37 protein-coding genes and 1 pseudogene are annotated in these 56,214 nt (G+C 73.8%); 16 read left to right on the top strand and 22 right to left on the bottom strand.

All coding sequences use genetic code 11. The features are described 5' to 3' along the window. Window positions 1-1,899 precede the first annotated feature (1,899 nt). The 9 genes from A6A27_RS29685 to A6A27_RS29660 all read right to left on the bottom strand — a co-directional run bounded on the left by A6A27_RS29685 (window position 1,900) and on the right by A6A27_RS29660 (window position 8,190). Window positions 1,900-2,208 (bottom strand): FG-GAP repeat domain-containing protein, encoded by a 309-nt coding sequence (locus tag A6A27_RS29685; RefSeq protein WP_143194242.1) that lies wholly within the window; start codon window positions 2,206-2,208, stop codon window positions 1,900-1,902. Continuing rightward, a complete protein-coding gene (locus A6A27_RS45235; RefSeq protein WP_198940503.1) occupies window positions 2,205-2,375 on the bottom strand; it encodes a hypothetical protein in 171 nt (56 codons plus the stop codon). The genes A6A27_RS29685 and A6A27_RS45235 overlap by 4 nt, the downstream gene beginning before the upstream one ends. 256 nt (window positions 2,376-2,631) lie before the next feature. Next, window positions 2,632-3,384, bottom strand: a complete 753-nt coding sequence (locus A6A27_RS29680; RefSeq protein ID WP_443190015.1) for a class I SAM-dependent methyltransferase — start codon at window positions 3,382-3,384, stop codon at window positions 2,632-2,634. Window positions 3,385-3,482: 98 nt separating this feature from the next. Beyond that, window positions 3,483-3,686 carry a cold-shock protein gene (locus A6A27_RS29675; RefSeq protein ID WP_073837947.1) on the bottom strand — a complete coding sequence of 68 codons (204 nt, stop codon included), beginning with the start codon at window positions 3,684-3,686 and terminating at the stop codon, window positions 3,483-3,485. A 2,228-nt stretch (window positions 3,687-5,914) separates the two neighbouring features. Next, window positions 5,915-6,322: a helix-turn-helix domain-containing protein gene (locus A6A27_RS47750; protein WP_443190016.1), complete on the bottom strand. Its 408-nt coding sequence runs from the start codon at window positions 6,320-6,322 to the stop codon at window positions 5,915-5,917. A gap of 415 nt (window positions 6,323-6,737) precedes the next feature. Next, window positions 6,738-7,073: a hypothetical protein gene (locus A6A27_RS29665; protein WP_073837946.1), complete on the bottom strand. Its 336-nt coding sequence runs from the start codon at window positions 7,071-7,073 to the stop codon at window positions 6,738-6,740. A gap of 265 nt (window positions 7,074-7,338) precedes the next feature. Further along, window positions 7,339-7,629 carry a hypothetical protein gene (locus A6A27_RS46345; RefSeq protein ID WP_241825514.1) on the bottom strand — a complete coding sequence of 97 codons (291 nt, stop codon included), beginning with the start codon at window positions 7,627-7,629 and terminating at the stop codon, window positions 7,339-7,341. Beyond that, window positions 7,596-7,745, bottom strand: a complete 150-nt coding sequence (locus A6A27_RS46935; RefSeq protein WP_274534600.1) for a hypothetical protein — start codon at window positions 7,743-7,745, stop codon at window positions 7,596-7,598. The genes A6A27_RS46345 and A6A27_RS46935 overlap by 34 nt, the downstream gene beginning before the upstream one ends. Further along, window positions 7,711-8,190, bottom strand: coding sequence for a replication-relaxation family protein (locus tag A6A27_RS29660; RefSeq protein WP_274534599.1), 480 nt, complete (start codon window positions 8,188-8,190; stop codon window positions 7,711-7,713). The genes A6A27_RS46935 and A6A27_RS29660 overlap by 35 nt, the downstream gene beginning before the upstream one ends. Before the next feature lie 543 nt (window positions 8,191-8,733). Between A6A27_RS29660 and A6A27_RS47745 the strand changes: the two genes are divergently transcribed. Then, window positions 8,734-9,147, top strand: a complete 414-nt coding sequence (locus tag A6A27_RS47745; RefSeq protein ID WP_241825513.1) for a hypothetical protein — start codon at window positions 8,734-8,736, stop codon at window positions 9,145-9,147. 68 nt (window positions 9,148-9,215) lie between these two features. Here A6A27_RS47745 and A6A27_RS29650 read toward each other — a convergent pair whose 3' ends face one another. The 7 genes from A6A27_RS29650 to A6A27_RS29620 all read right to left on the bottom strand — a co-directional run bounded on the left by A6A27_RS29650 (window position 9,216) and on the right by A6A27_RS29620 (window position 15,295). After that, window positions 9,216-9,707, bottom strand: a complete 492-nt coding sequence (locus tag A6A27_RS29650) for a hypothetical protein (protein WP_073834972.1) — start codon at window positions 9,705-9,707, stop codon at window positions 9,216-9,218. A gap of 24 nt (window positions 9,708-9,731) precedes the next feature. Beyond that, window positions 9,732-10,337 (bottom strand): class I SAM-dependent methyltransferase, encoded by a 606-nt coding sequence (locus A6A27_RS29645; protein ID WP_073837944.1) that lies wholly within the window; start codon window positions 10,335-10,337, stop codon window positions 9,732-9,734. Window positions 10,338-10,474: 137 nt separating this feature from the next. Beyond that, on the bottom strand, window positions 10,475-11,041 hold the full coding sequence (locus A6A27_RS29640; protein WP_073837953.1) for a phosphoesterase PA-phosphatase: 567 nt from the start codon (window positions 11,039-11,041) through the stop codon (window positions 10,475-10,477). A gap of 92 nt (window positions 11,042-11,133) precedes the next feature. Further along, a complete protein-coding gene (locus A6A27_RS29635; protein ID WP_083672965.1) occupies window positions 11,134-11,976 on the bottom strand; it encodes an alpha/beta fold hydrolase in 843 nt (280 codons plus the stop codon). Between the two features lie 108 nt (window positions 11,977-12,084). Next, a complete protein-coding gene (locus A6A27_RS29630) occupies window positions 12,085-12,951 on the bottom strand; it encodes a carbohydrate ABC transporter permease (protein WP_073837943.1) in 867 nt (288 codons plus the stop codon). Then, window positions 12,951-13,907, bottom strand: coding sequence for a carbohydrate ABC transporter permease (locus A6A27_RS29625; RefSeq protein WP_073837942.1), 957 nt, complete (start codon window positions 13,905-13,907; stop codon window positions 12,951-12,953). Before A6A27_RS29625 ends, A6A27_RS29630 begins: the two co-directional genes overlap by 1 nt. Further along, window positions 13,904-15,295: an ABC transporter substrate-binding protein gene (locus A6A27_RS29620; protein WP_073837941.1), complete on the bottom strand. Its 1,392-nt coding sequence runs from the start codon at window positions 15,293-15,295 to the stop codon at window positions 13,904-13,906. Before A6A27_RS29620 ends, A6A27_RS29625 begins: the two co-directional genes overlap by 4 nt. 121 nt (window positions 15,296-15,416) lie before the next feature. On the opposite strand from A6A27_RS29620, the gene A6A27_RS29615 reads away from it, so the two are divergent. The 3 genes from A6A27_RS29615 to A6A27_RS29605 all read left to right on the top strand — a co-directional run bounded on the left by A6A27_RS29615 (window position 15,417) and on the right by A6A27_RS29605 (window position 18,716). Continuing rightward, on the top strand, window positions 15,417-16,454 hold the full coding sequence (locus A6A27_RS29615; protein ID WP_073837940.1) for a zinc-dependent alcohol dehydrogenase: 1,038 nt from the start codon (window positions 15,417-15,419) through the stop codon (window positions 16,452-16,454). Further along, window positions 16,454-17,272, top strand: coding sequence for a sugar phosphate isomerase/epimerase family protein (locus A6A27_RS29610; RefSeq protein WP_073837939.1), 819 nt, complete (start codon window positions 16,454-16,456; stop codon window positions 17,270-17,272). The genes A6A27_RS29615 and A6A27_RS29610 overlap by 1 nt, the downstream gene beginning before the upstream one ends. Before the next feature lie 76 nt (window positions 17,273-17,348). Beyond that, window positions 17,349-18,716, top strand: a complete 1,368-nt coding sequence (locus A6A27_RS29605; RefSeq protein ID WP_073837938.1) for an MGH1-like glycoside hydrolase domain-containing protein — start codon at window positions 17,349-17,351, stop codon at window positions 18,714-18,716. 124 nt (window positions 18,717-18,840) lie between these two features. On the opposite strand, the gene A6A27_RS29600 is transcribed toward A6A27_RS29605, so the two are convergent. Then, window positions 18,841-21,012: a molybdopterin-containing oxidoreductase family protein gene (locus A6A27_RS29600; RefSeq protein ID WP_083672964.1), complete on the bottom strand. Its 2,172-nt coding sequence runs from the start codon at window positions 21,010-21,012 to the stop codon at window positions 18,841-18,843. A gap of 60 nt (window positions 21,013-21,072) precedes the next feature. Here A6A27_RS29600 and A6A27_RS29595 point away from each other — a divergent pair, with 60 nt between their 5' ends. Continuing rightward, complete coding sequence (locus A6A27_RS29595; protein WP_073837951.1) at window positions 21,073-21,471, top strand: NUDIX hydrolase; 399 nt, start codon at window positions 21,073-21,075, stop codon at window positions 21,469-21,471. Window positions 21,472-21,478: 7 nt separating this feature from the next. Here the strand turns inward: A6A27_RS29595 and A6A27_RS29590 are convergent, their stop codons facing one another. Then, the gene (locus A6A27_RS29590; protein ID WP_083672963.1) at window positions 21,479-22,792 is read right to left on the bottom strand and encodes an aminotransferase-like domain-containing protein; all 1,314 of its coding nucleotides are present in this window, start codon (window positions 22,790-22,792) and stop codon (window positions 21,479-21,481) included. 100 nt (window positions 22,793-22,892) lie between these two features. Between A6A27_RS29590 and A6A27_RS29585 the strand changes: the two genes are divergently transcribed. The 11 genes from A6A27_RS29585 (at window position 22,893) to A6A27_RS29535 (ending at window position 52,636) form a co-directional block, all read left to right on the top strand. Continuing rightward, window positions 22,893-24,161 carry an MFS transporter gene (locus tag A6A27_RS29585; protein ID WP_073837936.1) on the top strand — a complete coding sequence of 423 codons (1,269 nt, stop codon included), beginning with the start codon at window positions 22,893-22,895 and terminating at the stop codon, window positions 24,159-24,161. A 120-nt stretch (window positions 24,162-24,281) separates the two neighbouring features. Then, complete coding sequence (locus A6A27_RS29580) at window positions 24,282-24,677, top strand: DUF2267 domain-containing protein (protein ID WP_073837935.1); 396 nt, start codon at window positions 24,282-24,284, stop codon at window positions 24,675-24,677. Window positions 24,678-25,017: 340 nt separating this feature from the next. Continuing rightward, a complete protein-coding gene (locus A6A27_RS29575) occupies window positions 25,018-28,476 on the top strand; it encodes an AMP-binding protein (RefSeq protein ID WP_241825512.1) in 3,459 nt (1,152 codons plus the stop codon). Beyond that, entirely contained in the window at window positions 28,473-31,553 is a 3,081-nt protein-coding gene (locus A6A27_RS29570) for a thioesterase domain-containing protein (RefSeq protein ID WP_073837933.1), read from the top strand. The genes A6A27_RS29575 and A6A27_RS29570 overlap by 4 nt, the downstream gene beginning before the upstream one ends. Further along, window positions 31,550-33,847, top strand: a complete 2,298-nt coding sequence (locus tag A6A27_RS29565; protein WP_073837932.1) for a lantibiotic dehydratase — start codon at window positions 31,550-31,552, stop codon at window positions 33,845-33,847. The genes A6A27_RS29570 and A6A27_RS29565 overlap by 4 nt, the downstream gene beginning before the upstream one ends. After that, window positions 33,844-37,341 carry a non-ribosomal peptide synthetase gene (locus A6A27_RS29560; RefSeq protein WP_073837931.1) on the top strand — a complete coding sequence of 1,166 codons (3,498 nt, stop codon included), beginning with the start codon at window positions 33,844-33,846 and terminating at the stop codon, window positions 37,339-37,341. Before A6A27_RS29565 ends, A6A27_RS29560 begins: the two co-directional genes overlap by 4 nt. A 57-nt stretch (window positions 37,342-37,398) precedes the next feature. Further along, window positions 37,399-42,858, top strand: coding sequence for a type I polyketide synthase (locus A6A27_RS29555; RefSeq protein ID WP_073837930.1), 5,460 nt, complete (start codon window positions 37,399-37,401; stop codon window positions 42,856-42,858). A gap of 26 nt (window positions 42,859-42,884) precedes the next feature. Next, entirely contained in the window at window positions 42,885-43,838 is a 954-nt protein-coding gene (locus A6A27_RS29550; RefSeq protein WP_073837929.1) for a TauD/TfdA family dioxygenase, read from the top strand. A 1-nt stretch (window position 43,839) separates the two neighbouring features. Then, window positions 43,840-44,028 carry an MbtH family protein gene (locus A6A27_RS29545; RefSeq protein ID WP_073837928.1) on the top strand — a complete coding sequence of 63 codons (189 nt, stop codon included), beginning with the start codon at window positions 43,840-43,842 and terminating at the stop codon, window positions 44,026-44,028. After that, complete coding sequence (locus A6A27_RS29540; protein ID WP_073837927.1) at window positions 44,025-47,144, top strand: non-ribosomal peptide synthetase; 3,120 nt, start codon at window positions 44,025-44,027, stop codon at window positions 47,142-47,144. Before A6A27_RS29545 ends, A6A27_RS29540 begins: the two co-directional genes overlap by 4 nt. Beyond that, the gene (locus A6A27_RS29535; RefSeq protein ID WP_073837926.1) at window positions 47,144-52,636 is read left to right on the top strand and encodes a non-ribosomal peptide synthetase/MFS transporter; all 5,493 of its coding nucleotides are present in this window, start codon (window positions 47,144-47,146) and stop codon (window positions 52,634-52,636) included. The genes A6A27_RS29540 and A6A27_RS29535 overlap by 1 nt, the downstream gene beginning before the upstream one ends. A gap of 104 nt (window positions 52,637-52,740) precedes the next feature. Here A6A27_RS29535 and A6A27_RS29530 read toward each other — a convergent pair whose 3' ends face one another. The 4 genes and pseudogenes from A6A27_RS29530 to A6A27_RS29515 all read right to left on the bottom strand — a co-directional run bounded on the left by A6A27_RS29530 (window position 52,741) and on the right by A6A27_RS29515 (window position 55,690). Further along, a complete protein-coding gene (locus tag A6A27_RS29530; protein WP_073837925.1) occupies window positions 52,741-53,985 on the bottom strand; it encodes a hypothetical protein in 1,245 nt (414 codons plus the stop codon). A 31-nt stretch (window positions 53,986-54,016) separates the two neighbouring features. Beyond that, window positions 54,017-54,535, bottom strand: a complete 519-nt coding sequence (locus A6A27_RS29525) for an NUDIX hydrolase (RefSeq protein WP_073837924.1) — start codon at window positions 54,533-54,535, stop codon at window positions 54,017-54,019. A gap of 121 nt (window positions 54,536-54,656) precedes the next feature. Next, window positions 54,657-54,809, bottom strand: a pseudogene (locus A6A27_RS29520) (GntR family transcriptional regulator); the annotation flags it as partial. A gap of 500 nt (window positions 54,810-55,309) precedes the next feature. After that, window positions 55,310-55,690 (bottom strand): VOC family protein, encoded by a 381-nt coding sequence (locus tag A6A27_RS29515; protein WP_073837923.1) that lies wholly within the window; start codon window positions 55,688-55,690, stop codon window positions 55,310-55,312. Window positions 55,691-56,214 lie beyond the last annotated feature (524 nt).

The raw sequence follows: 56,214 nt of genomic DNA, 5'->3' as shown, positions 1-56,214 counted from the left end.
ACCCCCGACGAATTAACGGAAATGAGCACTTAGCCTGAGACGTATGGTCCTCGCGGCTAGGGCAGGAGAGCGAGGTACGAGTGGTTCGCTGGAAGGTTATCTCTGGCAGTTTGCCCCTGTCGGTTACCGGCCGGTTCAAGCCGTGGGCGATCTCGGTGGGACACAGAAAATTGCTTCTGCGGGGGCTAGGCGGAGATCCGGAGGGCGACGAACCGCTGCGGGTCTTCGATCTCCTGTTCCAGGATGTCTCGCGCATTTGTTTGTCCGACGCCTATTCGGAGCTGCATCTTCGGGCGGCGCCAGAGGCTCGGCGGACTGCCGAGGCGAAGCGCCTGGGTGTGCGGTGGCCAAGCGCGACGATGTACCTGGTGGACCGAACGCGAGACACCGACTATGTAGTCGCTGGCCGGGTGTACTGGGCCGAGGTAACCGTCCCACCCGGAGCGTCCAGCCCCTTGCTCTCCGAGGATCCAGACGATCAGGAAATTCCTGACGTCCTCTACTCCGCCTGAGCGGGCGGATTGCCCGGGATTCCTCGGTCAGAATGCATTCTCTCCTCCGCGCCGGCGGGTGCGCGGTCCGCATCTGGTCCGCAAGAGGTCGACGGACGCAGAGGAGCGGTGTGAGATGTTGAGAGCTGTTTCCACTGCAAAACCATCGTCTGGGCAGGTGGTCCGGGGTAGCTAACTTGATCTCATAATCCCTTTGTCGCCGTGCCATCCACGTGCCAGCAGTCGGTACCCCCGACGGTCACCAGCGGGCACGAACGGTCCCCACGTCCTGCGGCCCGCCTGGCCCACCAGGTCCTTGTCAGCCGTGATCATCATCCTTCCGAACTGACGGCGCTTCACACGGAGTGCTCAGCCGTGTTGAGCAGCAGTCCACGGTGACCTATGTCGCCTGGCAGGGGAGTATGCGCAGGTCGGGCCGATAAGGAGTCGCTGGACGGCTAGGCCTTGCGAGTGGGTGCAGATTGGGTGCAGCTTGGCGAAGTCGTCTCAGCGTCCGAAGTGCTCAACAAAGCCGGGTGCGGCGGGGTGCTCTGACCTGCGTTGATGTGGGCGAGCGGTTCGGCGTGACCTCCCAGAGAAGACCGAAGTGGTCTTGGTCGCTGCTCCCCGCCTGGATGGTGCCGGGTGTCGTCCTGGGGCCCGCTGACGTCAGTCACGAGGGCTAGGGCGCATCGACGTGTGGCTATGGGCGCCGTCGTGGTGGCACCCGTATGGATCCCGGGAGCTGAGACCCGAATCCCATCGGCCACCTGCTGAGCAGGGCTTCCTGCTCGGTCGCCACTTCGGCGGCCCCGAAGTGGTGAAGGTTTACAGCTCCCTGCCTGGCTGGTTCCGGCTTTGTCGGCTGCTGCTGTCGTCTCTAGGCAGTCTGGCTACTTTCGCCAGGCGGGAGCCATCCGTTTCGGACATTTCCGGCCAGAACGTCCGCAGGTCCTGGAGCGGGCCGCGGTGATCTCGATCGCCAAGTCGCTGCAGGAGTCGAAGCTGGAGAACCTGGGTGACGCCGATTGACCGCCTGCCAGTCCGCCCGCCGGGGTGATCGGAGCGAGCGCCCGAACCGAGCCGCCACCAGCGTTCGAGCCTGGGGTCCGCCTCTCGCTCGTCAAGCCGCACCGCGCCTGGGCCGTGGACCAGCGGTTGCGTCGGGCGCCGGCGCTGTGGCGCACGGCGACCGAAGTCCACGACCCGGGAGGGCTGGACTGCGATCTCAAACTCGGTCAGTCGAGCGCGAACATTCCGTCACGATCTCGCCTGCCGGGTCAGTACGTGTCGATCAATACGCCAGCGGAGGCCGTGCTGTTTCTGGGCTTGGTCCGGAGGGAACGGCGCCCGCCGAGTACAACCGCTGCCTGCGTAGTCTCGGCGGGACCGGCGCTGCCATCGTCGCTCAGGTCCGACCTACCTGGACCTTCGCCGATGTCGCCGCTGATGCCGCTGCGGGGCGTTGCGATACCGCCACGAGTCCGTACTTGTAGTTGGCCATCAGCAGATCCTTCGGGCCGTCGTTGTTGATGTCGGCGACCGCGAGCCCGCGTGAGGTGAAGGAGCTGGCGAGCGGCAGTTGGGAGACGCGGAACTCGTTGCCCAGCCAGCCGTCCGGCCGCTGCAGCAGGACGCTTGCCCGTCCGTTGCTCGCATCAGCCGTCACCCGGCCGCACACGACGGCCACCGGAGGTGTCGAGGTCAGCGTCGTCACGACGGCGGATCGGCGAAATCGGCCGGGTTGAGATTGAGGGTCGCGAGTATGCCAGAGTGCTGGGCGGTGTCGATGCGGTCCGGCAGCTCCCGGTCGACCCAATCGGCCCGGCTGTGTTGGCCGCGCTGGCGCAGGGCCTCAAGGACCTTACTCTTGTCGATCTTCATCGGCTGTATCGGCTCCCTTCGCGCACAATGAATCTGGATGCTGTCGGACTCGTCCATGCCCGCCCAGAGCGAGCCGTCGGCCGGACGCGTTGCTGAGCGGCACCGGCTGGAGACATGCTGAACGGTCAGTGCGGTGTGCCTATTTCGTCGGCTGTGGAGGGCCGGCGGTGCGAAACCCGATCGTCACGATCGGTCTTCGGGGCGTCCAGCCACAACATACCCACGGGCCTGCCGCAACACCTTCCGCACCCCGGGGCTAGGAGAGTTGCCCGGCGCACGCCCGCAGTTGCATGGCCCGGCCCCACCGGTCGTCCACCTGCTCGCGTCGTGGCTTGAGCACGCTCGTCAGGTGAAGCTGCGCGTCTTCCGGAGCGCTGCTCACTGGCACCTTGTAGGTCGCCACCCGCTCGAGCCAGTCATGGGGCACGTGGCCTCGGTCCGGATCGCCGACGAGGACCCGACCGCCCTTCGCCGCGACACGGGCGAGGAACGGCAGCATCCGGGCCGCCACAGACGGGTGGTAGAGCGCGTCACCGGTTAACACCACATCCACGCCGTCACCGTCGCCGTCAAGCAGGTCACTCGACGACAGGGTCAGGTCGACGCCGTTGGCGTGGGCGTTGGCACTGATTGCCGCGATCGAGTACGGGTCAATGTCGTTGGCGGTGACACCGGCGGCGCCCGCCATCGCCGCGGCGATGGCGACCAGTCCGGAGCCGGAGGCGACGTCGAGGACATGGAGACCGGCCACGGTGTCCGGGTGATCGAGGATGTAACGCGCGAGAGCCTGTCCGCCGGTCCAGGCCGACGCCCAGAACGGCGGCGGGAGGACGTGGCCCGCCTCGGCTTCGAGCCGGGCCCAGAGGACGATCGCGTCCTCGGCCATGACCAGTCGCACCTCTGGCACCAGCGGCACCGGGGCCAGCCGGAGCCGATCGATGCTGGCTGTCCCGGGCGTGCACTCGGGGGCGGAGAGCGCGTACAATACCAGCGGTTCGAGGCCAGGCACCGTGGCGTCGGAACGGACCGTTATTCGCCGGTCCGTGGTCTCAGCCGCCGCCGTGGCGACGGGCGAGGCCTCGCCACCACGGCTTCGCGGAGTCAACGTCAGACCGGACGGATGTTAGTGGCCTGAAGCCCCTTCTGGCCCTGCTCGACGTCGAACTCGACCCGCTGGTTCTCGTCCAGGCTGCGGAACCCGCTCGATGAGATGGCGGAGAAGTGGGCGAAGACGTCAGCGCCGCCGTCATCCTGCGTGATGAAGCCGAAACCCTTGTCCGCGTTGAACCACTTGACTGTACCGAATGCCATGTCTTCTCCTTTGAGTAGCTGATGGGGACATGTACGGCCCCCGGTGGTCGCCGCTGCTTGTCCGGAAGAACCGGCAGAACAAAAGCGCCCGGCGGGTTGGATACCCACCAGGCGCTGGCAAAGTATGCGACAAACCAAAGCTTGCAACACGCTCACGCTAGCACGGGCGCGCCGCCCGCGGTGTCTTGGCTATCAGCACTCACCGCGCCGGCTACCAACCCGCGTGCTGGAAAAGAACGCCGCCACGCCCTGCGGCGCGGACGTGGTTTCCACGGCACTCGTTCGGCGACCTCTTTTCGGGCCTGTTCGGCGCCGCGCTGGCGTCACGCGGCCGTCGCTACGCGGCGGGCCGGTCGCCCGTGGCGCTGTGGCGTCCTCCGCTATGCGACGCCGTCGTCGCACGTGAGGAGTCACGAAGCGGGGCGGCGTGCCGCCATCAAGTCTTCAACATGGGAACGGGTCGTCCTGCCCGGCGCTGACCGATCGTTCGCGGCGTGGTGGTCGATAATGCAGGCCGTGGTCGGAACCGGCGGAGTTCTTGATCATTCTGCCCGCACCTTGGCCCAAGCCGTACACGATGGTCGTTTTGGGCTAGGGTTTGGCGGGCGGAGCGAAACGGATCCGACGCTGCCCGGCGAGCGGCCGATCCACCCTCGCTCACCTTCCGAACCCGGCTTGCATATGCGAGCGGGTGAGTCGCGTGTTGGCGCGCAAACTTTGGAGCAGCTGTTGACTGATGTAACCGCGCATGACTCAAGTCCATTCCGTGAAGCACCGGCAGCAGATGCGCCTTTCGACCACACACCTGCCGTCGACGTGAGTCGGGCTGCGATGATCCGGCTGCGCACCCCGTTCGGTGCCGAGGGTGACGCCGACCGGAAGCCGGCGGCCGCGCCCACCGCCGCTCGCTAGGCCATCACGACGTCACGGAGCCCAGCCGGCAAGGGCTACCACGCGCTTCTGGCTGCTGGGCTTCGAACCACATGTGACCTGTCCGAATGCGGCAGCCGAGCTCTCCTCGGAGATTGGCTTGGTCATGGGGACAGATTGGCGAGTGGACTTCTACGTCGGCGAGTTGACCGTCTCGTTCAACAACTGGGCAGCGCTGAGCGAGACCTTCCTCGCCGAGTTGGGCAACCGGCTCGAAACCGCTTGAGCGCTTCGCGCGGCCTTGGACGATACGCTTGTGATGCATCTCCGAGGATCCGGCGCCTCTTCCGCACGGCCTAGCGGGCAGCCTCCTTGCGTAGGCCGGGGACGAGGACTCGGGCGTAGGCGGCGCGGAGCGAGTCCTCGTCGTCGCGGGCTGATTCGAGGAACTCGCGGGCCGTGGCCGTGGCCGTGGCCGGGCGGTTCGCCCGTCGCCCGCCCGGGTGGTTGTATCCACGGTGGCCGTGGCCTGCGGCCGGGCGGCCTCTGGCGCGTGGCCGTCCGCCCGGGCGTCCGTGACCGTGGCCGAGGTGGTGGCCGTGGCCGTCGGGCGGCCGGTTGCCAGGAGGGCCCCGGTCGCCATGAGCATCAGGCCGTCTACGGCCAGCGGCCCGACAGTGACCGTGACTGCGTCCTCGCCGCAGTGGCTGAGAAGGCCAAACAGGTGTCGGTAGGAGACGAGGGCGGCCACGGCTGCCACTGGGAGGAGGCCACCGAACAGGAGTGCGGCCCATCCGCGGCCGGGCGGCCGTGCGGTTCGGGTCAGGATCTCAACGGCCACGAACAGGGCGACCGGCCAGAAGACAGATCCGGCCACGGCCACGGCCCCGGGTTTCGGGCGACCAGCCGGTCGGGGCCTCTTCGCGCCGGACGTAGGAGTGGGCCGACGTTCGCCGCAATGGACACGGCCCCGCCGAAAGATGGCCCCGGCGTATGCCCAGCTACGGCCGGCGATTCGGGCAGTGGTCACCGGGCGGTCTCCTTTGCGATCGCGCGGACGGTGGCGGGACTGGCATCGTGGTGGCCAGCGGCGTAGATGATCGGCCTGACCTCATCGGTGTGCTTGTCGACCAGATGGCGAGCGAAGGCGGAGGGGGCGGGCGTGACCGCGGGCCGGCCGAGGAGGACGGCGGCGATGGCCTAGGCGGCGGTTTCATCGGTCAGGAGCCAGGACCTCGGATCGACACGGGCCACAGTTGCCAGCCGGCGAACCTCGGTGGCGCGGGCACTGGTCGGTGAGGGGTGAGGGGTGAGGGCGGCGTCGTGAAGCGAGCGCGGGCCCTGTTGGTTATTGACGGTTAAGGACGGTTCGGCGGAAGTGCGCTTCCGGCCGTTCGGTAGGACACTTCCGGCCGTTTGGTACTGCACTTCCGCCCGGTCCCGGACCGGGGGAAGCCGGCTTTCGCCCGGTTTTCCACAGGCTCCGGGGCTTTGGTGGGGCGGCCCGGCTGTGGCTCGGCCTGCGGGTCCAGGGCTGCCGGGAGGGGGCGTCGGTGTTGCATCGCGAGATCCCAGACGACCGGGCGACGGTCGGCGGGAAGGAGGATGGTGTGACGCTGGTCGCCTCGGCGGATCAGGCCGAGGCGGGCCAGTTCGGCGAGGTCATTGCGGACCGCGCGGATCGACTTGCGGGCGTAGAACGCCAGGCGCTCCTGCGACGGGAAGGCGGCGCGCCCGTCGGCGTGTGCGTGGTTGGCGAGGCCGATCAGGACGGCGAGACAGGACGGCGAGACAGGACGGCGGGACGTCCGGGGCGTCGCTGACGGCCCAGGACACGGCCTCGATACTAAACAAACACCGCCAGGCGCAGGACGTCGACCAGGCGCAGCGCGGGAACGCCGTGAAGCTCGGCGTGGGCGACCTTTAGGTGTCCTTGGTGCCGGGACGATAGGGCCTCGACGGCGGTGGCGGCGTCGACGGCGGCCAGGTCGCCGACGACCCGGGCGAGGAGGTCGTCAGCGTCCAGGGCCAGGACGAAGTCGAAAGTAGCGCCAGACCCGCGAGGTGCTGCGGCGGGCGGCGGTCGGGTGACCTGTGCCGCTCTCGGAAACGATCACGTCGAGCGTTGCGCCGTCGTCGCCGTGGTCGGCCCGGACGCCCTTGATGGCCATGACCCTGCGGTCACCGACGTGTCGCCTGCACAACGGTGACCGTCGGGCTCTCGTCGTCCTTGTCCTTGTCGTTGTCGTTGTCGGCGTCGTCGTCCGAAACCTCGCCGCTGTCGTCGTCCCGGTCGGTCTCGTCCTCCGCGTCGCCGCCGTCGACGTTGTTGCCGGACTTGCCGGCCAGCTCGTGGACGTGGGGGGTGCCGTTGACGTGCAGGAGGTCGTTGACCTTCTCGGAGGCGGCGAACCAGTCCGCGTCGTCGCCCGGAGCGGAGCAGACGGTGACAACCTGGACGGTGAGCGGCCTGGGCTTGAACGTGGCAAGGTGCTCGCTTCGCGAAGGAGTGGGCATGGGCGGCTGCGTGGTGGTGCCACCAGATCGCGGTGTCTGCGCTGGGAAGCTGCCGTGACGGGCGCGAGGCGTGGGTCACGAGCCCATCTGGGAGGTGGGCTTTGGGTGATCCCGCTGGCGCGGGTACATCTGCAGAGGAACAGACGGGCGGCGGTGCGAGCAAAGAAAGAAATCTTCACCGTACCTTCGTGACCTGACAGCACCGCTCCTGTCAGGAATCGCGACCATGCTTGTGACCTGGGCTGACAGGATTCGTCAGGGCCTGTCAGAGCACGAATATGCCGTCGTCGTAGTTCGGGTTGTCCGCCACAGGCTGGCCGTGGTCGCTGGGCAACTCGGCGAGCCGGATACGGCAGGTGGCGCCGCCGGGGAGCCAGACCGCTGCGGCGGGGTCGGTGGCGTGGGTGGCGGTCGCGAATCGGGCATCGCCGCGCCCGCCGCGCAGGAGCCGGTGAAGGTGTTCCTCGCGTTGCTCGCTGCCGAGCCAGAACAGCACCGGGTAGCGGGGTCCGCCGCGCCGGATCAGCTGCGCGTACCGGTCGAGTTTGGCCACCACGGGACCAGGGGTTCGGTGCCGGTGTCGGCCTCCAACCAGAACCCCGCGGTGGTGTCGCCGACGCTCCACAGGCCCTGCCCGTCAGCGGTGATGGTCCGGAAGTGCTTCGTCGTCATCGACTCGGACCACCACCGGTCCAACCCGCCCTTCGCCGTGCTGGCGGGCGTGCGTAGTGAGCCGGACGAAGAGCTCGTTGGTGGTGAGCAGGTGTGTCAGGTGCGGGTTGGCTGACAGCCGCTGCACGGGTTGGCGGCTCGCCCGGAGGGTGGGTTCGGGTCGCTGGTGGGCGGCGGCTTGGAAGCGGTGGCCGTGGTGGCCGAGGGTCCAGTGCCATGGTTGGCTGCCGCCGCCGTCGCGGGGGAACCGGAACTGGTCCAGCAGGCCCAGGGCGGCCAGTTCGCCGAGCCGGATCTGGCAGGTGCGGCGGGCGTGGAACAGGATGCGGTGGATTTGGTCGGTGGTGAGGACCTGGTGGTCGTCGAGGAGTTGGAGCAGCAGGCGGTCGCGGCTGGTGATGTGGGGGTAGATGGCCAGCAGGCCAGCAGAGCGCGGTTGCGGCATAGGTGTGTTCACCCCTGGAGAGAGAATCCCGTAGGGAGTCTGGCTGAGTCGATCTTGCATGCGGCTCTGTTGCCGGGCGGGTTTAGGCAGGTCAGGCGCCTGACAGGCCGGATGGAGGGACTCGTGTGGGGTCTCGTGTCGCGGACACCCCCAAACGAGCCCCCAGTGCCGCACCCAGCCGAGCCCCCGAACGGGCGAAGGGGGGCGCGGTCGGCGTTGCTGGTCGGGCGGGACGCCACCGGGCGGCCGGCCCCTCGGCGAGCAGGGGCTGCTGCTGCGTCACCCGGACGGCACCCTGTACCTGCTCTGGCACGACCGGCGCTACTTGCTCCAAGACACCGGCCGGGGTGCTGGCCGCGCTGGCCGCGACCCGGGAACGGGCCGTGCCGGTGGCCCCGGCGCTGCTGCACACCGTGCCGGCCGGCGCCGCCCTGGCCCCGCCGGCGGGTACCCGGCCTCGGTGCGCCCTCCGAACGGGTCGCCGGCGCCACCATCGGCGACGTCTACCTCGTCCGGAACTCCGGCGGCGGCCGGCAGTACGCGGTGGCCGAGCGGGACAGGCTGGCCGGAGTCACCGAACGCCACGCCGCCCTGCCGCTCGCCCACACCGGCCAGGGCCCCCAAAGCCGATCACCCTCGGCCGCGTCGCCGCCCTGCCCAGGCTCCGCGACCGCATGCCCGCCGGGCCCACCGCCCCGCCGGCGGTGCCGCCCCGGCTCCACCATGGACGGCGGGGCGCTCTGCGCCCCGGTCGGCGACGACACCGGCGTACGCGACGTCCGGGTGGGTGCCACCCCGCCGGACCGCTCCGCCGCCCCGGGTACGCCGACCGGGCGAAGCGGCCTTGCCGACCACTTGGTGGTTGAACCGGGGCGCGGCGCGGTGGACGAGTCCGTCGCCGCGCCCGGCGCCGCTACGCGGGCGTCCGCCCGGTCCGGCTGCCCGCCAGCCTGGTGAGCCTGGTGCCGGCCGGCAGCCCGCTCGATCCGGCCGCCGCCCGCACGGTCGCCGCCCCCGCCTGACGATCAGGTCGACGGGCCGGCGCCGGTGTCGGGCGAGGTGCCGCCCCGGCGGTGGCCCGCCCACAGCGCCAGCTCGGCGTAGGGCAGCAGGAAGGTGAACCCCAGCCCGACGGGGCTGTCGAACGGCCAGTGCTGCCGCCGGTCCGCCGGCCCCAACAACACGCACGCGACCACCACGGCCCAGACCACCGGCATCGCGAACAGCCCTGGTGCGGGCAGCCGCAGGATCCTCGCGGCCAGTGGGCCGACGACGGCCATCAGGACCGGCACGGACAGGATGGCGAGGATCACGGGCCCGAGGTCGGGCAGGCACGGCGCATCCTCGGTGCAGGATGCCGGCTCCCGCTCGGCGAGCTTGGCGAGAGCCAGGGCTGCCGCCACCGCGACACCGAGCGTCAACAGTCCGACCAGCAGCCCGGCCGCAACCAGGCGGAGGGCCTTTCGCGGGCGGACAAGGCGAGCCGGAGCGGCCGGGGCAACCGGGCCGTCAGACATCCCGGCAGCATAGGGGCAAATGGATCAGCCGGCGGGGCGGCGCAGGACGCTGACCGCGAAGTCGGCGTCCTCCTGCCACCGGCGTAGGTCCCAGGTGGCGAAGCGGTGCTCCAGCCGGAGCCCGGCCGCCACCGCGTCGTCGTCGAAGTCGGCGAGCGGATAGCCGCGGTCGGTGCCGAAGCCGACCACCACGAGCCCGTCCGGGTGGACGTGCGCCGCGATCCGGCTCAGTACCGCCCGCTCGGTGCCGGGCGCGACGAACGTCATCACGTTGCCGGCGCACACGGCGGCGTCGAAGGGCTCCGGCTCGCCCTGCGCGGCCAGGTCCAGCTCGGCGAGGTCGTCGACCAGCCAGCGCGGCCCGGGGTAGTCGGCCTGGGCCGCCTCGATCAGCGACGGGTCGGCGTCCACCCCGACGACGCGGTGGCCACGGGCGGCGAGTGCGGCGCCGATGCGGCCGGTGCCGCTGCCGGCGTCCAGGATCCGGGCGTGCGGCGGGACCAGCGCGTCCAGCAGCCGCGCCTCACCGGCCAGGTCCGCCCCTTCGGCCGCGAGCCGGCGGAACCGGTTGATGTACCACTGCGAGTGTCCGGGCTGGGTGTCGGTCACCCAGCGGGTCGGCTTGCCCATGCCGCCACCGTAACTGATCTCCCGAGGGGCCTCGGCAGGGCCCAGATTCCCGGAAAGAGTGGTCGCCTGTCGCCCGTCGCCTGGATGGCCACTCTTTCCGGGAAAGAGACCACACGGCCATCAAAGCGGGGCGGGGCTCAGGTGAGGGCGAGGAAGGTGCCGGTGGCGAGCGGGGCACCGAGGGCGGTGCCGGCGACGACCTGCGGCCAGGTGTGGTCCCGCAGCACCACCCGCGACCAGGCGACCGCGGCCACGAGCAGCCAGCCGGCGTGCAGGGCCGGGCCGTGGAGCAGCACCAGGACGGCCGTGGAGGCGGCGGCCACGGCGGCGTGGATGCTCAGCTTCCACCAGTGGTTGACCAGGGTGCAGGCCGCCCCCACCACGAAGATCACGACGATCATGGCGAAGAGCTCGGCCGGGGCGCGCAGCGCGACGAGCAGGGCCATGCCGACCGCCACCGAGGCCAGGCCGGTCAGCAGCGGGCGGGCGCGCTGGGTATGGTCGCCGACGTGCCGGTCGCTGAGCCGGCCCCGGCGTACGCCGTGGACGATCACGCCGACCGGGATGACCGCGCAGAACAGCAGCGCGGTGCCGCCCCAGCTCAGGAAGCTGCCCAGGTCGTGGCTGGCCCAGGCGGCCACCACCATCGGCATCGCCGTCACCAGCACGCTCGGCGCGAGCGCCTCGGTAACCAGTCGGGCCATCCGCCCGCCCACCGTTCGTTCCGCGACCGCCCGCACCGGGCCATCCTGGTGTCCGCGCCCGGCAAGGTCAACCAATCCGTGCTGCGGCGCGGTCAACCGGCGCTCAGGACCAGCTCGGCGGTCCGCTCCGGCTGGTCGACCTGCACGAAGTGCCCCGCGTTCGGCAGCAGGTGCAGTTCGGCGCGCGGAAACAGCTCCGCGAAGCGGTGGGCGACCCGCGGGTTGAGGGAGCGGTCCTCGACGCCGAAGATCACCCGCACCGGCCGGTCGAACCGGCGCAGGTCCGGTATTCGGCGCCGGCGCGTCAGGACGGTGCCGAGCAGGTCGTCGTTGAGCCGCCAGAACGCCGGCTGGGCCGCGACGAAGTCGTCGCGCAGGCGCTTCACCTTGGCGGCCCGGCGTCGGTCGTCGCGGATGAACCTGCCCACCTGCCAGGTGTAGAGGCGTAGCGCGAGGGCCGATCCACGGCCCGTCAGCGCCCGGGCCATGTCGCGCAGCAGCGGAGTCGAGTACAGCGCGATGGCGGGCGGGCGGCGCAGACTCGTCATCTGGTGGTAGTACGTGTTGAGCAGCACCAACGCGGAGACGCGGTGCGGATACAGCAGCGCCCAGTCGATCGCCGGCGGCCCGGATGCGTCATGGGCCACGAGCACGACCCGCTCCAGCCCGAGGCGGTCGATCACCGCCGCGAGGTCACCCGTCATGTTGTCCGCCGTGTACGGGTAGCCCTCGGGCTTGTCGGACCTGCCCCAGCCGAGGAAGTCGAACCGGACCACCCGCCGATCGCCGAGGTGGGGCATCAGTTCGTCGTAGAGGTGCAGGTTGTCGGGGAAGCCGTGCAGCAGCACCAGCGGCGTCCCCTCGCTGCCGGTCACCTCGACGTGCAACTGGTGCCCTGCCCGGGGGATCTTGAGTGTGTCGCGTACCTGCCCCATCCCGCCCCGATCGCCGGTTGAACTGAGGCGAAACTAGCCCGGAATCGGGTGATCCGGGCGGGAAGGGCGGTGCCGCCAGGCGCGGGAGTGAAATCCGAGCGCCTGAAGTCAGCCCTTCTCCGCGCCGCTGGTGAGCCCCTCGGTGAGCAGCCGCTCGCTGGCGAAGAAGAGCACCACGATGGGCAGGGTGAGGATCACCGACCCGGCCATCAGCACGGTTTTCGGGACCTCGACCCCGTCGGAGAGCAGCGACAGGCCCAGCGACACGGTCCACCGGTTCGGCCGGTCGACGAGGAACAGCAGCGCGAACAGGAACTCGTTCCAGGCGATCATGAAGTCGTACAGGGCGACCGCCATGACCGACGGCGCGGCCAGGGGGAGACTGACCCGGCGGATGACGCCGAGGCGACCGGCGCCGTCGATCGCGGCGGACTCCTCCAGGCTCACCGGGATCGTCTCGAAATAGTTCTTCAGCATGTAGACCGAGACCGGCAGCGTCTGGGAGAGGTAGACCAGCACCAGCCCGACCAGCGACCCGCGCAGCCCGGCCCGGGTGAACACCACGAACAGCGGGATCGCGATGACGATCGACGGGAACAGGTACACGGCGAGGAAGAGCGCGTGGACCTGCCGCCGGCCGAAGAACCGCAGCCGGGACACCGCGTACGCGCCGGGGATGGCGACCACCAGGGTGAGCGCCGTGGCGGCCAGCGCGACGAGGCCGCTGTTGCGGATGAAGGTGAGGAAGCCCTGCCCGCCGTCCTCGGTGGCCTTGAGCACCTCGACGTACGTGGCGGCGGTCAGCTCGCCGGCCGGCACCAGCAGCGAGCCCGGGTCGAGCAGCAGGCGCTCGATGGGGCGTACCGAGAGCACCAGCATGTACCAGAACGGCAGCAGGGTGACCAGCAGGAAGCCGGCGATCACCAGCCGGCGCAGCCAGCGCAGGCTGACCCTCTCGATCCGGTCCCGGTCCATCACGGCTCCCCTCGCCGGGCGAAGAAGCGCAGGTAGATCGCGACGAACACGATCAGCACCACGGCCAGCACGACGGCCTGCGCCGCCGCCGCGCCGATGTCGGTACGCGCGGTGAGGAACTGGTAGACCCGGACGCTGACCACCTCGGTGCCGGCCGAGCCGCCGGTGAGCAGGTAGACGTCATCGAACTTGTTGAACGTCATGATGAACCGCAGCACCCCCAGCAGCGCGATCACCGGCATCAGCTGCGGCAGCAGGATGTGCCGGAACTGCTGGGTCGGGGTGGCCCCGTCGACCCGGGCCGCCTCCTCCAGCTCACCGGGTACGGCCTGCAGCCGGGCCAGCAGGAACAGGAACGCGAACGGGAAGTACCGCCACGCCTCGAACGCGATGACCGTCCAGAGCGCGGTGGAGTCCTGGGAGAGGAACGGGATCGGCGTGTCCCAGCCGAGGAACCGCCGTCCCCAGTCGTTGACGATGCCGAGCTGCGGGTCGAGCATCACCTGCCAGACGAAGGTCATCGCGACCACCGGCGCCACGTACGGCAGCAGCATGGACGCCCGGACCACGGTGCGGCCCCGGAACGGGCGGCGGACCACCAGCGCCGCGACGAGCCCGACCAGGATCGACCCGGCGGTGCCGCCGACGCTGTAGACCAGCGTGGTCCAGAGCGTCCCGGCGAAGCCGGGGGTGTGCAGCACCCGGTCGAAGTTGTCCAGCGTCAGCTCGCCGAACAGGCCGGTCTTGCGCAGGGTGGCCAGGCGTACCCGCTGGAAGGCCAGGACGATCGTCCAGACGATGGGGATGCCGATCACCGCCACCACGACGAGCAGCGTCGGGGTGACCAGCGCGAGCCCGGCCCGGGACTCGCGGCGGCGCAGGGTGAGCGGGCGCCGGCCGGGGCGGGGCCGCTCCCGGGTGGGGGAGCGGCCGGCCTCCGGTGCGGTGGTGGTCAATTGACGCCTGCCTTGATCGCCTCGACGTCCTTCTTCGCCCGCCCGGCGGCACCGGCCGGGTCGGACTTCCCGGCGATCACGTCGGCGAGGGCCTTCGGCACGGGCAGCTCACCGAGGATCGCCCCGACCAGCTTGCCCTGGCCCTGGGTGAGCCCCCAGCGCTCGAACGTGTCCGGGCTGCGGCGCAGGGTGGCCAGCACGTCCTCGCCGTACACCTGCGACAGTGGCTTCTTGGTGTCCACGCCGGCCTGGCTGGTGTTCCAGGCGGTGAGGAACTTCTCCTTGTCGTCGCCGGTGCCCTTGCGGACCGGGAAGCGGCCCTCGGGGGACATGCCGAACCAGCGCGGGTAGCCGTCGGAGAGCATGTACTCCACGAAGGACTTCGCGGGGTCGGCCGCGCCGTCGAGCACGGCCCACGAGCTGATCTCGCCGTACTGGGCCGGCTCCGTGCCGTTCGGGCCCTTGATCGCGGTGACGAAGCCGCTGTTCTTCGCCAGGAACGCCGGGTCCCGCTGGCACTGCGGGCAGGTCGGCTTGGCGTCGTTGCGCAGCCCGGCCAGCTCGTCGAGGATGAACGGCGACCAGATCAGCATGGCCGCCTTGCCGGCGAAGTAGGTGGCCCGGGTGGTGTCCACGTCCTGCGCGCCCTTGACCGAGTGGTCGCGCATCAGCTCGCCGTAGAAGCGGAACGCCTCGACGCACTCCGGGGAGTCCAGCTTCACCGCGCCCGAGTCGTCGGTGAGCTGGCAGTTGTTGGCCAGGGCCAGGTGCTCGAAGGTCTGCTGGGTGAACACGTCACCGGGGGCGGTGGCCGCGGTGATGCCGGCGACGCCGCCGGTGTCCAGCTTCGCCGCCGCGGCGGCGATCTTCTCGTACGTGTCGGGGGTGGGCAGGCCGGCGGCGGCGAACAGGTCCTTGCGGTAGATCAGCAGCTGCCCCCACCCGTCGCTGGGGACGGCGAGCTGTTTGCCGTCCTCGGCGGTCAGCTCCAGTGCGCGCGGTGAGAAGGTGTCCCGACCCAGCTTGCCGACGATCGCCGCGTTGGCGTCCGGGTGCAGCAGCTCGTTGCCGGCGAGGGTGCGGACGGCGGCCAGCGGGAGCGAGCCGACCACGTCGGGCAGGTCGCCGGCGGCGGCGCTGGAGGCGATGAGCGAGGGGAACTGGTCTTCGTTGACGGTGACCAGGTCCACCTTGACCCCGGTCTTCGCGGTGTAGTCGGCGATGATCGCCTTGGTCGCGGTGACTCGGTCGGCCACGTCCTCCAGGCTCCACACCGTCAGCCGGGAACTGTCGTCTTTCTGCTGGTCGTCGCTGCAGGCCAGCAGCCCTGCCCCGGCAAGTGCCAGGATCAGACTGGTGGCGAGCAGCCGCCTCGAGGGTGATGACATCGGTGGCACTCCTCTCGAAAGAGCACGGCGTGCCTTCAATACCCATCGATTGATCAATCGAACCACATATGCCGATTTTTTCGGTTAGAATCGGGGCCGGCACTTCCCTCGGAGCGACACCATGGCCAACTGGGTTGTCTCTCTGGCCGGGCCCCGACGCGTCAGCCTGGAGCCCTGCCCCCCGGACCCGCTCGGCCCCGGCCAGGTCCGCGTCCGCACCCGCTACTCCGGCATCTCCGCCGGCACCGAGCTGACCCTCTACCGGGGCAGCAACCCCCGGCTCAGCAAAGACTGGGACGACGCCACCCGCATGTTCGTGCCCCGACAGGCCGCGCCCGCGTACCCGGTGGTCGGCTTCGGCTACGAGGAGGTCGGCGAGGTCGTCGAGGTGGCCCCGGACGTCGCCGACCGCCGGCCGGGCCAGCTCGTCTGGGGCATCTGGGGCCACCGGGCCGAGGCCGTGGTGGCCGCCGCCACGGTCACCCCGCTCGCCCCCGACCTCGACCCGCTCGCCGCGGTCTTCGCCCGCCCGGGCGCCATCGCGCTGACCGCCGTGCTCGCCGGCGACCTGCACCTCGGCGACTGGGTCGGCGTCTTCGGGCAGGGGGTGATCGGGCTGCTCGGCACCCGGCTCGCCGTCCTGTCCGGAGCCCGGGTCGTCGCGGTCGACCGGGTGCCGGCCCGGCTGGCGCACGCCACCGCGTTCGGCGCCCGCCGGGTGGTCGACGTCGCCGTCGACTCGGCCGCCGCCGTGCTGCACGCGGCCACCGACGGCCGCGGCGCCGATGTCTGCCTCGAGCTGTCCGGGTCGTACCCGGCGCTGCACGAAGCCATCCGCGCCACCACCCACACCGGCCGCGTCGTGGCCGCCGGCTTCTACCAGGGGTACGCCCACGGGCTGGGGCTCGGCGAGGAGTTCCACCACAACCGGATCCAGATGGTGGCGGCCCAGGTCTCCGGGCCCACCCCGGCGCCCGGCACGGCCGGCCGGTGGACCGGGCCCAGGATCGCCCACACCTTCATGGACCTGGTGGCCGAGGGCAGCGTCGACCCGCTGCCGCTGGTGAGCCACGTCGTCGACGCGGGCGCGGTGGCCGACGCGCTGGCGTTGCTCGACCGCGGTGACGATGCCGTCCTCCAAGTCGTGCTGAGGTTCTGATGGCAATTCCACTCGCCTGCCAGGAGCAGCTGCTCCCCGGCGGCAGCCTGTCCGACAAGTACGCCCTCGCCGTCTCGCTCGGCTACCAGGGCATCGAGCTGCGCGGCCGCGGCGAACTGGCGTTCGCCCGGCGGCTGCCCGAGCTGCGCCGGGCCCGCGCCGACGGCGTTGTGCTGCCCACCGTCTGCGTCGAGATGGACCACTTCATCGGTGACTTCGACCCGGAGCGGGCCGGGGACGCGGTGCGCAACCTCCGCTCCCAGCTCTCGGTGATCGCCGAGATCGGCGGGATCGGCGCGATGACCCCCGCCGCCTGGGGGATGTTCTCCCGCCGGCTGCCGCCGTTCGAGCCGCCCCGCTCGCCCGACGGTGACAGGCAGGTGCTCGTCGACGCCCTGGGTGAGCTGGGCGAGCACGCCCGCGCCGAGGGGGTCACCCTCTTCCTGGAACCCCTCAACCGGTACGAGGACCACATGGTCAACCGCCTCGACGAGGCAGTCGCCCTGTGCCGGGCGGTCGGCCTGCCGTCGGTGCGCGTGGTCGCCGACACCTTCCACATGAACATCGAGGAGGACGACGCGCCCGCGGCGCTGCGCGCGGCCGCGCCGTACCTGGGGCACGTGCAGGTCAGCGACTCCAACCGGTACCAGCCCGGCGCCGGTCACCTGGACTGGCCGGCGCTGCTGCGTACCCTCGACGACCTCGGCTACGCCGGCTGGCTGGCCGTCGAGTGCCGGCTGCGCGGCGAGCCCGTCACCGCCCTGCGCCAGGCGGCCGCCGTGCTCGCCCAGGCCCGCCCCCGGCAGGCCGCCGCATGAGCGAGCGCAGTGAGCGAATCATCGGGCGCAGTGCCGGGGAGCCTCATAGGGCTGCCAAGCGGAGCGAGGTGGCCGCATGAACGCCGGCACACCTGCCGAGTTGCGCCCGGGGGATCCCTCGGCTCGGGTGGCCGGTGCGGAACGCGCAGCCGCGCTGCGCCGGCTGGCGATCACCACCCTCGACGCCAACTGGGAACACGACCACACCGTGCCGTCGCGCACCCTCTACCCGCACCAGTGGAGCTGGGACTCGGCGTTCATCGCGGTCGGGCTGGCCCACTTCCGCCCGGACCGGGCCTGGCGGGAGCTGCGGACCCTGTTCGCCGCGCAGTGGGCTGACGGGCGGGTGCCGCACATCGTGTTCAACCCCGCGCTGCGGGCCGGCTCGTACTTCCCCGGGCCGGAGTTCTGGGACTCGACCCGCGCCGACGGCGCCCCCGCCGTGGCCACCTCCGGGATCGTCCAGCCGCCGGTGCACGCCCCGGCGGCCTGGCTGGTGCATCGCCGTGCCCCCTCCGAGGCGTCGGTGCGGGCGCTGCGTGAGCTCTACCCGCGGCTGGTCGCCCAGCAGCGCTATCTGACCGGGCGGCGCGACGTCGGCGGCGCCGGGCTGGCCGCCATGGTCCACCCGTGGGAGTCCGGGCTGGACAACAGTCCCGCCTGGGACGCCCCGCTGGCCGCGGTGCCCGCCGACCCCGACATCATGCGGGCGTACCGCCGGCACGACACCGCGCACGCCGACGCGGCGCACCGCCCCACGGACCTCGACTACGCGCGCTACGTGGCGCTCGTCGACGCGTACCGGGCGGGCCGCTACCGCGACGACGGGCTGCTCGGCCGGCACCCGTTCCTGGTGGAGTGCCCGCTGGTCAACGCGGCGCTCGGGCTGGCCGAGCACGCGCTGGCCCGGATCGCCACAGTGGTCGGCGCCGACCCGGGGCCGCACCGGGAACGGGCGGCCCGGATCACCGAGGCCCTGGTCGACCGGCTGTACGACCCGGCCACCGGCACCTTCCATCCCCGGGACGTACGCGCCGACCGGCTGATCCCGGCCCGCACGGTGCTCGGGCTGATGCCGCTCGTCCTGCCCGACCTGCCGGCCCGCCAGGTGCAGGCGGTGCTCGCCGAGGCGGGCTCACCCCGGTTCGGCCTCGCCGCCCGGATGGACCGCCCGCTGCCCACCTACGACCGCACCGCGCCGGACTTCGAGCCGCTGCGCTACTGGCGCGGCCCGAGCTGGCTGAACACCAGCTGGCTGCTGTGGCGCGGGCTGCTCACCCACCACCGCCCCGACCTGGCCGCCGGGCTGCGCGAGTCCATGCTGGCGCTGGTCGCCCGCAGCGGCTGCCACGAGTACTTCCACCCGGACACCGGGACGGGGCTGGGCTCGCCGGCGTTCAGCTGGACCGCCGCCCTGCTGCTGGACACCCTCGCCGAGGGGTGAGCCGCCCCGCTGGTATCCATCGGCTCATGGCGGACGGACGGGTCCGGGCCATACGCCCCGAGGACGCCGACCGGGTGCTGGCCGGCATGAACGACGGCGTACCCGCCGAGCGGAACCCGCCGCCTCATCCGGCCGGCACGGCCTCCGGCGGTCGCGAGGCCGGCCCGGCCGCGTTCTCCGTCGCCTCGCGCGGTGGCGGCGGCGCGGCCTCCTCGTCCTGGGGCGGCTCCGCCGTCAGCAGCTCGGCCGGCACCGGCTCGACCTCCACCCGGCAGTCGTGGAAGGTCGGCGCGCCGCCCAGGTCGGCGTCGCGGACGGCGGTGACCGCGTTGACGGTGGCCCGTCCCGGGCTCAGCCGCGCCCAGTACGCCTTGTAGGTGAAGGCCAGCCCGGGCCGCGTCGCGTCGTCCACGGCGACGGCCGCCAGGAACGCCCCCCGGTCGTTGTGCACCCGCACCGCGTCCCCGTCGGCGAGGCCGCGCGCCGCCGCGTCGTCGGGGTGCAGGTGCACCCGGGGCGGCCCGGTCCGCCGGGCGTGCCAGGGCAGCGAGGCGAAGGTGGAGTTCATCAGATACCGGCCGGCCGGGGCGATGAGCACCAGCGGGAACCGGCGGGCCAGCGCCGGGTCGGCGGCCTCGATCGGCGGGGTGTAGCAGATGACCGGATCCACCCCGTGCCGGGCCAGCGCCGGGTCGTGCAGCCGGGCCCGCCCGTCCGGGGTGGGGAAGCCGCCGTCGGCGTACGGCGCGGACCCGACCGCCACCCCGCTGGTCCGGGCGTACGTCCGCTCCCGCAGCTCCTCGAAGCTGACCGGCGCGCCGCGCAGGAGTTGCCGGGCCAGGTCCTCGTCGCTGTCCCGCAGCCGGGGATGGTCGATCCCGAGCGCCGCGGCGATCCGGCGGAAGATCTCGGTGTTCGGCAGCGCCTCGCCGGGCGCCCGGGTCACCGGCAGGTTGAGCGTCGTGTAGTGGTGCCCGTAGGAGGAGTGCAGGTCGAGGTGCTCGGGCTGCATGGTGGCCGGCAGCACCATGTCGGCGAAGTCGCAGGTGTCCGTCCAGCGTTGCTCCAGCACGACGGTGCACAGGTCGGCGCGGCGCAGGCCGGCGAGCAGCCGGTTCTGATCGGGGGCGGTGGCGGCCGGGTTGGCGTTGAACACCACTAGAGACGTCACCGGCGGGTCGGCCTCGCCGGTGAGCACGGCGGCGAGCCGGCTCATGTTCACCGACCTGGCCCGCGGGGCGGGCATGTCCGGTGGCCGGATCACCGGTCCCTCGTCGATCGGGTGGTGCCCGCTGGTCGAGACGAGCGCGCCCCCGCCCGGGTGCCGGAAGTCGCCGGTGACCAGGGGCAGCGCGCAGATCGCCCGGATCGCCTGGCCGGCGCCGTGGTGCCGTTGCAGGCCCAGCCCGACCCGGACGGCGGTCGGCCGGGTGGTGGCGATCCGCTCGCCGAGGCGGCGTACCACCTCGACCGGCAGGCCGCACTCGGCGGCCGCCCGCTCCACCGGCCACTCGCCGAGCCGGGCCGCCAGCTCCTGCCAGCCGACGGTGTGCGCCGCCAGCCACTCCTGATCCGCCGCGCCGGCGTCGAGGACGTGCCGCATCAGCCCCAAGGCCAGGGCCGCGTCGGTGCCGGGCAGCGGCGCGACGTGCTCGTCGCTGCGTGCCGCGGTGTCGGTGCGCAGCGGGTCGACGGTCACCAGGTGTGCGCCGCGCTCCCGGGCCTGCTGCACGAACGGCCACAGGTGCAGGTTGGTGGCGAGCGGGTTGGCGCCCCACAGCACGATCAGCCGGGCGTCCACGATGGATTCCGGCTCGAAGCCGACCGAGCCGCCGTAGATCGAGTACTGCGCGGCCCGCGCGGCGCCAGTGCAGATGGTGGTGTCCAGCCGCGACGCGCCCAGGTACGCGAAGAGCCGGGGACCCATCGTCCAGCCCTGCACATGGCCCATGGTGCCGGCGAAGTAGTAGGGCAGGACCGACTCCGGGCCGTCCCGGTCGATGCTGGCGCGCAGCCCGGCGGCCACCCGCTCGACCGCCTCGTCCCAGCTCGCCGGCCGGTAGGCGACCCGCCCGACGCCCTTCGGCCCGGTCCGGACGTACGGGGTGGTCAGCCGGTCGGGCCCGTTGACCGCGTCGAGGTAGCGGTTGACCTTGCCGCAGAGCGCGCCCCGGGTGAACGGGTGGTCGCGGTCGCCGCGCAGGGCGACGGCCCGGCCGTCCTCGACGGTGAGCTGCCAGACGCAGGTGTCCGGGCAGTCCAGCGGGCAGGCGCCGGGATGGGTGGTGCGGGCCATGCGGGCAGCCTACCGAGCAGGTCCGATAGCCTCGTGCGGCAGCCGAGCCGGGAGAGTGCCGTGCGTGAGATCGACAAGGTGGCCTGGATCCGGATCGAGGACGGCCGGGTGCTGTGCGCCCGGTCCCGGGGGAAGGACGTCTGGTACCTGCCGGGCGGGAAGCGGGAGCCGGGCGAGACCGACCTGGCGACCCTGGCCCGGGAGATCGCCGAGGAGTTGGGTGTCGCGATCGTGCCGGAGTCGGCCGTGCCGGCCGGCACGTTCACCGCGCAGGCGCACGGGCGCGCCGCCGGGACGCTGGTGCGGATGACCTGTTACGCCGCCGACTACCAGGGCACGCTGCGGCCGGCGAGCGAGATCGAGGAGCTGGCCTGGCTCGGCTACGCCGACCGGCACCGAGTCTCCCCGGCCAACCAGCTCGTCTTCGAGCACCTGCGGTCGACCGGCGCGTTGCGCTGAGCCCTGGTCAGCCGGGTAGCAGCCGGGCCAGGGCGTGCAGCGCGGTGCGGACGGTGCCCTCGTCGGCGCTGAGGCTGACCCGCAGGCCGGGCGGGGCGGCCCGCCGGGCGGCGAACTCGTCGGTGCCGGCGACCGCCACGCCGCGCCGTCGGGCGAGCGCGGTGACCGCTTCGGCGTCGTGGTCGAGGCGTACCCAGGCGAACGGGGCCGGCCCGGGGGCGGACACCCGGTCGCCGAGCAGCTCCCGGGCGAGTGCGGCCCGGCCGGCCAGCTCGGCGGCCCGGGCGGCGGCGAGCTGGTGGGCGTGTCCGCTCAGCACGAGCTGGGTGGCGACCTCGGCGACTAGCGGCGCGGGTGCCCAGGCGAGCGCCCGGGCGGCGGCGTGCAGCGGCGCGGTGAGCGCCGCCGGGGCGTACCGGTAGCCGATCCGCAGCCCGGGGGCGAGGGTCTTGGTGATGCCGGTCAGGTGGACCGTGCGGGCGTGCCAGGCGGCGACCGGTGGCGGCCGGTCGGGCAGCAGCGCGCCGAACGGGTCCTCCTCGATGACGGTGAGGTCGTGGGTGGTGGCGACGGCGGCGATCTCCCGGCGGCGTTCGGCCGGCATGGTGCGCCCGGTCGGGTTGTGCAGGGTGGGGTGCAGGTGCAGCGCGGCGACCCGGCGGCGGGCGCAGAGCCGGTCGAGGGCGTCCGGCCGGGGGCCGGCGGCGTCGCTGGGCACGGTGGCCAGCTCGACCCGGAGCTGCCGGGCGGCGGCGAGCAGGCCGGGGTTGGTCAGCTCGGTGGTGACCACCACGTGCCGGGGCTGGGCGAGGGCGGCCAGGGCGGCGGCGAGGCCGTGCTGCCCGCCGGCGGTGACCTCGACGGTGTCCGGGTCGGGCCGCCAGCCGGCGTGGGCCATCCAGCGGGCGCCGGCGATGCGGTGCCGGACCGCGTCGGCGTCCTCCGCGCCGACCGCGAGGGGGTCGGCGGCGATCCGGTGCAGGATGGGCGCGACGGCCCGGTGCACCGGTCCGTGGCCGGGCGGGTGCACGGCGGCCACGTCGAGCATCGGCGTGGCGGTCGGGGCCGGAGGGGCGGCGGCCGGCGCTACGAAGGTGCCCCGGCCGACCTCGCCGGTGAGCAGGCCGCGTCGGGCGGCCACCTGGTAGGCGCGGCCCACGGTGGCGATGGTGACGCCGAGCCGGCGGGCCAGTTCCCGCTGCGCCGGCAGCCGGTCGCCGGGCCCGAGCCGCCCGGCCGCGATGTCCGCGCCGATCGCGTCGGCGAGCGCCAGGTAGCGGGGTCCGGCCCCGGTCGGGGCCGCGGGTTCCCAGATTGTCACCGTGACAATCTAGTCTCCGCGCCCGGCTCACCGCCGCCGGATTGTCACCGTGACAATCCGGTCCGGCCGGGTTCCCGGGCAAGCGGCCGAGGCTGCCTCCATGACCGTCACCTCCGCCGCCCTCTGGCGGCACGCCACCTTCCGCCGGCTCTGGCTCTCCGACGCGGTCAGCACCCTCGGCACCCACGTCACCAGCGTGGCGCTGCCCCTCGCGGCGCTGACCGTGCTCGGCGCGGGGTCGGCCGGGGTCGCCGTGCTGACCGCCGCGACCACCCTGCCGTACCTGCTGCTCGGCGTCCCGGCCGGGGCGCTGGTGGACCGGCTGCCCCGCCGCGCGGTGCTGGTCACCGCCGACCTCGCTCGAGCCCTGCTGCTGGCCAGCGTGCCGCTCGCCTGGGCGGTCGGGCTGCTCAGCCTGGCCCAGCTGGTGGCGGTGGCGCTGCTCGCCGGCTGCGCCACGGTGCTGTTCGACGTGGCGTACTTCGCCGCGGTGCCGGCGGTGGTGCCGGCCGCGCGCCTCGCCGACGCCAACGCCCGCCTGGAGGCGACCCGGGCGGTCGGGCAGACCGCCGGCCCGGGCCTGGCCGGCGTGCTGGTCGGCGCCCTCGGCGCGCCGGTCGCCCTGCTGCTCGACGTGGCCAGCTTCGTCGCCTCCGCGCTCTTCCTAGCCGGCACGCCGCGGCTGGCCCGCAGCACCGGCCCCGGCACCGGCGGGGTGTGGCGGGACGCGGCCGGTGGGGTCCGCTTCGTGCTGCGGGACCCGGTCGTGCGGGCCCTGACCCTCTGCTCCGGGCTGACCAACCTCTGGCACGCCGGCTTCCTGGCCATGCTGCTGGTGTACGCGGTGCGCGAGCGGCACCTGCCCGCCGCCACGGTCGGCCTGCTGGTCGCCGGCGCCAACGTCGGCTATCTGCTTGGTGCGGCGGTGGCCGGCCGGGCGCGGGCCCGCCTCGGCGTGGGCCGGGCGGTCACCGGGGCGGCCGTGCTGCAGGCCGGCGCGGTGCTGGTGCTGCTGCCGCACCCGCTCGGGATCGGTGCCGGGCTGGCCGTGAGCGCCTTCGCCAGCGGCCTCTACAACGTCAACGCGGTGAGTCTCCGGCAGGCCGCCACGCCCCCGGCGCTGCTGTCCCGGATGACCGCGACCAGCCGGTTCGTCATCTGGGGCGCGATGCCGCTCGGCGCGGCCCTCGGGGGCGCGCTGACCGGGCTGCTGGGCGCGCCGGCATATCTCGCTCTGGCCGCGCTGGGCATGGGCGGAGCGGCGCTGGTCACCCGCTGCTCGCCGGTCTGGCGTACCCGGGACTTCCCGCGCCCGGAGGAGCCGACGGGCCCGGCGGAGGCCGATGCGGTGGTGCCCGTCGGGCGCTGATCGCCGTTTGCCCCGCCGGGTCGCGGGTACCCACCGACGGCTCCAGGTCGTTTCCGGTCAGCCAGGCGAGCTGGGGTCGTCGGCAACCCGACGGCGGGCCGGCGACGACAGGAGGGCGACGTGCGGTTTCCCCGATTCGTCGAGGCGGTGTCCCGCCGCGCCGAGCTGCCCACCGAGCAGGCGGCCACGATCTCCCGGGCGGTGCTGCAGACCCTCGCCGAGCGGGTGACCGGCAACGAGTCGGCGGAGTTGGCCGCGCAGTTGCCGGACGAGCTGGGCAGTTATCTCTCCGCGCCGGTCGGGCCCGCCGGGGGCGGGGGAGCGGTCGCCTTCGTGCAGCGGGTGGCCGAGCGGGCCGAGGTGGACCCCGCGGTCGCCGAGGTGGGCACCCGGGCGGTGCTCGTCACGTTGCGCGAGGCGGTGACGGTCGGCGAGTTCCAGGACCTCCTGGCGCAGCTGCCGAGGGGTTTCGACGCCATGGTGGACCCGATCCCACGCCCGCCGTACGATGTGTGAGGACGCTCCCCGGTGGACCGGGTTGAGCTCCGGCAATGGCACCGTTTGGCCGAAGATTCCACGGTTCGGAAGTACTTTCACCGGAAAATAACTCGCGAGTACTTCTTTACGCTGAAAATCGTCTTCGCGCTAGAGGGATGATCGGACGAATTCCGCCGTCCGAGGTTCCAGCCCGCCGTCCCCCCTTCGGCTCGACCTCCATCGATCCCCTTCCCATCGAGAAATTGAGTCTTATTCTGCATCCATTGTGAAGTCCTGGGGGGGATCATGATCACAAGCGTGGATCGCTGCGCGCCTGCCATCTGTGGGGAAACGTCAATCCCCTGACATGGCAAATTCTATGATCATCAATCGCTTCGGCGACGTCGCGGCGCGGCACGGTGATCGTCCGGCACTGCTCGGCGAGACCCACGAGGTCAGCTACGCCGAGCTGGCCGGCGCCGCCGGAGGCCACGCCGCCGCGCTCGCCGCCGCCGGCGTCCGACCCGGCGACCGGGTCGCCCTGCTCACCGCGCACGGCGCGCCGACCGTCGCGGCGCTCCTCGGCGCCCTCGCGGCCGGGTGCGCGTACGTGCCGCTGGACCCGGGGTTCCCGGTCGAGCGACTGCGCCACATGCTCGCCGCCGCCGGGGTCGACGCGATCGCCTGCGCCGCCGAGCACCGGGAACTGGCCAGCGGGCTCGCCGACGGCCGGACCGTGGTGCCGCTGGACGACGTGCCGCCCGCCCCGCTGCGACCGGTCCCGGTCGACCCGGACGCGCTCGCGTACGTGCTGTTCACCTCCGGCTCCACCGGGGTGCCCAAGGCGGTCGGGCAGACCCACCGCAACCTGGCCCACGTCGTCGACAACCAGATCGCCGCGCTGGCCATCGGCCCGACCGACCGGCTCAGCCTGCTCGCCTCGTTCAGCTTCGACGCCGCCATCCCGGACCTGTACCCGTCACTGCTCACCGGCGCCGCCGTGGTCCCGATCGATTTGCGCCGGCAGGGCCTCGCGTACGCCGTCGAGCAGCTCAACCGGCACCGGGCGACCGTCCTGCACTGCACGCCCACGGTCTACCGCTTCCTGCTCGACACCCTCGGCGACCGGCGGCTCGACGCGGTCCGGGTGATCCTGCTCGGCGGCGAGCAGGCCACGTACGCCGACGCGGCCCGCGGCCGGGACCGGTTCGCGCCCGACTGCGAGCTGGTCAACGGCTACGGCGCCACCGAGATGACCTTCGTCGCCCGGTACGCGCTGCCACTGTCCGAGGTGGACCCCGTCGCCACCGGCCCACTGCCGATCGGCGGCGCGTTCCCCGGCTACCAGCTGGATCTCGCCCCCGACACCGGCGAGATCGTGGTGCGCAGCCAGCACCTCGCCCCCGGTTACCTCAACCAGGACAGTGACCGCTTCACGGTGGAGGCCGACGGGGTGCGCGGGTACCGGACCGGCGACCTCGGCCGGCGGCTGCCCGGCGGCGAGCTGGTCTGCCTCGGCCGGCTCGACCGGCAGGTCAAGGTACGCGGGCACCGGGTCGAGCTGACCGAGATCGAGGCGGTGCTCGCCACCCAGCCCGGCGTGGCCGGCGTACGGGCGATCGCCCGCGACGGCGAGCTGCTGGCGTACGCCCGACCGGCCGACGGGACCCGGCCGGACACGACAGCGCTGCGAGCCGCCCTCGCCACGGCGCTGCCCCCGTACGCGCTGCCCCGCGCGGTGGTGGTGCTCGACGAGTTCCCGCTGACCGTGACTGGCAAGGTGGACGAGCGGGCCCTGCCCGACCCGGCCCGCGAGGTGCCCGCCGACGCCGCCCCCACCACCGACACCGAGCGGATCGTGCACGACATCTGGTGCGCGGTGCTCGGCCGGGACGCGGTCGCCCGGACCGACAGCTTCTTCGACGTGGGCGGGCAGTCCCTGCTCCTCGGCCAGGTGCAGCAGCGGCTGGCCGAGCACTTCGGGGTGCGGTTGCCGCTGCTGCGCCTGTTCGACCACCCCACGGTGGCCGCCCAGGCGGCGCTGCTCGACGCCCCGCCCGAGGCGGTGCGCGCGCCGGTGCTGCCCGTGCCGGCCGCCCCGGCCGCCGCGGCCCGCGAGTACACCGGCGACGAGATCGCCGTGGTCGGGCTCGCCGGCCGGTTCCCCGGCGCCCCCGACGTGGCCACCTTCTGGTGGAACCTGTGCACCGGCGTCGACTCCGTCCACGACCACACCGACGAGGAGTTGGCCGCGCTCGGCATCGGGCCGGGGCTGCGCAACGACCCGCGGCACGTACGGGCGGTCGGCCGGCTCGACGCGGTGGCCGACTTCGACGCCGAGTTTTTCTCGTTCGGCGCCGACGAGGCCGCCCGGACCGACCCGCAGCACCGCCTCTTCCTGGAGACCGCCTGGGAGGCCCTGGAGGACGCCGGGCACGATCCGGCGCGGTTCCCCGGCCTGATCGGCGTCTACTCGGCCGCCTCCGCCAACCGGTACTTCCTCTTCCACCTGCTCGACAACCCCGCGGTGACCGGTGACGTGGACCCGGACGACTGGGAGGCCCGGCTGATCGGCCGGCAGTTCACCGACCACCTGCCCGGGCAGGTCGCGTACCGGCTCGGGCTGACCGGGCCCGCCCTCGCCGCGCAGAGCGCCTGCTCCAGCTCGCTGGTCGCGGTCTGCCTCGCCGCGCAGAGCCTCGCCGACTACCAGTGCGACATCGCCCTCGCCGGCGGCGTCACCGTCACCTGGCCCCGACACCGGCACACCCCGGGCGGGCTGGCCTCGCCGGACGGCCGGTGCCGCGCCTTCGACGAAGGCGCCAACGGGTCCGGCTTCGGCTCCGGGGTGGGCGTGGTCGCGCTGCGCCGGCTCGCCGACGCGCAGGCCGACGGCGACCGGATCTACGCCGTCCTGCCCGGCTGGGCGATCACCAACGACGGCGCGGAGCGGGCCGGTTTCGCGGTCCCCGGCCCGGCCGGGCAGGCCGCCGCCGTCGCGAACGCGCTCGCCACCGCCGAGGTCGCCCCCGGCGAGGTCCGCTTCGTCGAGGGCCACGGCAGCGGCACGCCCCTCGGCGACGCCATCGAGGTCGCCGCGCTGCACGAGGTGTACGCCGGTGCCGCGCCCGCCGACTCCTGCGCGCTGGGCTCGGTGAAGACCAACATCGGCCATCTGGACGCCGCCGCCGGCATCGCCGGGCTGATCAAGGCGGTGCTCGCCGTGCGGCACGGCGTGATCCCGCCGAACCTGCACTTCACCCGCCCGCATCCGGAGATCGACCTGGCCGCCGGCCCGTTCTATGTGCCCACCAAGGCGCGGGACTGGCCGCAGGGCCCGCGCCGGGTGGCCGGGGTCAGCGCCTTCGGGCTCGGCGGCACCAACGCGCACGTGGTGGTGGAGCAGCCCCCGCCGGACGAGCCGCTCGACGCCCCGGGCGACGGTCCCTGGCTGCTGCCGGTGTCCGCGCGTACCCCGGCGGCGCTGCGGGCCGCGTTGACCCGGCTGCGGGTCCACCTGGCCGGCGCCGCCCCGGCGCTGCCCGAGGTCGCCGCCACCCTGGCGCTCGGCCGGCGGGCGTTCGCCCACCGGGCCGCCGTGGTCGCCGCCGACCTGCCGGCCGCGCTCGCCGCGCTGGACGTGCTGCTCGACACCGAGGCCCGGATCGCCGGCGACGGTGGCCCGCTGCGCGAGCTGGCGGCCGACTGGGTCGCCGGGCGGGACGTCGACTGGGACGTCCTGCATCCCGAGGGCACGGTCCGGCGTACCGGGCTGCCCACCTATCCGTTCCAGCGCCAGCGGTACTGGATCGACCCCGTGCAGAAAGGTCCGCGGTGAACTGGTTCGTCTCCGCCGGAAGCCGACCCCAGGCGCCGGTGCGGTTGTTCTGCCTGCCCTACGCCGGTGCCGGCGCCAGCGCGTTCCGACGGTGGCAGGAGGGGATCGGCCCGGACGTCGAGGTGCTGCCGGTGCAATTGCCCGGCCGGGAGAACCGGATCAGCGAGGACCCCCGCTTCGACGTCGCCGACGTGGCCGCCGCCATCGCGTCCCGGGCCGACCGCCCGTACGCCATCTACGGCCACTCGATGGGCGGCCGGGTCGGCTTCGAGGTGGTCCGGGAGCTGCGCCGGTCCGGCGGGCCGCTGCCGGCGCGCCTGTACGTCGGGGGCGCCCGGGCCCCGCACGTCGACGCGCCCAGCCTCTTCGACGGGCTGTCCCGGGTGGACGACGAGGAGCTGCTGCGCCGCCTCGGCGAGGGCGGTGGCCTCCCCGCCGAACTGCTGGACCATCCCGAGCTGGTGGAGCTGCTGCTGCCGCTGCTGCGGGCCGACTTCGGCCGGGTGGACAGCTACCGGTACGTGCCCGGCGAGCCGCTGCCGGTGCCGATCGTCGCGTTCAGCGGCGCCCACGACCGGGCGGTCACCCGCGAGCACAGCGCCGCCTGGGCCGAGCACACCGCCGCCGGGTTCACCCTCCGGGAGATCGACGGCGGGCACTTCTTCCTGCACGACCAGCTCCCCGAGGTGCTGGCCGCGATCCGCGCCGACCTGGCCGGCGCCCTGACCACCGAATCACCGGCCGGCGGCGGCGGGGTCGCCGCCCCGGGCGCGCACCGGGTGCCGCTGGGGGACACCGGCTGGTCGGTCTGGCGCGACGCCATCCTGCGTACCACCGGCTTCCCGGCCACCGGCCTCGACCTGTTCTCCGCGCCCCGGGCCGTCGCGGCGGCGGACGAGCTGCTCGCCACCGGGTCCGGCGAGGACCGCTACGACAAGGAGTTCGACGAGGCCGTCCGCGCCGCCGCCCACCGGCTCAGCGAACTGGCCACCGACCCGCTGCTGCGCGAGGCGGTGACCTGGCAGAACCGGGGCGCGCTGGTGGCACTGGACGGGCTGGTCCGCGGCGGCGGCGACGCGTCCCGCAACGTGCGGCGCCGGGACCGGGAACGGGCGCTGCTCAAGTACTGGCAGCGCTACTGCGGCAAGAACGAGACGGTCGGCTTCTTCGGGCCCAGCTGCTGGGTCACCCTCGACCCGCAGCAGCCGGAGACCGTGCGGGTACGCCCCGGCGCGCAGCTCACCGGCCGCCGCTGGGTGTGGTTCGAGTCGTGGGCGCTGGCCGCGTACGCCGACCGGATCGGCGCGGACCTGTCCGTGCGCCGCTGGTGGCCCCCGATGTTGCTGCCGCAGCTCGCCGTCCACGACCGGACCGTGCTGCGTCCCGGGCGCCCGCCGGTGCCGCTGTCCCCGGTGGAGGCCGCGCTGCTCGCCGCGGTCGACGGCCACCGGTCCGCCGCCGACCTGGTGGCCGACCCGGCTGTCGGGCTGCGCCGGCCCGAGGACGGGTACGCGCTGCTCGACCGCCTGGTGGAACGGGAGCTGATCACCTGGGATGCGGCCCTGCCGGTCAGCCCCGACGCGGAGCAGGTGCTCGCCGGCCGGATCGCGGCGATCGGCGACCCGGCCGCCCGCACGGCCGCCCAGGCCGGGTTCGACCGGCTGCGCGCGGCCCGGGACGCCGTCGCCGCCGCGGCCGGGGACCCGGACCGGCTGCGCGCCGCCCTCGACGCCCTCGACGCCACCTTCACCGAGCTGACCGGCGCCGCGGCCAACCGCCGGGCCGGGCAGATGTACGCCGGCCGGACGATCTGCTACGAGGACACCGCCCGCGACCTGGCCGTGGTGTTCGGCGCGCCGCTGCTGGCCGAGCTCGCCGCCCCGCTGGACGTGCTGCTGCGCGCCGCCCGCTGGATGGCCAACGCGTTGGCCGAGGCCTACGGGGAGGTGTTCCGGGGGCTCTACGAGGAGCTGCGCGCCGAGGCGGGCGACGGCCCGGTCGCCCTGGCGGACCTGTGGTTCCTGGCCCAGGGCCTGTTCTGGGGTGGCGGGCAGCGGCCGGTGGACGACGTCGCCGCCGACTTCGCCGCCCGCTGGGCCGGGCTGTTCGGGCTGGACACGCTGCCCCCCGGCACCACCGACGTGCGGCTGCGGGTGGCCGACCTGGCCGACCGGATCGACGAGGTCTTCCCCGGCACCCGACCGGACTGGTCCAACGCCGTGATGCACAGCCCCGACCTGCAGATCTGCGCCACCGACGCGGAGGCGCTGCGCCGGGGCGAGTACACCGTCGTCCTCGGTGAGCTGCACGCCGCCTGGTCGTCGTTCGACTGCGCGGTCTTCACCCCGTGCCACCCCGACGTCGAGCGGCTGCGCGCGGCGCTGGCCGAGGACCTGGGCCCGCGGCGGATCCGGCTGCTCTTCCCGACCGACTGGCCGCGCCGGACCAGCCGCACCTCGGAGTCGCTGACCGGCCCGACCGACCGGCACCTCGCCTTCCAGGCGGCCCCGGGCGGCGAGCCGGGCCGGGTGCTGCCCACCGTGGACCTCGCCGTCACCGACGTCGACGGGCAGCTCATCGCCACCGCCTCCGACGGGCAGCACTGGGCGCTCACCGAGATCTTCGCCGAGCTGCTCAGCGCGCACGCGGTGGACGGGTTCAAGCTGGTCGCCGCCGCCCCCTACACGCCCCGGATCACCCTCGACAACATGGTGGTGGCGCGGCAGACCTGGCGGACCACGGTGGAGGAGAGCGGCCTGGCCACCGCGACCGGCGAGCGGCAGCGGTTCCTCGCCGTCCGGGACTGGCGCCGCCGGCTCGGCCTGCCCGAGCAGGTGTACGTCAAGCTCGGCACCGAGACGAAGCCGTGCTTCGTGGACCTGGGCAGCCCCGCCTTCGCGAACATGTTCTGCGCCATGGTCCGAGCCGCCCGGGTCGACGGCGGCGACGGCGTGTCGCTGGTGGTCAGCGAGATGCTGCCCACGCCGGACCAGGCCTGGGTGCCCGACGCGGCCGGCCACCGCTACTTCAGCGAGCTGCGACTGCACATCGTGGACACGCCCGGGGAGGACGCGTGAGCCACCTGCTGCCGCTCGGGCAGACCGGCTGGTCGGTCTGGCGGGACGTGGTGCTGCGCACCGCCGGCTTCCCCGCGGACGGGCTCGACCGGTTCGCCGCCCCCGAGGCGGCCGCCGCCGCCGACGCGCTGCTCGCCGGCACGAGCAGCCCGGAGGTGTTCGACAAGACGCTGCGCGAGGCGTTCGACGAATCCTCGGCCGTGGCCTCCGAGCTGGCCGCCGACCCGCTGCTGCGCGAGGCGGTCACCTGGCAGAACCCGGACATGCTGGTCGCGCTCGACGGCTTGCTGCGGACCGACCCGGCGGTGCGCAACAAGCCCCGCCGCAAGCGGGAGATCGCCCTCCTGCGCTACTGGCAGCGGTACTGCGGCAAGGCGGAGACCATCGGGTTCTTCGGGCCGGTCTGCTGGGGGACCGTCGACCCCGAGGAGCCCACGGTCCGGTTGTCGCCCGGCCCGGCGCTGGTCGACCGCCGGAAGGTGGTCTTCGAGGCGTGGGCGCTGATCGCGTACGCCGACCGGCTCGCCGACGACCTGGCGGTGCGTCGCTGGTGGGCCCCGGCGCTGCAACCCCACCTGAGCGTCGAGGGGCGCCAGCTGCGCTGGCCGCTGCACCCGCCGATCGCGCTGACCCCGACCGAGGCCCGGCTGCTCGCCGCCTGCGACGGCCGCACCCCCGCAGTCGAGCTGGCCGAGCGGATGCGCGCCGCCGGCGAGGTGCACGGCGCCGACGACGTCTACCTGCTGCTCGACCGGTGGGTCGACCGCGGTCGGCTCAGCTGGGGCGCGAACCTGCCGGTCAGCCCGGACGCGGAGCGGGTGCTCACCGAGCGGATCGCGGTCATCGGCGACGACCGGGTGCGGGCCGAGGTGAGGGCGGGCTTCGACCGGCTCCGCGCGGCCCGGGACGAGGTGTCGGCCTCCGCCGGCGACCCGGACCGCCTCGGCGCCGCTCTGGCCGCGCTGAACACCGAGTTCACCGCCGTCACCGGCCGACCCGCCACCCGGCACAGCGGCCAGATGTACGCCGGCCGCACCGTCTGCTACGAGGAAACCAGCCGGGACCTGGAGTTCAGCGTCGGCGCCGACGTCCTGGACACGCTGGCCGCCCCGCTCGCCGTGATGCTCCAGACGGCCCGATGGTTCACCGTGGAGGTCGCCGCCCGGTGCGCCGAGCTCTTCGTCGAGCTGCACGACGAACTGGCCGCCGACGGCCCGGTGCGGCTGGCCGACCTCTGGCTGCTGGCCCAGGGCACGCTGATCGCCCCGGACGGCCCGATCGGCCAGGCCGGCGCGGCGTTCACCGAGCGGTGGACGCAGCTGTTCGGCCTGCGCGACCTGCCCGCCGACCAGGTGGAACTGCGGCTGCGCGCCGACGACCTGGCCGAGCGGGTCCGGCAGCTGTTTCCCGCGACGCGGCCCGGCTGGCCGTCGGCCCGATTGCACAACCCGGACGTCCAGGTCAGCGCGGCCTCCCTCGATGCGGTTGCTCGGGGCGACTTCCTGCTCGTCCTCGGCGAGCTGCACCCGGCCCACATCGCCTACGACAGCGCCGTCTTCAGCCTGTTCCACCCGGACCCGGCGGCGCTGCGGGCCGCCCTCGACGCCGACCTCGGCCCGGCCCGGCTGCGGGTGCTCTGGCCGGAGAGCTTCCCCCGGCGGACCACCCGCACCACGTACGCGCTGACCGGCCCCGGGGACCGCGAACTCGGCATCGACACCGCGCACGGCGCCGACGTCGACCGGCTGGTGCCGGCGACCGCGGTCACCGTGGAGCGCGCCGGCGACCAGCTCACCGCGGTCTTCCCGGACGGCACCCGCTGGCCGATCATGGAGGTCTTCGCCAGCCTGCTCGACTCGTTGCTGCTGGACGCCTTCAAGCTGCTTGACCCGGCGCCGCACACGCCCCGGATCACCATCGACCGGCTGGTGGTGGCCCGGCGTACCTGGCGCACCACGGCGGGCGCCTGCGGGCTGGCCGGGCACGCCGACGAGGCCGCCCGCTACCTCGCGGTACGCCGGTGGCGGGCGAGCACCGGCCTGCCCGAGCAGGTGTTCGTGAAGGTCGGCACCGAGATCAAGCCCTGCTACGTCGACCTGACCGGCCCGCTGTACGCGCAGTCGCTGTGCGCCATGGTGGACGCCGCCCACCGGATCAGCCCGGAGGTGCCCGTGGTGGTCAGCGAGCTGCTGCCGGCCCCGGCCCAGTCCTGGGTGACCGACGCGCAGGGGCGCGGCCACGTCAGCGAACTGCGCCTGCAGATCACCGATCCAGCCACGGGAGACCACCGGTGACCGACATCCTGACCGCCAGCGCCGCGTACGGCGAGGCACTGCCCTGGCCGGACGCCACCCTCGCCGACCTGATCACCGCGCAGGCGGCCCGCACCCCCGACGCGGTGGCCGTACGCCAGTGGGACGAGCGGCTCACCTACGCCGAACTCGTCGGCCGGGCCGCCGGGGTGGCCGCCGCGCTGCGCGAGCGGGGCGTCGGCCGGGGCGACCGGGTCGGCGTCTGCGGCACCCGCACCCCCGACCTGGTGGTCACCGTGCTCGGGGTGCTCCTGGCCGGCGGCTGCTACGTGCCCCTGGAGCCAGGCGGCCCGCGCGAGCGGCTGCGCGAGATCGCCCGCGACGCCGGCGTCCGGGTGGTGGCCGGCGACGCCGCGGCCGCCGAGTTCGGCGACGAGCCGGGCGTCGAGACGGTCGGGCTGCCCGGCCCCGCCCCGCTCGCGCCCTGCCCCGCGCGCCCGGGCGACCCGGCGTACGTGCTGTTCACCTCCGGGTCGACCGGCCGGCCCAAGGGGGTGCTCACCACCCACCGCAACGTGGTCGAGTTCGTCACCGGGGTCATCGCGCTGACCGGCGCCGACGCCGGCGTACGCAGCCTCGGCATCGCCTCGCTCGGCTTCGACGCGGCCACCATGGACCTGTTCGTGCCGCTGCTGCTCGGCGGCGCGGTGCAGCTGCTCGGCGCCGACGACCGGGCCGACCCGGCCCGGCTGGCCCGGTTCCTCGCCGCGCACGAGGTGACCTGGGGATTCATCACCCCGACCGTGCTCGCCCTGCTCGACCCGGCGGACGTGCCGTCCTGGCGGGTGGTGCTCTGCGGCGGCGAGGCGGTCCCCGCCGAGCTGGTCGCCCGCTGGGCTCCCGGCCGGCGGTTCCTCAACGGCTACGGCCCCACCGAGACCACCGTGCTGGCGGTCAGCGGCGACCTCACCGCCGCCGACGCCGACCCGGTGCCGATCGGCCTCCCGCTGCCCAACCACCGGGCGTACGTGGTGGACGCCGAGCTGCGCCCCGTGCCGCCGGGGGAGACCGGCGAGCTGCTGATCGGCGGGCCCGGCCTGGCCGACGGCTATCTCAACCGGCCCGGACTCACCGCCGAGCGGTTCGTCCCCGACCCGTTCGGCGACCGGCCCGGCGAGCGGCTCTACCGCACCGGCGACCTGGTCCGCCAGGCGCCCGACGGCCGGATCGTCTACCTGGGCCGGGCCGACCGGCAGGTCAAGATCCGCGGCCAGCGCATCGAGCTGGGCGAGGTCGAGGCGATGCTGGCCGGGCACCCCGGCGTCGACCGGGTCGCCGTGGAGGCGGTGCCCGGACCGGCCGGCACCGAGCTGGTCGCGTTCCTCACCCCGGCCGACGCCCCCGACGACGACGCGCTGCGGGCGTACGCCGGGCCCCGGCTGACCACCGCGATGCTGCCGGCCCGGACGGTGCGGCTGGCCGCACTGCCGGTCAGCCCGACCACCGGAAAGCTGGACCGGCCGGCGCTGCGCGCCCTGGCCCGGTCCACGGACACCCCGGTGGACGAGGTCGCCGGCGATGACCCGGTCGAGGCCACCCTCCGGCGGCTCTGGGCCCGGCTGCTCGGCGCGGCCCCGGGCCCGGACAGCGACTTCCTCGCCGCCGGCGGCAACTCGATCGCCGCGATGCGGCTGGTCGCCGCGCTCCGCGCCGAGCTGGGCCGGCAGGTCGACACCCGGGACCTGTTCACCGGCCGGACCTTCGCCGCGCTGGTGGACCGGGTCCGTGCCGCCGCCCCCGCCGGCGGTGACGGACTGACCACCGGCAACCCGCCCACGCTCTCCCCGCCGCAGCGGCGGCTGTGGTTCATGGACCAGCTCGCCCCGTCCAGCGCGCCCTACAACATCGCCGTCGCGCACCGGCTGCGCGGGCCGCTGGACACCGCCGCCCTCGGCGCGGCGCTGCGCGCCGTGGTGGAGCGCCACGACGTGCTGCGCTGGCGCATCCCGCAGACCGGCGGCGTGCCGTACGCGGTGTGCGAGGAGCCGACCGACGTGGCCGTGCCGGTGGTGGACCTGACCGGTGCCGCCGACCCCGAGGCGGAACTGGCCACCCTGCTGGCCGCCGGGGCCGGGCACGCGTTCGACCTGGCCACCGGGCCGCCCTGGCAGCTGACCGTCTACCGGGTCGGCGCCGACGAGCACGTCCTCGCCATGACCATGCACCACGCGGTCTTCGACGGCTGGTCCGAGGCGCTGCTCTACGACGACCTCGCCACCGCGTACGCCCGTGCGGTCGCCGGCGCGCCGCCGGCCCTGCCCGCGCTGCCCGCCACCTACGCCGACTACGCGGTGTGGCGGGCCGACCGGGACCGCCGCCGGGGCGCCACCGACCTGGCCTGGTGGAGCGAGCACCTGGCCGGCGCGCCGACCGTGCTCGATCTGCCCCGGGACCGGCCCCGCCCGGCCGTGCAGACGTACGCCGGCGCGGAGGCGGCGGTGGTGCTCGCCGCGGACGCCGACCGGGCGGTCCGCGAGCTGGCCGCCCGGCGCGGCACCACGGTCGCCGCGGTGCTGCTGGCCGGCTTCGGTGAGCTGCTGCGCCGGCTCACCGGGGCCAACGACCACGTGCTCGGCGCGATCGTCGCCGACCGGCGGCTGGCCGCGTTCGACGACGTCATCGGCTTCTTCATCGACACCGTGCCGGTCCGGGTCCGCAGCGGCGGCGCCAGCTTCACCGAGCTGGTGGACCGCTGCGCCGCCGAACTGCACGAGGTCACCACGCACCCCGGCGCACCGCTGGAGCGGATCGTCGAGGCGCTCGGCGTCGGCCGGGACACCTCCCGCGCCCCGCTGGTGCAGGTGCTGTTCAACGTGCTCAACTTCGTGCCGCCCCGCCTCGCCCTCGCCGGCCTGACCGTCGAGCCGGTGCCGGTGCCGAAGCCCGGCTCGCCCTTCGACATCACCGTCTACGTGGTCGAACGGGCCGGCCGGGCCGGGGTCGAGGTGGTGCACAACCCGGACCTGTTCGAGGCGGACCGGATCGAGGGGCTCCTGGCCGACCTGGCCGCCCTTGTCGGCGCGCTGGCCGCCGATCCGGACGCGCCGGCCGACCGGGTCGCCGCCGAGCTTCCGCGGCCGGCGGTCCGGGTGTCGGCCCTCGGCGCGATGACCGTCGCCGCCGCCGAGCCGGCGCGGGCCACGCTGCCCGTCGGGCCCGACGAGCTCACCGAAACCGAGGAGCTGATCGCCGGCATCTGGCGGGAGGTGCTCGGCAAGGACCGGGTCGGGGTCGGTGAGAACTTCTTCGACATCGGCGGCCACTCGATGGCCCTCGCCGCGGTGCACGCCCGGCTCACCGCGGCCACCGGCCGCTCCATCACCATGCTCGACCTGTTCCGCCACCCGACCGTACGGGCCCTCGCCGCCAGCCTCGACGGCACCGCCGACCGGCCGGAACTGGCCCGTGCCGCGCTGCGCGCCGCCGCCCGCCGCGGCCGGGCCCGCCGTACCCCGCCCCGACGACCACACCAGTGACGCCGCAACCCTCCCCGCCGGCCACCCCGGCACCCGCGTGACAAAAGGACGACCCCGATGAACAACGACATCGCCACCGAGCACCCCACCGACGACGGCATCGAACCGATCGCCATCGTCGGGCTCGCCGCCCGCCTGCCCGGCGCCGCCGACCTCGCGGAGTTCTGGCGCAACCTGGTCGACGGCGTGGAGTCGGTCACCGAGCTGACCCGCGAGGAGCAGCTCGCCCGGGGCGCCTCCGCCGAGGAGGTCGACGACCCGGGCTGGGTGAACCGGGCCCCGCTGGTCGACGGCTACGACGAGTTCGACGCCGGCCTGTTCGGGATGACCGCCCGCGAGGCCGAGATCACCGACCCGCAGCACCGGCTGTTCCTGGAAAGCTGCTACACCGCGCTGCAGGACGCCGGCTACGACCCGGCCCGCTACGACGGCGCGGTCGGCGTGTACGCGGGCACCGGCGGCAACACCTACCTGCACAAGTTCGTGCTGCGCAACAAGCGGGTCGGCGGCAGCCCGCACGGCGCGGTCTCCCTCGCCACCGGCAACTCCCCGAACTACGTGGCCACCAACGTGTCGTACCGGCTGGACCTGCGCGGGCCGAGCCTGACCGTGCACACCGCCTGCTCCACCTCGCTGGTCGCGTTCCACCTGGCCTGCGAGGCGCTGCGTAACGGCGAGTGCGACATGGCGCTCGCCGGCGGCGTCAACATCGAGCTGCCGCACGTCGGCTACCTGGGCATGGACGGCTTCACCTCCCCGGACGGCCGGTGCCGCCCGTTCGACGCCGACGCCAACGGCACGGTGTGGGGCAGCGGCGTCGGGGTGACCCTGCTCAAGCGCCTCTCCGACGCCATCGCCGACGGCGACACCATCCGCGCGGTGGTGCTCGGCAACGCGATCAACAACGACGGCGCCGGCAAGGTGGGCTTCACCGCCCCCAGCATCGACGGCCAGATGGAGGCGGTCGCCCAGGCGGTCGGCATGGCCGGCATCGACCCGCGCACCATCAGCTACGTGGAGGCGCACGGCACCGGCACGGCGCTGGGCGACCCGATCGAGATCTCCGCCCTCTCCGCCGTGTACGCCAAGGACACCGACGACCGGGGCTGGTGCGGCATCGGCTCGGTGAAGTCCAACATCGGCCACCTCAGCCAGCCCTCCGGCATCGTCAGCGTGATCAAGACGGTGCTCGCCATGGAGCACGGCCTGATCCCGCCGACCATCAACTACGAGACGCCGAACCCGGCGATCGACTTCGCCGAAACCCCGTTCTACGTGGCGAACACGCTGACCAAGTGGGACACCGACGGGACGCCGCGCCGGGCCGGGGTGAGCTCCTTCGGCATCGGCGGCACCAACGCGCACGTGGTGCTGGAGGAGGCGCCGGCCGGGTACCGGGCCGAGCGGCGGGTCCGCCCGGCGCACCTGCTCCAGGTGTCGGCGAAGACCCCCACCGCACTGGACACCGCGGTGCGCCGGCTCGCCGACCACCTGGAGAACGGCGGCGCCGGGCTGCTCGCCGACGTCGCCCACACCCTGCGGGTCGGCCGCCAGGAGTACGCGCACCGCGCCGCCGTCGTCGCCGGCGACCCCCAGACGGCGGCCGCTGCCCTGCGCGATGCCCGCAAGGGGCACCGCGGCGTCACCGACGGCCCCGCCCCGCGGGTGGCCTTCCTCTTCTCCGGGCAGGGCTCCCAGTACGCCGGCATGGGCGCCCAGCTCTACGCCGAGGACCCGGCGTTCGCGGCCACCGTCGACGAGTGCGCCGAGCTGCTCCGCCCCGAGCTGGGCCTGGACATCCGCGACCTGATCCTCGGCCGGGACCCGGCGGCGGGGGAGAAGCTCACCGAGACCCGCTACACCCAGCCGGCCCTGTTCACCGTCGAGTACGCCCTCGCCACCGCCTGGCAGCGGGCCGGAGTGACCCCGGCCGCGATGATCGGCCACTCGATCGGCGAGTACGTCGCCGCCACCATGGCCGGCGTGCTCAGCCTGCCGGACGCGCTGCGGGTGGTGGCCGCCCGGGGCCGGCTGATGCACTCGCTGCCCGCCGGTTCGATGCTGGCCGTGGCGCTGGACGAGTCGGCGGTCGCCGACCGGCTGCCCGAGGCGCTCGCCATCGCCACCGTCAACGGACCGGGCACCTGCGTGGTGGCCGGCGAGACGGCGGCCGTCGAGGAGTTCGCCGCCACCCTCAAGGGCAAGAGCAAGGTGCTGCGCACCTCGCACGCGTTCCACTCGCCGATGATGGAACCGATCCTCGACGAGTTCACCGCGCTGATGGCCACCGTGCCGCTGCGCCCGCCGGCCGTGCCGTTCCTGTCCAACGTGACCGGCACCTGGATCACCGAGGCGCAGGCCACCGACCCGGCGTACTGGGCGGCGCACCTGCGCCAGCCGGTCCGCTTCGGCGCCTGCGTGGCCACCCTGCTCGCCGAGGGCACCTGGGCGCTGCTCGAGTGCGGCCCCGGCAAGCAGTTGGCCAACCTGGCCCGGATGCAGGTCGCCAAGGCCGGCGAGGCGCAGCGGAAGCTCACCCCGCTGGGCAGCCTGCCCGGCCCGGGCGAGTCCACCGGCGATCTGGCCACCCTGCTCGGCAGCGCCGGCGCGCTCTGGTGCGCGGGCGTACCGGTGCGGCTGGCTGTCGACCCGGACGCGCGGCGGGTGCCGTTGCCCACGTACCCGTTCGAGCGCCGCCGCTACTGGGTCGACCCGGACCCGGTGGAGCAGGTGGCGGCGGCGCCGGTGGAGACCGGGCCCCGGCCGCTGCCGGAATGGTTCGCGGTGCCGGTGTGGCGGCAGGCCGCCCCGGCCCGCACCACCAACTCGCTGGGCCGGTGCCTGGTGCTGGCCGACGGCCAGCGCGGCGAGGCGCTGGTCGCCGCGCTGCGCGCCGCCGGCGACGACCCGGTCGAGGTACGCGCCGGCGACGCCTTCGCCGCCACGGCCACCGGTTTCCGGCTGCGCCCCGGTGTCCGCGAGGACCACGACGCCCTGGTCGCCGCGCTCGGCGCGGACCTGCCGCGGCGCGTCGTGCACGCGTTCGCCCTGGACGGGGAGCCGGCCGGGACGGACCTCGAGGCCGCCTGGGCCGCACAGGACCGGGGTTTCTTCAGCGTGCTGCACCTGGTGCAGGCGCTCGCCGGCGCCGGGCTGACCGGTGACGAGCCGGGCCGCACCCTCGACCTGGTCACCGCCGGCACCGCCGACGTGCGCGGCGACGACCTGGTCCGGCCGGAGCACGCCACCCTGGCCGGCCTGGCCCGGGTGCTGCCGGTGGAACTGCCCGGCCTCACCGTCCGTCTGATCGACGCGGACGCCGCCGCGCGGGGCGCCGGCGCCCTGGTCGCTGAGCTGCGCAGCCCGGTCGACCCGGAGCACCCGGAGGTGGCGCTGCGCCGCGACCGGCGCTGGGTGACCGGGTACGAGCAGGTCACCGTGGACGCCGAGGGCGAGCCGGGCACGCTGCGCGAGGAGGGCCGCTACCTGATCACCGGCGGTCTCGGCGGCATCGGCATCACCCTGGCCGAGGACTTCGCCCGCCGGGTACGCGCCAAGCTGGTGCTGCTGGCCCGCTCCGGCCTGCCCGAGCGGGACCACTGGGACGAGCACCTGGCCGTGCACGGTGGCGCCGACCGGGCCGGCCGGGCCATCGCGGCGATCCGCCGGATGGAGGCGGCCGGGGCCGAGGTGCTGGTGCTCGCGGCCGACGTCACCGACCCCACCGACCTGAGCCGGGTACGCGAGGCGGCGGAGCACCGGTTCGGCGGGCTGGACGGCATCGTGCACGCCGCCGGCCTGCCCGGCGGCGGCATGGCGGAGATCAAGGAGCGGGCCGAGGCGGAGCGGGTGCTCGCCCCGAAGCTGGCCGGCACCCTCGCCCTCGCCCAGGTCTTCGGCGACCTGCCGCTGGACTTCGTGGCGCTGTGCTCCTCGATCACCGCGGTGATCGGCGGTTTCGGCCAGGTCGACTACTGCGCGGCGAACAACTTCCTGGACGCGTTCGCGCGGGCCGGGGTCGGCTTCCGCGCGCCGGTGGTGGCGCAGAACTGGGGCGGCTGGGCCGAGGTCGGCATGGCCGTGGAGACCAACGCGCCGGCCGCGTTCCGGGCCGCCGGCCGGGACACCGTCACCAGCCCGGTCGACCACCCGGTGCTGACCACGAAGGTGGCCGGCCCGGACGGCGTCGTGCTGCACGGCCTGGTCTCCGCCAGCACCCACTGGCTGCTCGACGAGCACCGGATCGGCGGGGTGCCGGTGGTGCCGGGCACCGCCCACCTGGAGTCGGTGCGCGCCGCGGTGACCGCCGCGCTGCCCGCCCCCGACCCGCAGGCCGCGGTGGAGCTGCGCGACGTGGTCTTCCTGGAGCCGTTCTCGGTGCCGGACGGCACGGTCGCCCAATACCGGGTGGAGCTGACCCCCACCGAGGAGGGGGTGGACTTCACCGTCGCCAGCCTGGCCGCCGGCCAGCTGCGTACCCACGTCCGGGGCGCGGCCGGCTGGACCGCGGAACCCGCCCCGCCGGCGGATACGCCCACCGTCGCCGGCCGGCGGGTCGACGACGACGCGTCGTTCGGCCGGGGGCGGACCAGCATGCTCACCTTCGGGCCACGCTGGGCCGCGCTCGCCGAGCACCACCTCGCCGACCGGGAGGAACTGGCCCGGATCGAGGCCCCCGCCGCGGCGCTGGCCGACCTGCCCTCGTGGGGCCTGCACCCGGCCCTGCTGGACGTGGCCACCGCGTTCGGCCGGGGCCAGGGCTCCGGCACCTACCTGCCGCTGTCGTACGGCCGGATCGTGGTGCGCGGAGCGCTGCCGGCGTCCTTCCTCAGCCACCTGCGGCACCGGGACAGCGCCACCGACGAGGTGGTGGCCGCCGACCTGTCCCTGGTGGACACCGACGGCCGGGAACTCGTCGCGATCAGCGACTTCGTGCTGCGGCGGGTGGACCAGGGCGCCGTCACCGGGGGCCTCACCGAGACCCCGGCCGCCGCGGCCGACGCCGCCGCGGCTCCGGTGACCGAGGACATCCGCCCGGTGGACGGCGCGGAGGCGTTCCGTCGCAGCCTCACCGCCGGACTCGGCGCGCAGGTGGTCATCGCCACCCGCACCGTCGCGGACATCCGCCGGCGGGCCGCCCGAGTGACCACCGACAGCCTGGAGGCGGAGACCGACCCGGCGGTCTCCGCGCCGACCGCCACCGGCGGCGGATCGGCCGCACCCTCGACCGAGCTGGAGAAGGTGATCGCCCAGGTCTGGCGGGACGGCCTCGGCGTGACCGAGGTCGGCGTGGACGACGACTTCTTCTCCCTCGGCGGCAACTCGCTGGTCGCGGTACAGCTCATCGCCGCGATGCGCAAGGCCACCGGGGTGCGGCTGCCGATGCGCAGCCTCTTCGAGACCCCCACGGTGGCCGGGCTGGCCGCCCGGATCGAGGAGCTGCGCGCCAGCCAGCCCGCCGACGAGCCGGCCCCGCCGGCGCCCATCCCGGCCATCCCGCGACTGCCCCGCGCCTGACCACGACGAACAGGAGACACCGCACCATGAGCGACACGATCACCACACTCCCGGTGGTCATCGAGAACGACGGCCGGGCCCTGACCGACCTGATCGACGCCCGGCGCGCCGAGCTGCGTGCCGCCCTCGTCGAACACGGCGGGCTGCTCTTCCGCGGCTTCGACGTCGGCGGGGTGGACGGCTTCGACGGGGTGGTCCGCGCCCTCTCCGGCGAGCCGCTGACCTACACGGAGCGCTCGTCGCCCCGGCACTCCATCAAGGGCCGGGTCTACACCTCGACCGACTACCCGCCGGACGAGGAGATCTTCCTGCACAACGAGAACTCGTACCAGGCGCGCTGGCCGCTGACCCTGTTCTTCTACTGCATCACCGCGCCGCAGACGCAGGGCGCCACCCCGCTCGCCGACGTGCGCCAGGTCTACCAGGAGATCGACCCGGCGGTGCGTGAGGAGTTCATCCGGCGGCGCTGGATGCTGGTGCGCAACTTCCACGGCGACTTCGGCACCCGCTGGCAGGAGGTGTTCAACACCGAGAACCGGGCCGAGGTCGAGGCGTACGGGGTGGCGAACGGGATCACCGTGGAGTGGGTCGGCAAGGACGGCCTGCGCACCCGGGCGGTCCGCAACGTGGTGCACCACCGGCCCGGCTCGGACACCCCGCGCTGGTTCAACCACGCCACGTTCTTCCACCTCAGCACCCTGCCCAAGGACTACCAGGAGGGCCTGCTGGCCATGTTCGGCGCCGACGGCCTGCCGTCGAACACCTACTACGGCGACGGCGGCGAGATCCCCGCCGAGGTCATGGACCACCTGCGCGCCGCCTACCGGGCGGCCACCGTCCGCTTCGACTACCAGCGCGACGACGTGCTGGTGGTGGACAACATGACCGCCGCCCACGGCCGGGAGCCGTTCACCGGCCCCCGCAAGATCGCCGTCGCGATGGCCGAGCCGCACACCCCCGACACCCCTGGAGCGAACTGACATGGCCGAACCCCGATTCCTGGTCGTGCGCAACGACGAGGAGCAGTACTCGATCTGGTCGGCCGACCGGGACCTCCCCGCGGGCTGGCACGACGCCGGCTTCGCCGGCACCCGCGAGGAGTGCCTGGCCCACGTCGACACCGTCTGGACCGACATGCGCCCCCGCTCGGTACGCGAGGCCAACTCATGACGCAGGAATGGACCTTCCCGGCCTCCTTCGCCCAGGAGCGGGTGTGGGTGGCCAACCAGCTCGACGCCCACTCGCCGGTCTACAACGTCTCCGTCCCGTGGCGCTTCCCGGCCGGGATCGACGCGGACACCGCAGCCCACGTCGTCAACCAGGTGGTGGCCCGGCACGAGACGCTCCGCACCCACCTGCGCGTCGACGACGGCGCCCTGGTGCAGGTGGTGCGGGCCCACGAGCCCGTCCCGATCCCCACCGACGACCTGCGGCACCTGCCGGAGGCGGAACGCCTCGCGGCGTTCGAGGCGATCCGCACGGAGCTGGCCCGTAACCCGATCCCGCTGGACGGCCCGCCGCTGTGGCGGGCCCGGCTGATCCGCCTCGACGACACCTGGGCGCTGGCGTTCGTGGTGCACCACGCGGTCTTCGACAGCCACTCGGCGGTGCTGTTCCACCAGGAACTCGGCGCGTTCAGCGCGGCCGCGCAGGCCGGCGCCGAGCCCGCCGTGCCCGAGCTGCCCATCCAGTACGCCGACTTCGCCGTCTGGCAGCGCGACCAGCTCACCGGCGCGGAGCTGGACCGCCAACTCGCCTTCTGGACCGGCCACCTGGCCGGCGCGCCGGCGGTGACCGGCCTGCCGCTGGACCGGCCCCGCCCGGCCCAGCTCGGCTTCGCCGGTGACGAGGTGCGGTTCGCCCTGCCCGAGGGGCTGCTCGACCGGGTCGGCGCCCTCGCGACCGGCGCGGCGGCCACGCCGTACATGGTGCTGCTGGCGGGCTTCGCGGCGCTGCTGTCCCGGATCTCCGGCGACACCGACGTGGTGGTCGGGGTCTCCACCGCCGGCCGGGACAGCGCCGAGCTGGCCCCGCTGATCGGCATGTTCGTCAACCCGGTGGCACTGCGCTGCGACGTCTCCGGCGACCCGGCCTTCGCCGAACTGCTCGGCCGGGTGCGGGACGGACTGGTCGACGCGATCGAGCACGGGCAGACCCCGTTCCAGAAGATCGTCGAGGCGGTCGACCCGCAGCGTGACCCGTCGGTGCAGCCGATCTTCCAGACCGCGCTGAACTTCATCCCCGACTCCGGCCTGGACCCGGTGGAGCTGGGCACCACCAAGGACGACCTGGCGTTCGACATCACCACCGGCGAGAGCCGGCTGGTCTACCGCACGGCGCTGTTCGACCGCGGCACCGCCGAGGCGGTCGTCGACCGGTACGTCCGGCTGCTCGCCGCTGCCGTCGCCGACCCGCAGCGGCGGGTCGCCGCGCTGCCGCTGCTCGCCGATGCCGAGCGGAACCTGGTGCTGGGCGCCTGGAACGACACCACGCACGAGGTGCCGCCGGCCACCGTGGTCGACGAGGTGCAGCGGCAGGCCGCCGCCACGCCGGACGCCACCGCGCTGGTCTGCGACGGCGTGCCGCTGACCTACGTCGAGCTGAACACCGCCGCGAACCGGCTGGCCCGGCTGCTGGTGGCCCGGGGCGCCGGCCCGGAGGCCCGGGTCGCGCTCGCCGTGCCCCGCTCCTGCGAACTGCTGGTGGCCATCCTCGCGGTGCTCAAGTCCGGCGCCGCGTACGTCCCGGTGGACACCGCCTACCCGGCCGGGCGGATCGCGTACCTGCTGGACGACGCCGAGCCGGCCCTCGTGGTGGCTACCCCGGAGACCGCCGGCCTGGTGCCGGCCGGCGCGCTGGTCCTGGACGGGGAGGTGGGTTCGGACCAGGCCGACGACGACCTCACCGACGCCGACCGGCTCGCCCCGCTGCGCCCCGAGCACCCGGCTTACGTGCTCTACACCTCCGGCTCCACCGGCCGCCCGAAGGGCGTGGTGGTGGAGCACCGGGCGGTGACCGCCTACCTGGCCTGGGCCCGGCACACCTACCCGGGCCTGGCCGGCACGGCGCTGCTGCCCTCGCCGGTCTCCTTCGACCTCACCGTCACCGGCCTGCTCGGCACGCTCACCGCCGGCGGGACGGTCCGGCTCGCCGCGATCGACGAGCCGGCGGCCCGGGTCGGCGGCCGGCCCACCTTCCTCAAGGTCACCCCGAGCCACCTGCCACTGCTCGACGGCGAGCTGTCGCCCACCGTCGACCTGGTGATCGGCGGCGAGGCGCTCACCGGCGAGCAGCTCGCCGGGTGGCGGGCCGCGCACCCGGACGTCGCGGTGATCAACGAGTACGGCCCGACCGAGGCCACCGTCGGCTGCGTCGCCGCCCGGATCGCCCCCGGTGAGCCGGTCCCGGCCGGGCCGGTGCCGATCGGCACGCCCACCTGGAACACCCGGGCGCTGCTGCTCGACGCGGCCCTGCAGCCGGTCCCGCCGGGCGTGGTCGGCGAGCTGTACGTCGCCGGCACCCAGCTCGCCCGCGGCTACCTGCGCCGGCCCGGCCTCACCGCCGAGCGCTTCCGGCCCTGCCCGTACGGCCCGCCCGGGCAGCGGATGTACGCCACCGGCGACCTGGCCCGCTGGCGTCCCGACGGCACGCTGGAGTACCTGGGCCGCCGCGACGACCAGGTCAAGGTGCGCGGCATGCGGATCGAGCTGGGCGAGGTGGAGGCGGCCCTGCTGGCTCACCCGGACGTCTGGGCGGCCGCCGCGGCGGTGCGTACCGACTCGGGCGAGCCGATGCTGGTCGGCTATCTGGTCGGCCCGGCCCACGAGGACTCGGTCCGGGCCGAACTGGCCCGGGAGCTGCCCGCCCACCTGATCCCGGCGGCCCTGGTCCGGCTCGACACGCTGCCCCTGACCCCGAACGGCAAGCTGGACCGGGCCGCGCTGCCCGCCCCGGGCACCGCCGTCCCGGCCGAGGACAGCTACGTCGCCCCGCGCACCGAGGCCGAGTCCCTGGTCGCCGAGGTGTACGCCGAGATCCTCCAGGTGGAGAAGGTCGGCGCCCTGGACGACTTCTTCGCCCTCGGCGGCAACTCGCTGCGCGGCATGCGGGCGATGGCCCGGATCCGGGCCGAGGTGGACGTCGAACTGCCCATGCGGGCGCTGTTCAGCAGCCCCGTGGTGGCGGACCTGGCCGCCCAGATCGAGGAGCGGATCGCCGCCGAACTCGACGGGCTCTCCGACACCGAGGTCGCCGCGCTGCTCGCGGCGGAAGAGGAAACCAGCTGATGACCGACCTGAAGGATCCGACCCGGGAGGCGGCCCGGCAGGCGCTGATCGCCAAACGGCTGCGCGCCCGGCAGGCCGCCCCCGCGGCCCGGATCACGCCCCGGCCCGCCGACGCCGAGGTGCCGCTGTCCTACGCCCAGGAGCGGGTCTGGTTCATGGACCAGCTCGCTCCGGGCGAGGCGGCCTACCACATCGCGGTGCCGCTGCGGGTGCGCGGCCCGCTCGACGTGGCCGCGCTGCGCGCCGCCCTGGCCGCGCTGACCGCCCGGCACGAGTCGCTGCGGACCCGTTTCCCGGCCGACCCGGACGGGCGCCCCACCGTGGTGGTGGAGGAGACCGTCGAGGTGCCGCTGACCATCGTGGACGCCCAGGACGAGGCAACCGCGCAGGCCCTGGTCGAGGCGGCCGCCGCCGAGCCGTTCGACCTGGCGCACGGTCCGCTGCTGCGCGCCCTGCTGGTCCGGCTGGCTGACGACGACCACGTGCTCTTCCTCGGCAAGCACCACATCGTCGGGGACGGCTGGTCGGTGGACGTGCTGCTGCGGGACCTGATCACCCGCTACCGGGGCGGCGAACCGCCCACCCTGCCCGTCCAGTACGGCGACTTCGCGGTCTGGGAGGCGCGGGAGCTGGACGGCCCGCAGGCCCGGGCGCACGTCGACTACTGGAAGCAGCGGCTCGCCGGGATCACCCCGCTGGAGCTGCCGCCGGACCGGCCCCGCCCGGCCACCCAGACCTACCGGGGCGACTTCGTCGAGTTCCAGCTCGACCCGGCGGCCACCGAACGGCTCAACGACCTCACCCGCGCCAGCGGCGGCACCCTGTTCATGACGCTGCTCGCCGCGTACCAGGTGCTGCTGGCCCGGCACGCCGGCCAGGACGACTTCGCCGTCGGCGCGTCGGTGGCCGGCCGCTCCGCGCCGGAGCTGGAGAACGTGGTCGGCATGTTCATCAACATGCTGCCGCTGCGCGCCGAGCTGGCCGGCGACCCCACCTTCCGCGAGCTGCTGGAGCGCACCCGGCGCAGCGTGCTGGACGGCTTCGAGCACGCCGAGGTGCCGTTCGCCAAGGTGGTCCACGAGCTGGGGCTGCCCCGGGACGTCAGCCGGTCCCCGGTGTTCCAGGCCATGTTCGTGCTGCAGAACTACGAGATGGGCCGGTTCACCGGCGTCTCCGGGTCCGACGAGGTCAGCTTCGAGTGGACGCCGATGGAGCTGCGGGCCACCCGGTTCGACTTCGAGCTGCACGCGGTGGAGACCGTCGACGGGCTCTGGGGCAAGCTGGTCTTCAACACCGACCTGTTCACCCGGGACACCGTCGAGCGGATGGCCCGGCGCTGGACCACCCTGCTGGCCGCGATCGTCGCCGCGCCGGACACCCCGGTCTCCCGGCTGGAGCTGCTGCCCGCACAGGAGCGGACGCTGCTGGCGGCGTGGAACGACACCACCGCCGACTTCCCGCGTACGCAGACCCTGCACGGCCCCGTCGAGGAGCGCGCCGCCGCCACCCCGGACGCGGTCGCCGTCACCATCGACGGGCGCAGCCTGACGTACGCCGAGCTGAACGCCGCCGCCAACCGGATCGCGCACCGGCTGCGTGCCGCCGGCGTCGGCCCGGAGACCCTGGTCGGCGTCTGCGCGGAACGCTCCGTCGAACTGGTCGCCGGCCTGCTCGGCGTACTCAAGGCCGGCGGCGCGTACCTGCCGCTGGACCCGGAGTACCCGGCGGAGCGGCTGGCCTTCATGGTCACCGACGCCGACGCGCCCGTGGTGCTGGTCCAGGCGCACCTGCGCGACGTGCTGCCGGACACCGCCGCCACCGTCCTCGCCCTGGACGACCCGTCCGCCTGGGCCGACCAGCCCACCACGAACCCGGAGCCCTCCGCCGGCCCCGAGCACCTGGCCTACGTCATCTACACCTCCGGCTCCACCGGCCGGCCCAAGGGAGTGCCGAACACCCACCGGGGCATCGTCAACCGGCTCGACTGGATGCAGAAGACGTACCGCCTCGGCGCCGACGACGCGGTGCTGCAGAAGACCCCGGCCAGCTTCGACGTGTCGGTGTGGGAGTTCTTCTGGCCGCTGCGCGAGGGCGCCCGCCTGGTGCTGGCCAGGCCGGGCGGCCACAAGGACGCCGGCTACCTGCGCGATTTGCTGGTCGCCGAGCGGATCACCACCGCGCACTTCGTGCCGTCGATGCTCACCGTCTTCCTCGCCGAGGAGGGCATCGAGGCGGCCACCGCGCTGCGCCGGGTGATCTGCTCCGGTGAGGAGCTGCCGCTGGCCTCCGCCGTCGACTTCACCGCCCGGCTGCTGTGGTGTGGGCTGCACAACCTGTACGGCCCCACCGAGGCGGCCATCGACGTCACTGCCTGGCCCTGCGATCCGGCGCGGCTGGCCGGGCTCACCGGCGTCCCGATCGGCGCGCCGATCGCCAACCTGCGCCTGCACGTGCTCGACCCGGCCGGCCACGAGTGCCCCGTGGGCGTCGCGGGTGAGCTCCACATCGGCGGCGTCGGGCTGGCCCGCGGCTACCACCGCCGGCCGGCGCTGACCGCCGAGAAGTTCGTCCCCGACCCGTTCTCCGGCGAGCCCGGCGCCCGGCTCTACCGCACCGGCGACCTGGCCCGCTGGGTGGCCGACACGGCGGGGGAGACCGGCGTCATCGAGTTCCTCGGCCGGATCGACCACCAGGTCAAGCTCCGCGGCCTGCGGATCGAGCTGGGCGAGATCGAGAGCGCGCTGCGCGAGCAGCCCGGGGTGACCGAGGCGGCGGTGATCGTCCGCGAGGACAGCCCCGGCGACAAGCGGCTCACCGCCTACCTGGTCGGGCCCGCGGAGCACACCGCGTTGAAGACCGCGCTCAAGGACACCCTGCCGGAATACATGGTGCCGGCCGCGTTCGTCACCCTGGACGCGCTGCCGCTGACCCCCAACGGGAAGCTCGACCGCAAGGCGCTGCCGGCGCCCGTGGTCACCCGCGAGGCGTCGGTGGCGCTGGTTGAGCCGCGCGACGACACCGAACGGACGCTTGCCGCCATCTGGTCCGAGGTGCTGGGCGTCGACACGCTCGGCATCGACGACGACTTCTTCGACCTGGGCGGGCACTCCATGCTCGCCACCCAGGTGGTCGCGAAGATCCGCAAGGCCGAGCTCGGCGGCCGGCCCGTCGGCGTGATGGACCTGTTCCAGCAGCGGACCATCCGTGACCTCGCCGCGTTCATCTCCGGCGACGGCGGCGAGGAGGGCCCCCGCCGGCTGCTCTACGAGCTCACCAAGCCGATCCCCGCCGGCAAGCGGGTGCTGTCCTACGTCTGCGTCCCGTACGGCGGCGGCAGTGCCATCGTCTACCAGCCGCTCGCCGACGCGCTGCCGGCCGGGCACGCCCTGTGGTCGCTGGCCATCCCCGGGCACGACGTCGGCCTCAGCGAAGACGCGCTGCCCTTCGACGAGCTGACCACCCGGGTCGCCGACGAGATCCTGGAGCGGGTCGAGGGACCGATCGCGCTCTACGGCCACTGCGGTGTCGGCAGCGCCATCGTCGCCGAGGTGGCCCGCAAGGTCGAGGCTGCCGGGCGGGACCTCGAGGCCGTCTACATCGGCGCGATGTTCCCGTTCGCCCGACCCAAGGGCCTCTTCGCCGCCATGCGCAACCGGCTGGAGCAGCTCCGCAGCAACAAGCACTACGCGAGCTGGCTCAAGTCGATGGGCGTGGACACCGACGAGCTGGACCCGGAGCAGGCCGACCGGATCATCAGCAACATGCGGGCCGACTCCCGCGCCTCCGAGGAGTACTTCACCCGCCTGCTCGACCAGCGGGCGACGAAGCTGCGCGCCCCGATCGTCTCGGTCGTCGGCTCCGAGGACCCGGTCACCGACTACTACCGCGAGCGGTACGCCGAGTGGCAGTTCCTCAGCGACACCCTCGGGCTGGTGGTCCTCGACCAGGCCGGCCACTTCTTCCTGAAGTACCGCGCCGAGGAGTTGGCCGAGATCGTCACCCGGGTCCACCCGGCGGTGGTCGCCGGGGACATCGCGGCGCTCACCCCCGAGGCGCGGGGCGAGGACGCCGGCTGGGCGGTCCTCGACCACCAGCGGGTGGGCGCGGCGGAGGGGCCGGCCAAGGCCACCGTCAAGCCGAGCATGGGTCGCTTCCTGTCGGTCACCGTCGGGCAGCTCGTCTCCAGTACCGGCTCCGCGCTGACCGCGTTCGCCCTGCCGATCTGGCTGTTCAACCGGACCGGGTCGGTGGCCGACCTCGGCCTGCTCTGGGCGCTCGCGCTGATCTGCGGTGTGCTGATGCTCCCGGTGGCCGGCGCGATCGTCGACCGGGTCAGCCGGCGCCGGATCATGATGCTGGCCAGCTCCATCGCCGGGTCGATCCAGCTGGTCCTGGCCGTGCTGCTGTGGACTGACAACCTGGTGCTCTGGCACATCTACCTCCTGGTGGCGCTCAGCTCCGTGGCCGGCTCGTTCCAACGGATCGCGTTCCAGTCGGCGGTGCCGCAGCTGGTGCCGAAGCGCTACCTCGGCCACGCGATGGGCATCACCCAGCTCTCCACCGGCGTCGCCACCCTGCTCATGCCGGTCTTCGCGGCCGGCCTGCTCGCCGCGATCGAGCTGAAGGGCATCCTGCTCGTCGACGTGGCCAGCTACGTGGTCGCGGTGGCCACCCTGGCCGTGGTCCGCTTCCCCGACCTGCTCGGCTGGCGGCCCCGGGAACGGCTCCTGGTGGCCATCGCCAACGGCCTGCGCTACTCCTGGCAGCACAAGGGCTTCCGGCTGATGCTCGGCTACTTCGCGCTGGGCAACATCTTCCTGGCCCCCGCCCTGGTGCTCACCACCCCGCTGGTGCTCTCCTTCGGCACCCCGACCCAGGTGGCCCAGGTGGCGTTGGCCGAGGCGGTCGGCGCGATCGCCGGCGGCGTGCTCATGTCGCTCTGGGGCGGCCCGCGCCGGCGGCGGATGATCGGTGTGCTCGTGGCCAACCTCGGCACCGCGATCGGCTGCATGCTGATCGGCCTGGACGCCTCGCTGGTGATGATCTGCGTCGGCATGTGCTGGCTGGCCATGGCGATGACCACCGCGCAGTCGATCTACGCGACCATCGTCCAGGTCAAGGTGCCGCAGCGGTTCCACGGCCGGGTGTTCAGCCTCAACCAGACCATCGCCTGGTCCACCCTGCCCATCGGGTTCGCGCTGCTCGCGCCGGGCGCCACCGCCCTGTTCGAGCCGATGCTCGCCCCGGGCGGGACGCTCGCCGGGTCGGTGGGCGCGGTGATCGGCACCGGTCCTGGCCGGGGCATCGGCTTCGCGTACGTCTGCTTCGGGCTGGCCCTCGTGCTGGTCACCCTCGGCGGGTTCGCGATCCGGCTGCTGCGCCGGTTCGACATCGAGGTGGATGACTCGCTCCCGGACGACCTCATCGGCGCCCAGGAGCGGGAACGCCGCCTCGCCGCCCGGGCCGCCGACCGGGAGCCGGTCGCGGCCTGACGTAAGCAAGGGCCCTTCTCCACGCCTCCCGTGGAGAAGGGCCCTTCCTTCTCACGCGCGTAGCGCGCGGGGGCCTCCGGCGGCATCGCCGGAGGCCCCCGGGCTCACCACCGTGCCGGCGGATCCGCCAGCTCGTCCTCGGGCAGTTCCCGCGGCTGCGCCACCCACGCCGAGTAGACCGGCAGGCCATGCCACGGCCCGCCCGCGCTGTCGGTGGCCACCGCCACCACCGCGTACGGGTGGCCGAACCGCAGCTCCGCCACCCGGGCGACGCCCTCCGGCGGCAGCGCCGTCCGCGTGGCGAACGCGGTCACCGCGGCGGCTTCGAAGCCGTACCGCCCGTAGCGGGCCACCGCCGACTGGGCCGCCTCGTACCGCGGATCCGCCACCCCCATGAGCCTCCCGAGCGCCTGCGCGGCGACGGCGAAGCCGAACCCAGACGCCGTCAGGTCGTGCCGGCTGTCCGCCGACCAGCACGGCAGCACGGCGCTCGCCCGCTCCTCCCGGCCGCCGGGCGCGAAGGTGCGCACCGGCTCCTCCCGGATCGTCCACAGCGGGTTGTCGCCCAGCGGCAGGTCGTACAGCGACCGCTGGCCCGGTCCGATCCCCTCCCGGGTGGTGGCGGCACCGGCGGCGAGTTCCTGGGCGGCGACGAGGACGTCCGGCACCGGGACGCCCGGGTCGGCGGCGACGGACACCACCAGCAGGCCGGCCTCCCCGCCGGCGATGGACACCGGCCGGGCGGGCGCGGCGTGCACGGCCACGTCACCGGCCCGGGCGGTGGTCGCGATCCCGCACCGGTGCCGGTACGCGGGGGCGCGCAACACCCGCTCCAGCCGGCCCGCCCAGGCGCTGCCCGCGCCGAGCTGCTCGGCGGGCGCCACCTGGAACGGCTCCGCCCAGGACACCCGGGTGGCCAGGGCGTTGGCCAGGATCAGCAGGGTCTGTGGGGTGACGGTGAGCGGAAACCGCTCGATCAGGCCGTCGGTGTGCTCCCGCGCCCACGCGTCCAGCGCCGGCTGGTCCGGCAGCGGGCCGGTCTGCGTCCGCTCCGGCAGCGTCGCGCGCCAGCCGGCCAGCCCCTCGGCGGGCGTCCGCTCCCACAGGGCGGTGGCCGAGGCGACCAGCGGGTGCGGCGCCGACAGCAGCGCCTGGGCCGTCGCGGCGGCGCTGTCCACGTCGGTGCCGAGCGCCTCCTCCACCGCGCCGTGCAGGTCGCCGGTGGCGGCGGGGCCGGTGAGCGCGAGGAGCAGCCAGGCGCCGAGCGGGGAGGCGACGTGGTGCGCGTCGCCGGCGGCGCGGTGCAGCCGCTCGGCGTAGTGGGCGAGAGGTCCGTGGATAGGGTTCACCGTTCCACTGTGCCGGTTGCCGGCGGATTCGTCATGACCACAGCTCGAACGGCTCGTCGATCTCCTCGCCGGCCAGGAACGCCGGCAGCAGCTCGGGCAGCCGCCCCGGATAGCAGCGCGGCCGGGCGGCGACCATCTCGGCGACCGGCCACCAGCGGAACCCGAAGTAGTCCTCCACCTCGTAGTCGAGCCGGTGCGCCTCGTCCACGTCCGGTCCCGGCCCCGGCAGCCGTACCGGGACGACCACCTCGTCCTGCAGGTGGCGCCGCTGCCGGTGGATGAAGCTGGCCCGCCGCCGCCAGGTCGGCGCGCCCACGTCAGCCGGCGGGACCACGATGCCGGTCTCCTCGCGCAGCTCCCGCACCGCCGCGTCGAGATACGTCTCCCCGTCGTCGAGCCCGCCGCCGGGCAGCTCCCACCAGACCCCGAGGCGGGGGTGCTCCGGGTCGCGGGTGTGGAACAGCAGCACCCGCTCGGCGGCGTCGAGCACCACCAGCCGCACCGCCCGGCGTTCCAGCACCGGCAGGTCGCGGGGCAGCTCGGGAGTCATCAGTGCACACCGCCTTGTTCATTGGGGCCGGCCGCGTTGCCGCCATCGTGCACGGTCGCGGCGGGCTCGGGTAGCTCCAATGCTCGGTGCTCGGTCCGACCGGGAAGCTGACCGTCAAGTGTCAACGGTTCCGGTCATCCTCGGGCGTGACGAACGTCCGGCGCCCGGTGAAGGTTACTACCCGGCCTTCTTCCCGCAGCGCGTCGAGCGCGGCCCGCACGGTGCCGCGCGGTACGTCGTACGTCTGCGCCAGCGTCACCTCGCCTGGGAGCGAGGCAGCAGGTAGGCAGCGCGAGCGCCGATGCTGGCCAGTTCTGGACGCGAAGCGATGATGGCCGACACCTGCTCGTCGACGAGGGTTGCCACCGGCCGGCGGTCGCGGGGTTGCGGCTAGTGCGCCTCCGGCGGGGGCGCTCCGGCTCCAGGATGGCCGGGGCTCCGTCGGCGGGTCGCGGGCCGTGGGTGGTTACGGTAGCGCCATCCCACCGCCGAAGACCCGGGGCGAGCCGAGCAGACCGCCGCCGGGACCGCCAGCGTCCGTCCGTGCGTCAAGGCCGTCTTAACGTGGCGGCCCCGACGGTGGCCCGCTCCCACAAGGGCGGGTCGACGGCGACGGGATGGCGAGGTTCCGCTGGCTGGGTTAATGCCTCACCAACACGCATGCGACACGGGGCGGGTCGAGCATCCTCCCGGCCCCCCAGCTATTGATGGGGTCGCCAGATCTTGTCGGCGGCCGCGGGCTGGCGGCTGCGTCGATCGTTTGGGCAAGGGCCGTCAGAGTGGGTCGAGGCGGCGCTTGAGCAGGCAGAACTCGTTGCCTTCTGGATCGGCGAGGACGTGCCAGGACGCATCCGCAGGCTGACCGATGTCGACGAGTTTGGCCCCGGCGGCCAGGAGGCGCTCGAGCTCGGCGTCCTGATCGCGGTCGGTGGGGTTGACGTCGATGTGCAGCCGGGCATGCCCGTTCTTCGGCTCGTCGTTGCGGATGAGGAAGATCGTCGGCTGCGGGCCGCCGAACCCTTCGCGCGGGCCTATCTCGATGTAGACCCCCTCTTCGCGATCGAGCACTATGAAGTCCAGGACCTCGCACCAGAACCGCGCCAGCACCTCGGGGTCGCGGCACTTGAGCACGAGCTCACCGATACGGCATGCCATTGACGAAACCTACTCTCAGCATGGGAACTGCCGGGGCGGCCGCACGCGGATCTCATGGGCTCCCTGCAGTGAGAACAAGCTCGCGATCGTACCGGGCGAGGCGAGCGGGCTCGAATTGATTTCAGGCCCTCGCCTGGCCAGGTCGCCAGGCGGGGGCCGAGGAACACGCCGGACGCGTGCCCAGGGGTTCCATCGGCCATGCGGCCCATTCCAAACTGACGGTGCCGTTGACTTCCAGAGGAGCATCGGGATGGTCAGGCCGGGGGCTCGCTGTCAAGAATGACACAGGGCGTGACAACGCGGCAGGGCGCGCAAGCGGCCGGGCACCGTGCCCGTGGCGTGCCCGATGCGGCGGCCAACGGCCGACAACCGCTGACCGACTGGACGCGAACCGCGAGCGGTAGTCGCTCCTCGCAGTGTCGGGCACACAGGGGGCACAAGACACTGTCAAACGTCGTCAACCAGCCAGTAATCATGGCAGGCCTAGACGCCCTCTGAGAATCCATGGCCCTACCGTGGGCCGC

Origin of the sequence: Micromonospora sp. CB01531 (assembly GCF_001905095.1) — a bacterium.
Taxonomy (GTDB): domain Bacteria; phylum Actinomycetota; class Actinomycetes; order Mycobacteriales; family Micromonosporaceae; genus Micromonospora.
This window is presented reverse-complemented; position numbering and strand designations above follow the sequence as displayed.

Bases quoted from the DNA above. Each gene is read 5' to 3' on its own strand.
- A6A27_RS29515 (WP_073837923.1), bottom strand. From the start codon at position 55,690: ATGGCATGCCGTATCGGTGAGCTCGTGCTCAAGTGCCGCGACCCCGAG.
- A6A27_RS29545 (WP_073837928.1), top strand. From the start codon at position 43,840: ATGGCCGAACCCCGATTCCTGGTCGTGCGCAACGACGAGGAGCAGTAC.
- A6A27_RS29585 (WP_073837936.1), top strand. From the start codon at position 22,893: ATGACCGTCACCTCCGCCGCCCTCTGGCGGCACGCCACCTTCCGCCGG.
- A6A27_RS29575 (WP_241825512.1), top strand. From the start codon at position 25,018: ATGATCATCAATCGCTTCGGCGACGTCGCGGCGCGGCACGGTGATCGT.
- A6A27_RS29650 (WP_073834972.1), bottom strand. From the start codon at position 9,707: ATGTCTGACGGCCCGGTTGCCCCGGCCGCTCCGGCTCGCCTTGTCCGC.
- A6A27_RS29605 (WP_073837938.1), top strand. From the start codon at position 17,349: ATGAACGCCGGCACACCTGCCGAGTTGCGCCCGGGGGATCCCTCGGCT.
- A6A27_RS29610 (WP_073837939.1), top strand. From the start codon at position 16,454: ATGGCAATTCCACTCGCCTGCCAGGAGCAGCTGCTCCCCGGCGGCAGC.
- A6A27_RS29660 (WP_274534599.1), bottom strand. From the start codon at position 8,190: ATGCCGCAACCGCGCTCTGCTGGCCTGCTGGCCATCTACCCCCACATC.
- A6A27_RS29535 (WP_073837926.1), top strand. From the start codon at position 47,144: ATGACCGACCTGAAGGATCCGACCCGGGAGGCGGCCCGGCAGGCGCTG.
- A6A27_RS29630 (WP_073837943.1), bottom strand. From the start codon at position 12,951: ATGGACCGGGACCGGATCGAGAGGGTCAGCCTGCGCTGGCTGCGCCGG.
- A6A27_RS29665 (WP_073837946.1), bottom strand. From the start codon at position 7,073: ATGCCCACTCCTTCGCGAAGCGAGCACCTTGCCACGTTCAAGCCCAGG.
- A6A27_RS29645 (WP_073837944.1), bottom strand. From the start codon at position 10,337: ATGGGCAAGCCGACCCGCTGGGTGACCGACACCCAGCCCGGACACTCG.
- A6A27_RS29540 (WP_073837927.1), top strand. From the start codon at position 44,025: ATGACGCAGGAATGGACCTTCCCGGCCTCCTTCGCCCAGGAGCGGGTG.
- A6A27_RS29525 (WP_073837924.1), bottom strand. From the start codon at position 54,535: ATGACTCCCGAGCTGCCCCGCGACCTGCCGGTGCTGGAACGCCGGGCG.
- A6A27_RS29675 (WP_073837947.1), bottom strand. From the start codon at position 3,686: ATGGCATTCGGTACAGTCAAGTGGTTCAACGCGGACAAGGGTTTCGGC.
- A6A27_RS29600 (WP_083672964.1), bottom strand. From the start codon at position 21,012: ATGGCCCGCACCACCCATCCCGGCGCCTGCCCGCTGGACTGCCCGGAC.
- A6A27_RS46935 (WP_274534600.1), bottom strand. From the start codon at position 7,745: ATGACGACGAAGCACTTCCGGACCATCACCGCTGACGGGCAGGGCCTG.
- A6A27_RS29635 (WP_083672965.1), bottom strand. From the start codon at position 11,976: ATGGGGCAGGTACGCGACACACTCAAGATCCCCCGGGCAGGGCACCAG.
- A6A27_RS29640 (WP_073837953.1), bottom strand. From the start codon at position 11,041: ATGGCCCGACTGGTTACCGAGGCGCTCGCGCCGAGCGTGCTGGTGACG.
- A6A27_RS45235 (WP_198940503.1), bottom strand. From the start codon at position 2,375: ATGAAGATCGACAAGAGTAAGGTCCTTGAGGCCCTGCGCCAGCGCGGC.
- A6A27_RS29555 (WP_073837930.1), top strand. From the start codon at position 37,399: ATGAACAACGACATCGCCACCGAGCACCCCACCGACGACGGCATCGAA.
- A6A27_RS29620 (WP_073837941.1), bottom strand. From the start codon at position 15,295: ATGTCATCACCCTCGAGGCGGCTGCTCGCCACCAGTCTGATCCTGGCA.
- A6A27_RS29550 (WP_073837929.1), top strand. From the start codon at position 42,885: ATGAGCGACACGATCACCACACTCCCGGTGGTCATCGAGAACGACGGC.
- A6A27_RS29615 (WP_073837940.1), top strand. From the start codon at position 15,417: ATGGCCAACTGGGTTGTCTCTCTGGCCGGGCCCCGACGCGTCAGCCTG.